The sequence below is a fragment of the Streptomyces sp. NPDC094034 genome, from assembly GCF_040303865.1.
Taxonomy (GTDB): domain Bacteria; phylum Actinomycetota; class Actinomycetes; order Streptomycetales; family Streptomycetaceae; genus Streptomyces.
In genome coordinates this window covers 167,334-224,161 of record NZ_JBEOUD010000004.1, presented here as the reverse complement: position 1 = coordinate 224,161, position 56,828 = coordinate 167,334, and the positions used below count along the sequence as shown (strand labels likewise).

The following is a 56,828-nucleotide window of genomic DNA, read 5'->3' as shown; positions in this document are numbered from 1 at the left end:
GGAGATCTCCGGGCCGCCGCACTCGTGGAGCGCGCCGATTCCGATCGACGCGGCCCGCTCCCGGGCCGCGCGCTGCGCCTCGGTGCGCTGGCGGGCGCTGACCGACCCGTGGGCGGCGGCGCGCACGGCGTGGTGGGCGGCGGCCGTCAGCGGCGAGTCCGGGTGATAGCCGGTCAGTGCGGTGACGCCGGGGACCAGATCGAGCAGGGCGGTGGTCACGACGGCCGAGTGCACATCGATCCGCGTCAGATAGAGCGGCCGGCCGCCGGCCGCGTCATCGAGCTCGGCGCGGGACGGGGGGCGCTGCTCGGGCCAGCGCGCGGAGTCCCAGCCGTGGCCGAGCAGGATCCGGTCACCGGGGTGGGCGGTGCGATGGTCCCGTACGAGGTTCAGCGCCTCCGCCAGGGTGCGGGCGCCGGACAGATCGAGACCGGTGAGGGCGAGGCCGGTGGCGGTGGCGTGCACATGGGCGTCGGTGAACGCGGGGGTGACGAGCGCGCCGTCGAGATCGATCACCTCGTCGACACCGGAGACGAAGGAGTCGGCGGCGCCTTCGGAGCCCACCCAGGCGATGTGGCCGCGTTCTACGACCATGGCGGTGGCGAAGGGGTCGGCGGGGCTGTGGACTTCGCCGCGGCGGAGGAGGGTGGTGCGGTGGTGGTGCGAGGCGGTGCGGGAGTCGGGGGCGGTGCGGTTGGTCATGCGGACAGTGTCGCGCGGGGCGGCGTGGGGCGGGGGCGCGGGGTGTGCTGCCGCGGGTGCCGGGGGGGGCGGGGTGCGCCGGGGCGCGGGTACCGGTTGTGCGGGGTCCTCCGGCGCGGGTGCCGGAGGACGCCCCTCAGAACGTCGGCGGGCGGGACTCGTAAGCGGTGGAGAGCACCACCGTCGTACGGGTGGAGACGCCGGCCAGGCTGCGGATGCGGGTGAGCAGGTGTTCCAGGGCCAGGGGGGTCGCCACCCGGACCTTGAGGATGTAGTTCTCGTCGCCCGCCACGCTGTGGCACGCCTCGATCTCCGGGATCTCGGCCAGTCGGTCCGCGATGTCGTCGGGGGCGCTGGGGTCGAACGGTTTGACCGAGATGAACGCGGTCAGCGGGAGGCCGACCTCCTCCGGGTCGACCACCGCGGCGTAACCGCGGATGACACCTCGCTGCTCCAGCCGGCGTACGCGCTGATGCACCGCCGAAGTGGACAGGCCGGTGGCCTTGCCCAGGTCGGTGTAGCTCATCCGGCCGTCCTTGACAAGCAATTCCACGATCTGACGATCCAGCTCCTCCATACGGATCAACCTATTGCCCCGGGCCGCTTCCAGCACAGTCGGGAGTGAGCCGAAGGCGCGCACGGGGGGTCGTGTGACGAAGACCACAGGCTCTTGGGCGGGTCCGTCGAGACCTTACGGTTACCTGGCTCGCGCGACGGGAATTGCTTGCTGTGGTCGAGACCACGAGAGTCTGGTCGGCCCACCCGAGGGGGAATGTCTCCATGCAGAGCCTGAAGCGCGCCGGACGCACCGAACCGGAGCCCGTTGAACTCGTCGACGCCGACGAGCTCGACTTCTACGACACCTTCGAGATGTACCGGGTCGTCTGCCCGGACTGTGCGCAGCCAATCGCGCTGCTGGCGGACGAGGATGTCCTGCCGGAGCACGCGCTGTGCCCCTCGCCGTGGAATCCGTTCGTGCTCTCGGTGTGTGCCGGTACGGGCCGTTCGGCGTCGGAGGCTCCGGCCGCTGACGCGTCGTCCGAGGCTCAGGAGCAGGACACCGCCCTGCTGCTGACGCTGCCGCAGGGGCTCGACTGGCGGACGCAGCCGTTCTCGCACGTCGGCGGTCCCGGCTCACGTCCGTTCAAGGTGCCGGCCCTCCAGCGGTACGCGGCGTAACTCCCCCTCGGCGCGCACGCCGACGGACCGTCGGTGTGCGCGCGGAGGTGTTCCGGTCAGCGGGTTTCCGGGCCCGTCAGATGACGGGCGATCACCATGCGCTGGATCTGGTTGGTGCCTTCGACGATCTGGAGCACCTTCGCCTCACGCATATAGCGCTCCACCGGGAAGTCCGCGGTGTAGCCGTAGCCGCCGAGCACCTGCACGGCGTCGATGGTCACCTGCATCGCGGCGTCGGTGCAGAACAGCTTGGCCATGGCGGCCTGTTGGGAGAACGGGCGGCCCGCGTCGCGCAGCCGGGCGGCGGCGAGGTAGAGCGAGCGGCCGGCTTCGATCCTGGTGGCCATGTCGGCGAGCAGGAAGCGCAGCCCCTGGAAGTCCGCGATGGGCCTGCCGAACTGCTGTCGTCCCGTGGCGTATCCGACGGCCTCGTCCAGGGCCGCCTGGGCGAGGCCGATGGCACAGGCGGCGATGCCGAGGCGGCCCGAATCGAGGGCGGAGAGCGCGATGGCGAAGCCCTGGCCCTCGTCGCCGAGGCGGCGGTCGTCGGCCACCCGTACGCCGTCGAAGTGGAGTTGGGCGGTGGGTGAGCCCTTCATGCCCATCTTCTTCTCGGGCAGCGCCGCGTTCAGTCCCGGGGCGTCGCCGGGGACGAGGAAGGCGGTGATACCCCGGGCGCCCTCCTGGCCGGTGCGGGCGAGCACGGTGTAGAAGTCCGCGATGCCGCCGTGGGTGATCCACGCCTTGGTGCCGGTGATGACCCAATCGTCGCCGTCCCGTACGGCCTTGGTACGGAGCGAGGCCGCGTCGGAGCCCGAGGCGGGCTCGGAGAGACAGTAGGCCCCGAGGAGACCGCCGCCGAGCATGGCGGGAAGGTGCTCCGCCTGCTGGGCCTTGGTTCCGTAGCCGGCGAGGGCGTGGCAGGCGAGCGAGTGGACGCTGACGCCGAGGCCGACGGTGAGCCGGGCGGCGGCGAGCTCTTCGAGTACCTGGAGGTAGACCTCGTACGGCTGGTCCCCGCCGCCGTGGGCGGAGTCGTAGGGGAGGCCGAGCAGTCCGGATGCCGAGAGGAGGGTGAAGAGTTCGCGCGGGAAGTGCCCGGCGTCCTCCTCCTCGGCCGCCTTGGGGGCGATCTCCCGCTGGATGATGTCGCGTACGAGGGCGACGAGGTCCTGGGACTCCTCGGTGGGCAGCTGGCGTTCCACCGGTTGCGGGGCGCGGTCGGGCATGGCGGCGCTCTCCTCCCTGTCGGGCGCTACGGCGGTCGCACGCGCAGGGTGTGGCGGCGCCGCCGGCTGGAGTCCGGGGGTGCCCCCGGACGGCAGTGGTGCCCAGCCGATGCTGCCCTTCCGGATCGCGGGAGCGGCTGACCAGCGGCTGTGGCGCGTTGAGTATGCCCGATCGGGCGCTTTTCGTCACCGGCGGGAGGGGGCAACGGGCTTGGTGGGAACTTGGTCCGCACCATTGACCTCAGTGGTCTAGTCCTTCTAACGTCCACCTCAACGCATTTCGCGTTCATGCCAAGTCAACGCCATGGCTTCGCTGTCCCCCCACTCGCTCTTCCTCCCCCACGAGGAGATCCCGTGCTCAGACTCCACCGTCCCCGCGCCCGGATCCGCGCGCTGATCGCCGCCGCGTGTACCGCCGTCCTCGGCGTGACACTGCTCTCCGGAGCGGGCAGCGCGTCCGCCGGTGAGGCCCCCACCACCGCCGCGGCAGGCAGCAAGGTGATCGGCTACTTCACCAACTGGGGCGTCTACGACCGGAATTATCACGTCAAGAACATCGAGACCTCCGGGTCAGCCGGCAAACTCACCCATATCAACTACGCCTTCGGCAATGTCACCGGCGGAAAGTGCGTGATCGGCGACTCGTACGCCGACTATGAGAAGGCGTACACCGCCGACCAGTCCGTCGACGGCGTCGCCGACACCTGGGACCAGCCGCTGCGCGGCAACTTCAATCAGCTGCGCAAGCTCAAGGCGCTGCACCCCGGCCTCAAGGTGATCTGGTCCTTCGGCGGCTGGTCCTGGTCCGGTGGCTTCACCGAGGCGGCGAAGAACCCGGCCGCGTTCGCGCAGTCCTGCCGCGCGCTGGTGGAGGACCCGCGCTGGGCCGATGTCTTCGACGGCATCGACATCGACTGGGAGTACCCCAACGCCTGCGGTCTGACCTGTGACAGCAGTGGTCGCGACGCGTTCAGGAACCTGGCGTCCGCGCTGCGTACCGAGTTCGGCTCCGACCTGGTGACGGCGGCCATCACCGCCGACGGCTCGGACGGCGGGAAGATCGACGCCGCCGACTACGCGGGCGCCGCGCAGTACCTCGACTGGTACAACCCGATGACCTACGACTTCTTCGGCGCGTTCGCGGCACAGGGCCCCACCGCCCCGCACTCGCCGCTCACGTCCTACCCGGGTATCCCGACCGAGGGCTTCAACTCCGACGCGGCCATCACCAAGCTCAAGGGGCTCGGGGTCCCGGCCGAGAAGCTGCTGCTGGGCATCGGCTTCTACGGGCGGGGCTGGACGGGCGTGACCCAGAAGGAGCCGGGCGGCAGCGCGACGGGCGCGGCACCGGGGAAGTACGAGGCGGGCATCGAGGACTACAAGATCCTGAAGACCTCCTGCCCGGCGAACGGCACGGTCGGCGGCACCGCGTACGCCTTCTGCGGTAACCAGTGGTGGAGCTACGACACCCCCGCCACCATCGCCGGGAAGATGGCGTACAAGAACCAGCAGGGGCTGGGCGGCACCTTCTTCTGGGAGCTGAGCGGGGACACCACCGACGGTGAGCTGATCAAGTCGATCACCTAAAAGCCGCGCGAGGGGATCGCGCGACCGGCCCGTCGGGGGCGGGGAGCCTCAGCGGCCCCCGCCCCCGGCGACTTTTATGTCCGCGAAGCCTCATGGCTCTCGTCCAGGCCGGTGACGGGGCGCCAGTCGGGATCCGGCGGTGGCGCGGGGCACTCCGGGGAGAATTCCTCGATCGTGTTCAGGGTGTGGCGCAGCATCCGTACCAGCAGATCGCGCGGGACCTCCCTCGGCAGGTCGCGCTGGTACTCCAGCCATTCGAGCGTGAGCCACTCGACGCTGCTGAGCCAGCCGAGCAGCGCGAGCCGGGCGATCGGCGGGATGTCGGAGCGGCCGTACGCGCCCTGGGCGACCGTGGCGACCAGCCCCGTCCGTACGGCGTCGCGGATCGCCTGGACCTGGGTGTCGAAGCCGACGCCGCCCGTGATGATGGTGCGGTACGCCGCCTCGTTGTACTGGGCGAAGCGCAGATACGCCTCGACCGTGCGCTGTACCCGCTGGGTGCGCGGGAGTTCGGCGCCGCCCGAGGCGAGCGAGACGAGTTCGGTGACCGAGTCCTCGACGATGGCGAGGTAGTAGCCGCGCTTGTTCTTGAAGTAGTAGTAGATCAGCCCCTTGGCGACCCCGGCGTGCTGGGCGATGTCGTCCATGGACAGCGCGTCGTACGAGGTGTCGGCGAACAACTTCCGGCCGGTCGCGATGAGTTCGGAGCGCCGGGCCTGGGAGCGTTCGGAAGTGCCACGCTGTTCGCTGCGATTCACATTCGCGTCCTGGATCTCCGGCTGCCACGGGGTGTCTGTCGCACGATCGCCCGCAGTATCGCAGAGCGGTCCCGGGCCGCTCCGGGCGGCCGGAGGAGATCCGTCCCTCCGGCCGCCCGCCGAAACAACGCGTCAGAGCAGGCCCACCGACCGCAGGGCGCGGCGCTGGGCCGCGTCCGGCGTGGCGGGCCAGTAGACGTAGCAGACACCGCCCGTGCCGGAGGCCACCTTGCCGGAGGCGTTGTACCGCTTGGTCCTGAGCCAGATCGTCTCCCACTCGGAGCGCCGGTAGACCCGGCGTACGGCGGGGTTGTCCGGCGAGGCGGGGTCATTGGCGATCACATCGCCCTGGGCCGTGAAGCCGATCACGGTCATCAGATGGCCGGCGGTGCCGTAACCCGCCCCCGTCAGCTCCTCCTTGAGGAAGGACTGCGAGGTGATCACGGGGATACCGGCGCGGATGAGGTTCTCCACATCGGTGAGCGAGCCCAGCCGGGTCACGGCGGCGCTCATGTCCCGGTAGGTGGTGGCGTAGGCCGCGTTGAAGGGCCAGTTGCCGCAGCCCTTGTACTGGTAGTCGTAGGTGAACCTGGCCGCGTGGCAGACCTGGGGGTCGGCGAAGTCCGGATTCACCCAGGCGAGATCATCGGCGGTGGGCCGGCGTCCCCAGTACTCGATGATCATCTGCGAGGAGGTGGGGCTGCACCAGGCCTCGCCGCCGTTGTCGTACTCGGGGTACTGCCCGGCATGGGTGTTCTGCGAGTAGCGCGGCACGATCAGCTCCCGGGCGAGCCCCGGGGCGGACTCCGGGACGGTGAAGCGGTCCGGGATGTCGGAGGCCATCGCGCCCACCCGGTGCACGAGCGGCGTGAGCCCGCTGCCCGGCCTGCGGTAGAGGGTGAGTCGCAGGCGGTACGAGGACAGCCGCAGCCCGCTCGCCGCGTCGTCCACGGCGAAGGTGTCGGTCCAGACGCTGCTGCGCCCGTCGGTCTGGCCGTCGACGGACGTGCGCCGGATGTCGCCCTCGCCGTCGCCCGCGGTCCAGCGGCCCATCACGTACCAGGGTGTCTCGGTGCCGTCCGCGTACCGGCCGCGCAGTTCGATCTGGAGCCAGGTACCGGCCGGGGTCCGCGCGTTCCAGGAGGCGATCACCTCGGTGGCGGGGACCTTCGAGCGGTGGGTGGGTGAGGTCCAGGTCCCGTACTCCCAGGTGGTGGTCGTGCCGGTGTGCGGGTCGGCGTAGTCGGTACGGCCCGCCGGGGTGCCGATCACCAGTGCGGGCCGGGCGCCGGAGACCGCGCGGGTGCCCTGCGCGGTACCGGCGCGCCAGTCGGCGTGGGAGGTCCAGAAGGCGTTGTCCACGAGAGGGTTCGCCCCGGTGGGAGCGGTTGAGGGGGGTGGGGCGGGGGCCGGCTGCCGCGTCGGGGCCGAGGCGGCGGCCGGGGCCGCGCCCGCCGCCCCGGTGCCCGCGACGGCCGCGAGCGCGGCGGCCAGCACGGTTCTGCGCGATGTGGGGCTGGTCATGGTGAACCTCCGGTCGAAGGCGGAGAGAACGGTCGGGGTACGGGAGAGCGCGATGAGATGACGGCTGCTCGACAGTCGTCCACTATCCCGGTTCGCGGTACGCCTCTGCCAGCGATTCGGACCGCGTCGCCTCACCAATATTGGTCTTCACCAGTGGCGTGACCTGCGGCGACCGGACAGGGCCTGGTCCGAACGCGTGGCGCGCGGCCTCGTAGGGTGGGACGGGTGAACGACCTGACCGAACAGGCCGCGGCGCTGCGCGCGCTGCCGCCCTCCTGCGGTCCCGTCCGGCTGATCGCGGTCGACGGGCACGCGGGCTCCGGCAAGAGCACCTTCGCGACGCGGCTGTCGGCGGAGCTGGCCGGGGCGCCCGTACTGCGGCTCGACGACGTGGCCACCCACGAGCGGTTCTTCGGGTGGTGGGAACGGCTGAGGACGCAGGTCATCGAGCCGCTCTCGGACGGGGCGAGCGCGCGGTACGCGCCGTACGACTGGACGCTGCGGCGGTTCACCGCGCCGCGTACGCTGCCGCCGGCCCCCGTGGTGATCATCGAGGGCGTGGGGGCCGGGCGGCGGGCGCTGCGACCGTATCTCGCCCGGCTGTTCTGGATGGACCGGGGCGCGGAGGAGTCCTGGGAGCGGGGACGGCGGCGCGACGGAACCGAGCTGTCCGCTTTCTGGAACGAATGGACGACGGCGGAGACACGCCATTTCGCGGCGGACCCCTCGCGGCCCTTCGCCGATGCCCTGGTAACCGAGCGACAGATGGGGTACCTGATACGCACGGGGCCGCTGACGACCGCAGGAGCGGACCAGATCATCACGCAGGGTGATCAGCTCCCCCCGCCATACTGAGCAGTCGGAAATCGCCCCCGGGAGAGTGTCCAACTCGGCTTGACCGGGGGGCCGGACAGGTCTTACGTTCTTAATGTGCGGCTTTTCGGAGCCGCCGCGGACGCGAAGCCCCCGGTTGTTCCCCCGTGATCGGGGGCTTCGTTCTGCCCTTCGGACCTGCTCGCCACCCCTTTTCCCCCGCCGTAGGCGTCCCGCGCTCACCCTGGGTCACTGCTCCGCGCACGCTGAGGTGGCCTTAGTCGCACACCCTCTGCGCAGGTACGATGCCTCTCGGTGCGGTCAATTCCCGTCCGCGACAAGGTGGTTCGGCACGCTGCCGGCGGGCGCCCGCCCGGCGGGACATTCCGGGGGCACGGTTTGTGGGGGACCTGATGGACATCGGCGCGCAGGGCACGCAGGCCCCGGCCGACCTCGCCTGGGTGCGCGGTGTGGACGCCTACACGATGGGGGCCTACCCCCAGGCCGAGGAGGAGTTCAGGGCCGCCGTGCGGCTCGATCCCGGAATGGCCGACGGCTGGCTCGGTCTGCACGCGCTGCGCGTCGACACCACCACCGCCCTGCTGCGGATGTACCGCCACCGCGACCGCTTCGGCGAGCAGCGCTCCCGCCACCGCCGCACGCTCAACTCCTGGTACTGGCTCGGCTGGTGGGTGCAGCCCGTGCTGGAGAGCGGGCGCGATCTGCTGCTCGCCCACGCCTCGCACTGGCTGGACGGCCGCCATGTGCCGGAGCTCGACCGGGCACTCGCGGGTCTGCCGCCGGTGGACGCCGATCCGCAGGTGCGCTTCCTGCACGCCTGCCGCGCCTATCTGGTCAAGGACTGGGACCAGCTGGTGCGCCACACCGAACCGCTCGTCCATGACCCGCTGCTGGGGATCGAGGCGGGCCTCTTCGGCGGGATGGCGCGGGTGCGGCTGGAGATGTACGGCCAGGCGGAGCCGCTGCTGGCCACCGCGCTGATGCGCTGCCGCAGCGAGCAGCCACAGCGCAAGGAGCTGCGGTACTGGCTGGCCCGCGCCCACGAGGGCACCGGACGCAGCGCCGCCGCGCTGCCGCTCTACCGGGCCGTGCACCGGCTCGATCCGGCGTTCATGGACACGGCGGCCCGGCTCGCCGCGATCACCGACTCCGACGGGTACGAAGGGCCGGACGATCCGGTGGGAATCGCCTCGGTCGCGCGGGCGGGTCTCGGCCAGGACACCGCGGACACGACGGGCGCGGCGGAATCCGGGGGCGAGTCGGAAGGCTCGCCCGGCGCCGACGTACGGCTCGGCAACGAGGCGGCGCCCCAGCGGGGCGGTGTCGCCCCGCCCCGGGCACCCGAAGGCGTACGGGAGAAGGTCCCGCCGCCCGCGCCACCCGCCCCGCCGCGCTTCCCGGACGGGCCGACCGATCCGGCGCTGCTCGCCGAGGCCCTGGCCGAACTGGAGCGGATGGTCGGTCTGGAGCCGGTGAAACGGCAGGTCAAGGCGGCGACGGCGCAACTGCACATGGCGCGGCTGCGGGCCGGCCAGGGGCTGCCGGTCCAGCCGCCGAAACGTCACTTTGTCTTCTCGGGCCCCTCCGGCACCGGCAAGACCACCGTCGCCCGGATTCTCGGACGGATCTTCTACGCCCTGGGGCTGCTCGGCGGGGACCATCTGGTCGAGGCCCAGCGGGCCGATCTGGTGGGCGAGTTCCTGGGCCAGACCGCCGTGAAGGCGAATGAGCTGATCGACTCGGCGATCGGCGGGGTGCTCTTCGTGGACGAGGCGTACAGCCTCTCCAACTCGGGCTACAGCAAGGGCGACGCGTACGGCGACGAGGCCCTCCAGGTGCTGCTGAAGCGCGCCGAGGACAACCGGGACCATCTCGTGGTCATCCTGGCCGGCTATCCGGAGGGCATGGACCGGCTGCTCGCCACCAACCCCGGCCTCTCCTCGCGTTTCACCAGCCGGGTCGACTTCCCGAGCTACCGGCCGCTGGAGCTGACCGCCATCGGCGGCGTACTGGCCGCGGAGAACGGCGATGTCTGGGACGAGGAGGCCGCGGACGAGCTGCGCTCGATCAGCGGGCATGTGGTCGACCAGGGATGGATCGACGAGCTGGGCAACGGCCGCTTCGTGCGGACGCTCTACGAGAAGAGCTGCGCGTACCGCGATCTGCGGCTCTCCGGCTACAGCGGCACGCCGACCCGCGACGATCTGGCCACGCTGCGGCTGCCCGATCTGATGCAGGCGTACGGCGAGGTGCTGTCGGGCCGCGGCCCGGCGAACCGCGGCCCCCGGGACATTCCCCCCGCTGTGTAGAGGCTCGGTTCGCCGGGCGCGGCCCGGACTGTCCCGTCAGCGCGCCAGGACCTGGTCCGCCTGGTCCGTGCGCTGCTCACCCACCAGGGCCGCCTTGGGCGTCGTCGCCGTCGCGCGGTGGGACGGGTCGCGCACCTCGCCGACCAGCATTTCCAGTACGTCCTCCAGAGCCACCAGACCGAGCACCCGGCCGGACGCGTCCGCGACCTGGGCCAGATGCGTGGCCGCGCGGCGCATCACGGTGAGCGCGTCGTCCAGTGGGAGTTCCGCCCGCAGCGTCGCCATCGGCCGCCAGACATGCTGCGGCACGGCGCGTTCGCCCGCTTCCAGATCGAGGACGTCCTTGACATGCAGATAGCCCATGAAGGCGCCGCCGCCCTCCGCGCAGACCGGGAAGCGGGAGTAGCCGGTGCGTACCGTCAGCTCCTCGATCTCGCGCGGGGTGACCGCGGGGGTCACCGTCACCAGGGAAGCGCGGGTCAGCAGCACATCCGTGACCGGGCGGCTGCCCAGTTCCAGGGCGTCCTCCAGCCGTTCCTGGGCCTCCGGTTCGAGCAGCCCCGCCTGGCCCGAGTCCTCGACGAGGCGGTTCAGCTGCTCGCTGGTGAAGACCGCCTCCACCTCGTCCTTGGGCTCGACGTGGAAGGCCCACAGCACCAGCCGGGCGCAGGCGCCCAGTCCCGCGGTCACCGGGCGGCACAGCCGGGCGAAGCCGACCAGGCCGGGGCTGAACCAGAGCGCGGTCTTCTCCGGGGCCGCCATCGCGAGGTTCTTCGGGACCATCTCCCCGATGACCAGATGCAGGAAGACGACCAGCGCGAGGGCTATGACATAGCCCAGAGGATGGATCAGCCCCTCGGGCATATGGGCGGCGTGGAAGACGGGCTCCAGCAGATGCGCCACCGTGGGCTCGGCGACCGCGCCGAGCGTCAGGGAGCAGATGGTGATGCCGAACTGCGCGGCGGCCATCATCTGGGGCAGATTCTCCAGACCGTGCAGCACCTGTCTGGCCCGCGCGGAGCCGCGCGCGGCGTGCGGTTCGATCTGGCTGCGGCGTACGGAGACGAGGGCGAACTCGGCACCGACGAAGAATCCGTTGGCCAGGACGAGCAGCAGGGCGAAGACGAGTTGCAGGGCGCTCATCGGGGGCCCTCCGCCATCGCCGGGACGCAGGTGCGCTGATCGGCCGGGGCTTCCGACGGAAGCACGGCCGTACGGACCAGCCGGACGCGTTCGGCACGGTAGCGGTCCACCTGGCGTACGGAGAGCCGCCAGCCCGGCAGTTCCGCCCGGTCGCCGGGGGCCGGGATCCGGCCCAGCAGATCGGCGACAAGGCCCGCGAGGGTTTCGTACGGTCCCTCGGGTACGTCGAGTCCGATGCGCCGCAGGGTGAGGACCCGGGCGCTGCCGTCGGCGTCCCAGGCCGGGCGGCCGTCCTCGGGCGGGACGGGGGCCAGTTCGGGCCGTCCGTCGCCCTCGGCGTCGTGCTCGTCGCGTACCTCGCCGACCAGCTCCTCGATGATGTCCTCCAGGGTGACGACGCCGGCCGTACCGCCGTACTCGTCGACCACGATGGCTATCGGCTGCTCGCTGCGCAGCCGCTCAAGGAGCTGCTGCACGGGCAGGGTCTCGGGGACCAGCAGGGCCGGTACGGCGATCCGTCCGACCGGGGTGCGCAGCCGTCGCTCCACCGGCACCGCGAGCGCGTCCTTGAGATGCACCACGCCCACGATCTCGTCGATGCGCTCCCGGTAGACGGGGAAGCGGGACAGACCGGTGGCGCGGGTGAGGTTGAGGACGTCCGCGGCGGTCGCGTCGGACTGGAGTGCGCTCACCTTCACCCGGGGGGTCATCACATGCTGCGCGGTGAGCCGGCCGAGCGAGAGGGTTCGTACGAACAGATCGGCGGTGTCCTGTTCGAGCGCGCCCGCGCGGGCGGAGTGGCGGGCCAGGGAGACCAGTTCGCCGGGGGTGCGGGCCGAGGCGAGTTCCTCGGTCGGTTCCACGCCGAGCAGCCGGACGAGCCGGTTGGCGACGGTGTTGAGGAGGGTGATCACCGGCCGGAGCACGGTGGCGAACAGATGCTGGGGGCCCGCCACGAACCGCGCGACCTGGAGCGGCCGGGAGACCGCCCAGTTCTTCGGCACGAGTTCGCCGATCACCATCTGCACGGCCGAGGCGAGCAGCATGCCGATCACCACCGCGATCCCGGAGACGGCCCCTTCGGGCAGTCCGGTCGCGGAGAGCGGGGCGTCCAGCAGCTGGGCCAGCGCGGGCTCGGCGAGCATGCCGACCACCAGCGAGGTGATGGTGATGCCCAGCTGGGTGCCCGAGAGCTGGAAGGACAGTTCCCGCAGGGACTTGACGACCGTACGGGCGCGGCGGTCACCCGCGGCGGCGGCGCGTTCAGCGTCGGGACGGTCCACGGTGACGAGGCCGAACTCGGCGGCCACGAAGAATCCGTTGGCGAGGATCAGAAGGAATGCCGCGGTGAGCAGCAGAAGGGGGATGGTCATGCCGCCGCCTCTTCGAAGGGGGCGGCGCAGGTACTACCGGACGATCCGTCCATTGCTGGAGGGAGTCACTCCTCGGGTCGCAGGTGCCCCGCGGGCCGGACACGGCCGTCGGATGCGGAGCGGGGCGCACTCGGCGCCTCCGGCACCAGAGTAATCAAGACAGCGGCCGGGAGGGCAGTGCCGTACGCCCATGGATGGAGCGCCGTACGGTCAGTCCTGGCCCGCCGCGGTGGAGCGGGAGTCGGCGAGCGCGCGCAGGGCGCGGGCGTCACGGATGGCGTGTGCCCTGGCGATTCCCGGCTGGATGGCCAGAACTGGCAGGCTGCTGCCGTCGCTCAGATCGAGGAAGACCCAGGGGTCGCCGGGCCGCAGATTGACACGCAGGATCTCGGCCCACTCCAGTCGGCGGCGGCGCGTGATATTGACGACAGTCACTCCTGTGTCGTCGGCCACGAGCTTGGGGCGGCTGAGCAGCGCCAGCACCCCGAGGAACAGCAGGGCCGTGAAGATGAAGCTCATCCGCTCCCCCGCGCTCAGCTGGTCGAGTGCCAGGCCGATGGCCGTGATGACGGCGAACATGGCCACGCCGACGGTCAGCAGGACGGCCCTGGTTCGGGTCGGCCGGAAGGTGACCGGCAGGACAGGCGGGCCGGGCTGGCCGGGCTGGCCGGACGGACCGGGCTGGGGCGCGGGGGCGGTCATACGTTCTCGGACTTCCGGGAGTGGGTGCGGGGGAGGCCGTACGACGGCGCGGGATCAGAGTCAGAGGCGGCAGGCGTGGATGGCCGTGGTGAGGATGGCGCGGGCGCCCAGCTCGTACAGATCGTCCATGATCCGCTGCGCCTCCCGGGACGGGACCATCGCGCGGACGGCGACCCAGCCCTCGTTGTGCAGCGGGGAGACGGTCGGCGACTCCAGACCCGGGGTGAGCGCGACGGCGCGCTCCAGGTGTTCGGCGCGGCAGTCGTAGTCCATCATCACGTAGGTACGGGCCACGAGGACGCCCTGGAGCCTGCGCAGGAACTGCTGGACCTTGGGCTCCTCGCCGTCGGCGCCGCTGCGGCGGATGACGACCGCCTCCGAGGTCATGATCGGTTCGCCGACCACCTCCAGGCCCGCGTTGCGCAGCGAGGTGCCGGTCTCCACCACATCGGCGATGACCTGGGCGACGCCCAGCTCGATGGCGGTCTCGACCGCGCCGTCCAGGTGGACGACGGAGGCGTCGACACCGCTGTCCGCGAGGTGCTTGGCGACGATGCCCTCGTACGAGGTGGCGACGGTCATGCCGCCGAAGTCCGCGACGCCGGCCGCGGTGCCGGGCTTGGTGGCGTAGCGGAAGGTGGAGCGCGCGAAGCCGAGCGGAAGGATCTCCTCCGCGTTGGCCCCGGAGTCCAGCAGCAGATCCCGGCCCGTGATGCCGATGTCGAGCCGGCCGGAGCTCACATAGATCGCGATGTCGCGCGGACGGAGGTAGAAGAACTCCACCTCGTTGTCCGGGTCGACCAGGACGAGTTCCTTGGACTCCTTGCGCTGCTGGTAGCCGGCCTCATGGAGCATCGCCGACGCAGGTCCTGAGAGTGAACCCTTGTTGGGAATGGCGATGCGCAGCATGAGGTCGGATTCCTTTGTGCGAAGGGGCGGTTGTACGGAACAAGGCGAAACAGGCTGATACAGGACGAAAACGGGATGTCCTGTATCAGCGGCGGGCGTATCAGAGATGGGCGTACACGTCGTCGAGGGAGATTCCGCGCGCGACCATCATCACCTGGACGTGGTAGAGGAGCTGGGAGATCTCCTCGGCGGCGGCTTCCTTGCCCTCGTACTCGGCGGCCATCCATACTTCGGCCGCCTCTTCGACGACCTTCTTGCCGATGGCATGGACGCCCTTGCCCACCAGCTCGGCGGTGCGGGAGGTGGCGGGGTCGCCCTCGGCGGCCTTCTGCTGGAGCTCGGTGAAAAGCTCCTCGAACGTCTTCTTGGACATGGTGAGGGTCACTTTACGCGGCCGGAGGTGACTCCCTGGCGCCAGGGTTCGGCGATCGTGCGCAGGGTGGTCGCGGTGGCGACGGCGGCGGTGACCGCCTCGTGCCCCTTGTCCTCGTGGGAGCCTTCGAGCCCGGCCCGGTCGAGCGCCTGCTCCTCGGTGTCGCAGGTGAGCACGCCGAAGCCGATCGGGACGCCCGTATCGACGGAGACCTGGGTGAGGCCCTGCGTCACACCCTGGCACACATACTCGAAGTGCGGGGTGCCGCCCCTGATGACGACGCCGAGGGCGACGACCGCGTCATAGCCGCGGCCGGCCAGCACCTTGGCGACGACCGGAAGCTCGAAGCTGCCCGGCACCCGGAGCAGGGTCGGCTCGTCGATGCCGAGGTCCCGCAGGGCCCGCAGGGCGCCGTCCACGAGGCCGTCCATGACCTGCTCGTGCCACTGCGCCGCGATCACGGCGACCCGGAGGTCCCCGCAGTTCTTCACACTCAGTTCGGGTGCGCCCTTGCCGCTCACGTCTCTCCTCGAAGTTGTTCGCCGTTGATCTTCTGGGGTGGTCTGGTCACTGGTTGTCGCACGTGGACGCGGTGGCCGCGTCCAGCCAGGGCAGGTCGTGCCCCATCCGGTCGCGCTTGGTCCGCAGATAGCGGAGGTTGTGCTCCCCCGCCTGGACGGGCATCGGCTCACGTCCGGTGACCCGCAGCCCGTACCGGACGAGCGCCGTCGTCTTGTCGGGGTTGTTGGTCATCAGCCGCAGCCCCCGGACCCCGAGGTCGTCGAGGATCCGCGCGCCCGCCGCGTAGTCGCGGGCGTCGGCGGGCAGGCCGAGTTCGAGATTGGCGTCCAGCGTGTCGTGGCCGCGTTCCTGGAGCTCGTACGCGCGCAGCTTGGACAGCAGCCCGATGCCCCGGCCCTCGTGGCCGCGCAGATAGACGACGACTCCACGGCCCTCCTCGGTGATCCGCTCCATGGACGCCTGGAGCTGGGGGCCGCAGTCGCAGCGCAGCGAGCCGAAGATGTCGCCGGTGAGGCATTCGGAGTGGACTCGGACGAGCAGGTCCTCGCCGTCACCGATGTCCCCGTGGACGAGGGCGACATGCTCGACGCCGTCGACCGTGGAGCGGTAGCCGTACGCGGTGAACTCACCGTGGGCGGTGGGGAGGCGTACTTCCGCCTCGCGGCGGACCCTGGGCTCCGAGGTGCGGCGGTAGGCGATCAGATCCTCGATGGAGATGATCGTGAGGCCGTGCTTGCGGGCGAACGGGATCAGCTCGGGCAGCCGCAGCATCACCCCGTCCTCGCCCGCGATCTCCACGATCGCGCCGGCCGGGCGCAGACCGGCGAGGCGCGCCAGATCGACGGCGGCCTCGGTGTGACCGTTGCGTACGAGCACACCGCCGGTCTTGGCGCGCAGCGGGAAGACATGGCCCGGCCTGACGAAGTCGCCGGCCTCCGCGTCACCGCCGGCGAGCAGTTGGAGGGTGGTGGCCCGGTCGGCGGCGGAGATGCCGGTGGTGACGCCATGGGCGGCCGACGCGTCGACGGAGACGGTGAAGGCCGTACGCATCGATTCGGTGTTGTGGCCGACCATCTGCGGGAGTTCAAGCCGGTCCAGCTCCGCGCCCTCCATGGGGGCGCAGATCAGTCCGCGGCACTCGCTCATCATGAAGGCGACGATCTCGGGGGTGGCCATCTCGGCCGCGATGACGAGATCGCCCTCGTTCTCGCGGTCCTCGTCGTCGACCACCACGACCGGACGGCCGGCGGCGATCTCGCGTACGGCCTGCTCCACGGGGTCGAGCGAGAGGTCCTCGACATTGTCGGTGGAGTACCAGGTGGGCTGGGCCGGCAGTGTGGTCATGCCGCTGCTCCTTCCAGAGCCGGGGTGTTCGCGCGCGAACGGAGCCACCAGTCGCGCATCCCCCAGAGGACGAGGGCGAGATAGATGACGTACACGAGGCCGGAGAAGGCGAGTCCGCTGCTGAAGGCGAGCGGTACGCCCACGATGTCCACGAGCAGCCAGGCGAACCAGAACTCGACGAGACCGCGGGCCTGGGCGACCATCGCGGCGAGCGTGCCGACGAAGATGTACGCGTCGGGCCAGGGGTTCCAGGACAGGTCGGGGACGGCGACGAAGAGACCGCCGACGGCCAGGGTGCCCAGCGCCGTACCGCCGAGCAGCACCCAGCGCTCGCGCCAGGTGGCGAACCGTATGGCGATCGAGCCGTCCTGCGCCTGCCGCCTGCCGTGCTGCCACTGGCGCCAGCCCCACAACGCCACGCCGATGACCAGCAGTTGCTTGCCGACACCGCCGCTGAGGTGGGCGGAGGCATACGCGCCGACGAGGATGACGCCGGACAGGACCTGGGCGGGCCAGGTCCAGATCGAGCGCCGCCAGCCGAGCGCGAGGGCGGCCAGTCCGATGGTGTTGCCGATCATGTCGGACCACAGGATGTGCTGATCGAAGGCCGTGAAGGCCTCGCCGTTCAGCCAGGACAGGGTGTTCACCGATCCAACTCCTCGGGCTGCTCGGTCTGCTGGGTCTGCTGGGCTCGCTCGATCCGCTCCGTCGGCTGGGCCGTGTGGGTCGGCTCGGTCGGCTGGGCCGTGTCGGTCGTCCCGCCTCCGGCGCCGAGCAGCCGCTCGACGTATTTCGCGAGGACGTCGACTTCGAGGTTGACCGGGTCGCCGGGGCCCTTGATGCCGAGCGTGGTCAGGGCGAGGGTGGTGGGGATGAGGCTGATGGTGAAGTAGTCGGGCCCCGCGTCGACGACCGTGAGGCTGACACCGTCGACCGTGATCGAACCCTTCTCGACGACATAGCGGGACAGGGCCGCGGGGAGCGAGATCCTCACCAGCTCCCAGTGCTCGGACGGGGTGCGTTCGACGACGGTGCCGGTACCGTCCACATGGCCCTGGACGATATGTCCGCCGAGCCGGCCGCCGACGGCCACCGGCCGCTCCAGATTGACCCGGGAGCCGGTCGCCAGCGCGCCGAGGCTGGAGCGCTTCAGTGTCTCGGCCATCACATCGGCGGTGAACTCGCCGTCCTCGAAGTCCACGACCGTGAGACAGACACCGTTGACGGCGATCGAGTCCCCGTGCTTGGCGTTCTCGGTGACGGCGGGTCCGCGCAGACGGAAGCGGGAGGAGTCACCGAGGTTCTCGATGGCGGTGACCTCACCCAGCTCTTCGACGATTCCGGTGAACACTCAACGCTCCTTCGTGGTGGGGACATTCATGGGGACATCCGTGGGGACGTTCATGGCGGGCGCGGACGCCTGTACGGGCGCGGGCGCCGGTCCGGGCTCGGGTGCCGGTCCTGGCTCGGGGATCGCGGTGATCCGCAGGTCGGGGCCGATCCGTACGGTCTGCGTCATCCGCAGTCGCAACGCCTCGCCGATCGTGCTGATTCCGGCGTCCCCGAGAGCCGTACGGCCGGCGCCGAGCAGGACGGGGGCGAGATAGCCGACGACCTTGTCGACGGCCCCCGCGGCGACGAAGGAACCGGCCAGGGCCGGGCCGCCTTCGAGGAGTACGGAGCGGACGCCACGCTCGTACAACGCGGTCAGCAGGGCGGGGATGTCCAGACCTCGGCCGGCCCGGGGCAGCCGTACGACCTCGGGCAGTTCCCCCGCGTCGGCGTCCTCGGCGATCGCGATCAGGGTGGGAGCCGCGCCGTCGAGCACCCTGGCGCCCGGCTTCACGGCGGTGGCCTCGGTGTCGACGACGACCCGCAGCGGCTGGACGGCGCCCTCGATGCCGCGTACGGCGAGATGGGGATCGTCGGCGCGCGCGGTGCCCGAGCCGACCACAACCGCGTCCGACTCGGCGCGCAGCCGGTGGACATCGGCGCGTGCCTCGGCGGAGGTGATCCAGCGGCTGGTGGAGTCGGCGGCCGCGATCCGGCCGTCGAGCGTGGCCGCGTACTTCCATACGACGTAGGGGCGGCCACGGCGTACGGAAGTGAGCCAGGCGGTGTTGCCCGCCTCGGCCTCCTCACCGAGGAGCCCGTGGGTGACGGTGAGCCCGGCCGCGCGCAGGGTGTCGGCGCCGCCCGCCGCCTGGGGGTTCGGGTCGGCGACGGCGTAACTGACCCGGGCGACACCGGCGTCGATCAGCGCCTGGGCGCAGGGGCCGGTACGGCCGGTGTGGGCGCAGGGTTCGAGAGTGACGAAGGCGGCGCCGCCGCGGGCCCGTTCACCGGCCGCGCGCAGGGCGTGGATCTCGGCGTGCGGGCCGCCCGCGCGCCGGTGGAAGCCCTCGCCGACAAGATGTCCCGACGCGTCGAGGATCACGCATCCGACGACCGGATTGGGGCTGGTGGAGCCGAGTCCACGAGCGGCGAGCGCGATGGCGCGGCGCATGGCGTCGGTGTCGTCGACGACGTCGCTCACACCTATGACATCGGTATCGCCCGCGACGTCGGTATCACCCACGACGTCGGATTCCGTTGCCACCGGGTCCTCCTGCCTCTTCGGGCACGGACTCCGGGGCCTGTCGATGACGACAGAGAAGCGGGAACGCACAGGGGAACGCCGAGGCCGAAGATCCGGCTCGTCCGAGGACGAACCGCCGACGGCGGCGTACCTGTGAGGGCCCGCCGCGCACTGCCTCCCATCCGGACTTTCACCGTCGGTCCAGGAATCTCACCTGGTCAACCGGCCGCTGGCTGCGGACGGGTCGCGGACTATAACCGCCGGTTCGGAATTGCACCGACCCCGGAGTGCGCTGCTTCTGGTACCCGACCAGTGTGCCACGGCCGCTCGCGGGGCAACCGGGCGAGGGTTGTGGGCTGACTCACAGGACCGGCGCCCGGGACTCGTCGTGCGGGGCGAACAGCTCGTCCTGCGCCGCTTCCCGCGCCGTCAGCAGGGCTCCGCGCAGGACGGCCGCTCCGCCGAGCGCCCCGGCCCTGACCTCCGTACGCAGCGGGGACATCGTGGCCAGCCGGTCCTCGACCCGGGCCGCCAGTACCTCGCCGCCCGCGTGGCCCGCCTCCCCGGCCAGCACGATCCGGCCGGGGTCGAGTACGGCGCTGACCGCCGCCGCGCCGAGGGCGAGCCGCTCGGCGAGCTCATCGAGAAACGCCGCCGCGGCCCCGCCCTCGTGTGCCGGGACGCCCTCGCCCGCTCCCGCCGCTCCCGCCGCACCCGCCGAGGCGCCCCCGACGGCTCTCACCGCGGCGCGCACCAGGGCGGCGGAGGGAGGTTCCTGTGGCGCGGGGACGGCCGAGATGCCGTAGCGCCCGGCGAGTTCGGCGACGCCCGCCGACCCCGCCAGGGCGTGGAAACCGCCGTCGGAGGTGACCGCCGAGGGCAGTCGCGACGTACCGGGCACGGGCAGGAAGCCGATCTCGCCCGCTCCCCCGGAAGCACCCCTGCGGAGCCTGCCGTCGAGCACGACGGCCGCGCCCACCCCGTGGCCGAGCCAGAGCAGGACGAAGGTGTCCTGGTCTCGGGCCGCGCCGAGGCGCTGTTCCGCGAGCGCGGCGAGATTCGTCTCGTTCTCGACCAGGACCCTGGCGGGCAGCCGTTCGTGGAGCACGGCGACGAGCCTGCGGTGCCAGGCGGGCAGCCCGCTGGAGTCGCGGAGTTCGCCGGTGACCGGGTCGACCAGACCCGGGGCGCCGATGCCCACGCTGTGCAGGGGTACGGTGCCCGCCTTCCCCGCCGTACGTTCCAGCAGGACCACGGCCCGTTCGACGGCGGCTTCCGTGGCGGTGTCGCTGCCGATGGGCAGGACCGCCTCGGCGAGGGTCTTGCCGAGCAGATCCGCGACCACCACAGAGACGCTGTCGGTCCGTACATCGAGGGCCGCGAGATGGGCGCGGTCCGCGACGATCCCGTACAGCCGCGCGTTCGGGCCGCGACGCCGGTCGCCCGTCTCGCCGACCACCTCGACCAGCCCGGAGTCCTGAAGCCGCTCGACCAGATCGGCGACGGTGGGCCGGGAGAGCCCGGTCAGCGTCTTCAACTGTCCCGCCGTCAACGGGCCTTCCCGCTGAAGCAGTCGCAGGGCGAGCCGGTCGTTGATGGCTCTGGCGGTGCTCGGGGACGCGGCCATGCCGGAATCCTTCCAGATCGCCGGGGCCGACCGTGCGCACCCGGCTCATGAGGGCCTATTTATCAGGCAGGGTTCCTGATAATTTACTCCGGCACCGACGAAGGTGCGTCACCGGGTGGTCGGAGTACGGGCACCTCTCAGGGGAGGAACAGGACGCCGATGTCGGCTGAAGTGGTCCACGACAGGCAGAGGTTGCGGCGGGCGAGGTTCGCCATCGCCGCTGTCTTCTGCGTACACGGAGCCGTCACCGGCAGCTTCGCCACCCGTATCCCCTGGATCCAGGATCACGCCGGGATCAGCGCGGGACAGCTCGGGCTCGCGCTCGCCTTCCCCGCGATCGGCGCGTCCGTCGCGATGCCGCTGGCGAGCGGGATCAGCCACCGCTTCGGGGCGCGCAACGCGCTGCGCGTCCTCCTCGCCCTGTGGACACTCGCGCTGATCCTGCCGTCACTGGCCCCGAATCTCGCCATCCTGTGCGCGGCCCTGTTCGCGTACGGCGCCGCCTCGGGCCTCTCCGACGTGGTGATGAACGCCCTCGGGCTGGAGGTCGAGAACCGGCTCGACAAGTCGATCATGTCGAGTCTGCACGGCATGTGGAGCACCGGTGCGCTGATCGGCTCCGCCGCCGGCACCCTCGCGGCCCATCTGGGCAGTGATGCCCGGTTGCACCATCTGCTCGCCGCCACCGTGCTCACGGTGCTCGGTCTGGTGGTCTGCCAGGGCGTACTCGATCTGCGCAGCGCACCCGAGGAGGACCCGCCGCCGCGGTTCGCGCTGCCGCCGAAGTCCGCGCTGCTGATCGGCGCGATCGGGTTCTGCGCGGTCTTCGCGGAGGGCGCGAGCCTCGACTGGTCGGCGGTCTACCTCCGGGACGTGCTGGACACCTCACCGGGTGCCGCGGCGGCGTCGACCACGGCCTTCGCGCTCACCATGGCGGTGGCGCGGCTCGCGGGCGACCGGGTGATCGACCGGTTCGGCGCGGTACGGACCGTACGGACGGGCGGCGCACTGGCCGTGGTGGGCGGCCTCCTGGTGGTCACCGCGCCGCAACCGGTGGTCGCCATGGGCGGGTTCGCGTTCCTCGGGCTCGGCGTGGCCGTGGTCGTCCCGCTCGCCTTCGCGGCGGCGGGCCGCGCGGGGCCGAATCCGAGCCAGGCCATCGCGGGTGTCGCCACCATCACGTACACCTCGGGGCTGATCGCCCCTTCGGCGATCGGCGCGGTCGCGGACGCGACATCGCTCGTGGTGTCGTTCGGGCTGGTGACGCTGCTGGCCTGCGGGCTGATGGTGGGGGCGGGGGTGCTCCGCACGGGCGACCGCCGCACCGTGGCGACCGCCGCCGAGCCCACCACCAAACCCGCGGCGGCCCCGACACCCGAGGGATGAGTCCCGGGTGACTTCCCCGCTCAGCCCGCGATCGAGTCCAGTTGTTCCGCGGCGGGCCGCAGCGCCCAGAGATCACCCCCCGGCGGCGTCTCCAGGCGCGGGAGCGCGGCGCGCGCGGCGCGGTCCCCCGCGTCGGCGGCCGCGTGGACGATGTCGCTCGCGGCGAAGCGCTTGAACTCCAGCTCGGGGTGTGGCCAGAGGGCCGCGCCGGTCGCGGCCGGCAGCAGATAGCCGACCGCCTTGAACAGGCTCTGCCCCTGCGGCCCCTCATAGGCCCAGAGGTTCACGCCGACCTGTTCACCGATCGCGGCCAGGCGCGTGTAGGCGACGAGGTCGAAGGTCGAGTAGTGCCAACTGCGGGTCCGCGTCAGCTCCTGGGGCTGGCTGCCGTCGGCCGCGATCTGGGGGTCCATTCGCTTCGAGCGGGCGTCGAGGACGATCTTCCGCGCGAGGCTCCGGTCGTCCGTGGCGAGCGCGAGTCCGGCCACCTGCATGTCCATGAACGTGCCGTGGTTGTTCTTGGCCGCCGACTCCTCCTTCCCGAAGGGCGAGTTGACCAGCCAGTCCAGGAACTCGTCGTTCCAGGCGCGCATCCCCGCGCGATCTTCGCGGGTCCAGCCCGGCGCCCCGCTGTCGAGGATCGCGAGGGCGTCGAGGACGCTGGTGTACTGCTGTGAGAAGTCGATGATGCCGATGGCGCGGCCGTCGTACTTGCAGGGGATGAACTGCCCGTGGTTGAGGTTCGGGTTCATCCGGGTGGCGGGGTCGACGAACCAGGTGCGCAGAATCCGCGCCGCGTGCTCCGCGTACCGCTTCTCGCCGGTGTAGTACCAGGCCAGGCTGAGCGTGGTGGTGGAGTTGAAGACCTTGCCGATGTCGGGGCGGTCGGTGCCCGTGTCGACCTCGGGGTTCCGTTCGCCGTCGCGCTGGACGTACGGACAGCCCCACGGGTTGGCCTCGGTCTTCGGTTGCGACGGCCACCAGTACGGGGCCTGGCTGAGGTAGTCGTGCGGGTCACCGCTGGGGGCGGGCTTCGGCTTGTCGGTGACGGTCCAGGGCCCCTTGTCGAGCCAGGAATCGGCTTGCGCGGTAAGGGACTTGACCGTCGCGCGGAGGGCGGGGTCGCCGCGGTCGAGAGCCATGCGGGCCTGGCGCATCCGGTTGCCGTCGATCACCACGGTCCGCGGAGCCACGGGACGGGTGTGGTGGTGGCCGGAGGGCCGGTCCGTGACGGAGGACGCGGCGGAGGACGCTGCCGGGACGAGTACGGCGGCGACAGTGGCCATGACGGCGATCAGAACGACCGGACGCCATCGGGTGGTTCCGCTCACTGGGCACTCCTTTCATGTACGTGAACGTTATTCATGAACGAGGCCGTGCGAGCGTAGAGGCGGCCAGGATCGCTGACAATGGCGTGCGCACGATTCACGAATGAGAACAACGGTCACCAAGAAACAAGCCGCCCCGCACCGGCGCACCGATCCGATCCGATCCGGCCAAGATGCCCCGGGGCGGTTCGCCCCCCGGGGGGCCTCCACGCGCTCACCGCGCACGATCTCCCCGGGCGCCCGGGCCATCGGCCGGATACCGTGGGCGATACGGGACATCCCGTCGCCGGGCGTCCGGCAGCGCGCCGGGCGCCGACTCGCCGGCGGCCGGATCCGTACCACGCGGAACTCCAAAGGTTGAGCGCTAAACAAAATTGTGCCTACGGTGCTTCTCCCACCGTCCGTACGAAGGAGTGCGCATATGCCGGTCGCCCTCGGTCTCGGCCTTCCGCAGATGAAGCAGTACGACATCGGCCGCGATGTGGCCACCGTGGCGCGGGCCGCGGAGGAGGCCGGATACGAGAGTCTCTGGGTCTTCGAACGCGTGCTCGTCCCCGAGCCCGCCACCCAAGGGCTCTACGGCGTACCGGGGCAGCCCTGGCCCGACTTCTACCGGGGCGTCGCCGACCCGCTGATCACCCTCGCGCTGGCCGCCGCCGCCACCGAACGGGCCCGGCTCGGCACGAGCGTCCTGGTCGCGCCCTTGCACGTACCGTTCCAGCTGGCCCGTTCGCTCGCCTCGCTCGATGTCGCGAGCGGCGGGCGGGTGATCGCCGGCCTCGGCACAGGCTGGTCGCTCGACGAGTACGCCGCCGCCTCCATCGCCCCGTTCGAGAAGCGCGGCGCGGTCCTGGACGAGGTGCTCGACGTCTGCGCGGCCGTCTGGGGCCCGGACCCGGTCTCGTACGAGGGCGAGCTGACCACCATCGCACCGTCAGTGGTCGGCCCGAAGCCGGTCCGCCCCATCCCGGTCTATCTGCCCGCGCAGAGCCCGCGCGCCACACGGCGCCTGGTGGACCGTGCGGACGGCTGGGTGCCCGTGGCCATGGGTGCGGCGCAGCTGACCGAGCAGTGGCGGCAGGTGCGGGAGCTGGCCGGCGAGCGCGGCCGCGAGCGTCCACTCGACGCCTGCGCACGGGCCAACGCGACCTACAGCCCCAAGCCGTTCGAGGGCGAGGGCCGACGGCCGTTCCAGGGCAGTGTGGCGCAGATCGTCGAGGACCTGGCGGCGCACGCCGAGTCGGGGGTACCGGCGATCATGCTGGACCTCCAGACCACGACGCGTGACGCGGCGGAGCTGGCCGACGTGGCCGCCGAGGTGTACGCGGAGGCACGTGCGGCGGGCATCTGACATAGACCGCGACGGGGCCCGTTCCCCTTCCTCCGGGAGCGGACCCTGTCCCTCCCGGAGCGGACCGGAGCGGACCGGGTCGCCCGGTCGCCAAGTCGCCGGTCGCCCGGTCGCCCCGTCGCCGTCAGTCCTCGGGCAGTTCGACCGGCGCCAGCTCGTCGTACAGATCTCCGGGCCCCGGGTTCGTCGCGTCCGTGGCACCCCCGAAGTGGGTCATCACGCCCCACACCGCGTTGAGCGCGGTCTGTACGGCACCCTCCGCCCACCCAGCGGTCCACGAGATGTCGTCGCCCGCCAGGAAGATCCCCCGCTTGTCGGCGGGCAGCCGGTCCTGCATGAAGTGCGTGAACAGCCGGCGCTGATAGCGGTAGTGCCCCGGCAGATTGGCCTTGAACGCGCCCATGAAATACGGCTCGTTCTCCCAGGAGACGGTCACGGGGCTGCCGATCAGATGCTTGCGGATGTCCACCTTGGGATAGATCTCGCGCAGCGAGTTCAGCATGACCTCCATCCGCTCCTCGGCGGAGAGCGGCAGCCACTTGAGACTGTCGTCGCACCACGTGTACGAGAGACAGATGACGGCGGGCCGGTCGGGGCCGTTGTCCAGCAGATACGTGCCCCGGGTCATCCGGTCGGTGAGCGTCATCGACATCGTGTCACGCCCGGTCGGCACGCCCCGATCGTCCACGGCCGGGTCGAGCCAGAACGGCCGGTCGACCGGCACGAACAGCTTGGACGACTCCATGTAGTGGGTGCGCTCCATCGCCGTCCAGTGGTCGATCGGGAAGAGCGAGTCGTCACAGGCGATCTTGGAGAGCAGCAGCCACGACTGCGCGGTGAAGATCGCGGCGCGGTAGGTACGGATCCGGCCGGAGGCGTCCGTGACGGTGATCCGGTTGCCCGAGGTGCGGTGCAGTCGGGTCACGGCCGGCAGGGGCGACCCGCCGTGCAGGGACGACAGCGAGGTACCGGCCGGCCAGTACGTGATCTTCCGGGGCTCGTCCTCCCACAGCCGCAGCGGGAGCTGCTGACTGCCGCCGACAATGGAACGGTGGTGGTCGTCGGCCTCGGTGTAGACGACCCGCAGGATCTCCAGGATGGAGTTGGGGAAGTCGGTGTCCCAGCCGCCGGTGCCGAAGCCGACCTGGCCGAAGATCTCCCGGTGCCGGAAGGACTTGAAGGCCGGGGAGTCGCAGAGGAACCCGTAGAAGGTCTGGTTGTCGAGCTTCTCGACCAGCCGCGCCCAGATCTCCCGGATCCGCGGCACATCGCGCTCGCGCAGGGCGCGGTTCATGTCGGAGAAGTCCGCGCCCTCCTCCAGACAGGTGGTCCAGGCGTCCATCACCTCGCGGTAGACCGGTGGCAGATCGTCCACCGTCTTCGCGTAGTGGGACTCGCCCTTGAGATCGACGACTGTCGACGGGGTGCCGGGGGCCAGCGGGTTGGGGAACGCCCGGGTCTCCAGACCCACCAGATCGATGTAGTGCCGCAGCGCGGTGGAGGAGGGAGGGAAGCGCATCGCGCCCATCTCGGCGGTCAGTTCCGGCTCACAGCCCTCGAAGCCGACCGTACGCAGCCGCCCACCAATCTGGTCGGCCTCGTACACGACGGGCTTCAGGCCCATCTTCATCAGCTCGTACGCGGCGACGACGCCGGAGAGCCCGCCACCGATGACGGCGACCTCGGCGCCGTGCTCGGTCGCGGGTATCTGGCCGAGCCCGGCGGGGTGCGCGAGATAGTCGTCGTACGCGTAGGGGAAGTCCGGTCCGAACATGGTGATCGGCGGCTGGGCACCGACGGGCTGCGCGTCGGCGTGCTGGACGGCGGTGGGCACCATGGACGTCATGGGGTACGGACTCCTTGCGGGTACGGCGTAGGGCGGGTACGGCGCTTGCGGCGGGTAGGGGTACGGGCGCGATCGGCTCGGCGCGGGCCGACTCAGGCGTGCTCGGCTCCGTGCGGGTCGGCTCCGTGCGGGTCGGCTCCGTGCGGGTCGGCTCCGTGCGGGTCGGCTCCGTGCGGGTCGGCTCGCACGAGTGCGGTGTAGAGCCCGGGTGCGCGGTCCCTCAGATACGGATTGGCCGCGCGGGAGGCGCGCAGCAGCTCGCCGTCGACCTCTCCGAACACCAGCTCCTCGCCCCGCCCCGCGCGCGCCCTGGCAGCCCCCTCGGGGCCCGCGAGACAGCTCAGCCCGACAAACTCGAACTCGCCCTCATGGCCGGTCCTGTTCACATACGCCACATACATCTGGTTCTCGAAGGCCCGGACCGGCACGACGGACTCGGCGACGAAGTGGAACGGGTGCATCTGAGCGGTGGGCACCAGCAGCAGATCGGTACCGGCCAGGGCGTGCGACCGCACGTTCTCGGGGAACTCGACGTCGTAACAGATCATGATCCCGATCCGCAGCCCGGCCAGCTCGGCCTGGACCACGGGCAGCTCCCCCGGGGTGAACCACTCACGCTCGAAGCCGCCGAAGAGATGCGTCTTGCGGTAGTTGGCGAGCCGTGTGCCGTCGGGCCCGATGAGCTGCGCGGTGTTGAAGATCCGCTCGCCGTCGCGCTCGGGGTAGCCGTACAGCACCGCGAGTCCATGGCGTACGGCGATCCCGGCCACGGCCGCGGCCCCAGGACCGTCCACGGGCTCGGCCAGTTGGGGCACCCGGTCGCCGATGGCGTAGCCGGTCAGGAACATCTCGGGACAGACCAGCAGCCCGGCGCCCGCGTCGGCGGCACGGGCGGCGGCCTCGTCGAGCGCCAGCAGATTCCCGGCCACCGAACCGGGTCGGCCGGAGCTCTGGAGCAGGGCGGTACGCAGCGGCGGCATGGCTGACCTCGGGCGGTGCGAAAGGGGGCGTGGGCGACGGCACCGACGCTACGGTCCGGCCACCGCGGCCGACAAGACGCGACCGTTGCGCGCCGACCACCGATCCATTGCGTGCTCGGCGGCTCCCTCGGCGATTCGTTGCGTGGAGACGTTTTCGCTGGTCAGAAGGGGGGAGCGGAGCCGGTCGGGCTGTTCGTGGACGGCATCGCCGCGCGGTGGGCGGCGCCGTCGCCGGTCCCCTCCAGACCCGAGTAGCGCCGCAGCAGCGGGGACAGTACGAGCACGGACTTCGTACGCTCCACATATGGCTCGCCCGCGATGCGTTCCAGTACCTGCTCGAAGTGGCGCATATCGGCGGCGAAGACCTGGACGATCGCGTCAGCCTCTCCGGTGACGGTGGAGGCGGACACCACCTCGGGCAGCCGTTCCAGGCCCCGTTGGATGGCTTCCGGCGAGGTCTTGCGCCGGCAGTAGATCTCGATGAACCCCTCGGTCTCCCAGCCGAGCGCCGCCGGGTCGACCCGTACGGTGAAGCCGGTGATCGCGCCCTCGGCGCGCAGCCGGTCGACGCGCCGCTTCACCGCGGGCGCGGACAGACCGACGAGTGAGCCGATATCGGCGTAGGAGCGGCGGGCGTCCGCGGCGAGGGCGTGGACGATGCGTTCGTCGAGATCGTTGAGTCGCACGGCTGGTGGTTCACTTCTCTGCGGTGGCCGGAGGTGCGGCGGGGGCCGGAGTGCGGCGGGCCCGTCACCGAAGTAGAACACGGGAGCGCGGGCCCCGGTGACGTGTGTCCCTCGGGCCGGGCTCACAATGAGGCCGATGCCGGTGAAAGACCGACAACGGGGTAGATGAGGCCTGTGATGAGCAACGAGCCGCATGTGGTGGTCGTGGACTCGCCGTACCGGGACAGCGCGGCGGCCCGCGGCGCCGCCGCCGAGTTCCTTCAGCAGCACTGTCCGTGGGCCGATCTGGACGCGGTGCTGCTGGTCGTCTCGGAGCTCGTCTCGAACGCCGTCCGGCACACCCCGGGGTGGTGGCGGCTCCATCTCACCGCGGAGGACGAGACGTTGACGGTGGAGATGGACGACTCCAGCCCGGAGCCACCGGTCGCGCGCACGCCCGACTTCTCCGGGGGCGGCGGGTTCGGCTGGCACATGGTGCTGAGACTGGCGGGCCATGTCGAGGTCCGACCGCTGCCGGACGGCAAGCGTGTCCAGGCGGTCTGGCAGCGGCCGGCGGTCACCGCCCCCGCCTGACCGGGCACGACGGCCGACAGCAGCCCGCTCACGGCCGGCCCGGCCGACGGCATGGGCGAGGGGGCGCTCCGCGGCCGCGGAGCGCCCCCTCGCCCATGCGTGTGTCACTCGTGTGTCACCCGCACGCGGCTCACTCCACCGCCAGCAGACCCGCCCGCAGCCGCCCGGTGATCCGCGACAGCAGCCGGGACACATGCATCTGGGAGACGCCCAGTTCGGCCCCGATCTCCGACTGGGTCATCTCGTCGCCGAAGCGCATGCGCAGGATGCGCCGCTCCCGCTCGTCCAGATCCTCGATGAGCGGCTTGAGCGCCTGGACGTTCTCCGCCGTCTCCATCCCCGCGTCGGGTGCGCCGATCCGGTCCGAGAGCGGGCCCGGGGAACCCGACGCGTCATCCGTCGGCATGTCGATCGAGCCGGCCGTATAGCCATTGCTCGCGACGACGCCCTCGATGACCTCGTCCTCGTCCAGCCCCAGATGCTCGGCCAGTTCGGGCGTGGTGGGCGCGCGGTCGAGCCGCTGGGAGAGCTCGTCGGTCGCCTTGGCCAGATCGATCCGCAGCTCCTGGAGCCGGCGCGGCACGTGTACGGCCCAGCTGGTGTCCCGGAAGAACCGCTTGATCTCACCGACGATGTAGGGCACGGCGAAGGTCGCGAACTCCACCTCACGGCTGAGCTCGAAGCGATCGATCGCCTTGATCAGGCCGATGGTGCCGACCTGGACGATGTCCTCCATCTGGTCCGCGCGATTACGGAACCGAGTGGCCGCGTAGCGGACCAGCGCCAGATTCAGCTCGATCAGGGTGTTGCGTACGTACTGGAACTCGTGTGTGCCTTCCTCCAGTTCCGCCAGCCGGGCGAAGAAGAGTTTCGAGATTTCCCGCGCGTCCTTGGGTGCCACTTCCGACGGGCACTCCACGTAGGGAAGTTCCAGCTCCGCCGCCTCCGCGCGCTGCTGGGATCCGTACTGCGTGCTTTCGGTCGGGACCGTGCTCGCCGTGGACACTTTGTCCTCCCCTGCTCCGTGGTCAGTGCACAGCGCGTGTACCCGCTCTCCTCGCACTCATGCCTGCCCCGGTCGCCCGGACAGTGACCGCTCCGAGCGACGGGGGGACGGAACCGGCCCGATCCCGACGACACGGCCTGATCCTGACGAAAGGCCCTAACTCCAACTGGCGTGCAGTGGCTTGCCTTCGGCGTATCCGGCAGCGCTCTGGACGCCGACGATCGCCTTGCGCGCGAACTCCTCCAGCGAGTCGGCGCCGGCGTAGGTGCACGAGGAGCGGACGCCCGCGATGATCGAGTCGATCAGGTCCTCCACGCCGGGGCGGGACGGGTCGAGGAACATCCGCGAGGTGGAGATGCCTTCCTCGAACAGCGCCTTGCGCGCCCGGTCGTACGCCGACTCCTCGCTCGTACGGTTGCGTACGGCGCGGGCGGAGGCCATGCCGAAGGACTCCTTGTAGAGCCGTCCGTCGGCGGCCTGCTGAAGGTCGCCAGGGGACTCGTACGTACCGGCGAACCAGGAACCGATCATGACGTTCGAGGCACCGGCGGCGAGCGCCATGGCGACATCGCGCGGGTGCCTGACCCCGCCGTCGGCCCAGACGTGCTTGCCGAACTTCTTCGCCTCCGCCGCGCACTCCATGACGGCGGAGAACTGGGGCCGGCCCACCCCGGTCATCATGCGGGTGGTGCACATGGCGCCGGGCCCGACTCCGACCTTGATGATGTCCGCGCCCGCGTCGATCAGATCCCGTACGCCCTCGGCGGCGACGATATTGCCCGCGACGACCGGCACCTTCGGGTCGAGCGCGCGCACGGCCCTGATCGCGGCGAGCATCGACTCCTGGTGGCCGTGTGCCGTATCGACGACAAGCGTGTCGACGCCCGCGTCGAGCAGCTGCGCGGCCTTGCCCGCGACATCGCCGTTGACCCCGACGGCGGCGGCGATCCGCAGCTTGCCCTCGGCGTCCGTCGCGGGCGTGTAGAGGGTCGCGCGCAGGGCGCCCTTGCGGGTGAGGACACCCGCCAGCCTGCCGTCGGCGTCAATGGCGGGCGCGATCTTGCGGTTGGCGTTGTCGAGGGTGTTGAACGCCTCGCGGGGGTCCATGTCCGCGGAGATCAGCAGCAGGTCCTTCGACATCACCTCGGACAGCTGGGCGAAGCGGTCGACACCGGTCAGGTCGTGCTCGGTGACGACCCCGACGGGCCGCCCCTCGCCGTCGACGACGACGCCCGCGCCGTGCGCCCGCTTGGGCAGCAGGGACAGGGCGTCGCCCACGGTCTGGAGGGGGGCGAGCACGATCGCGGTGTCGAGTACGAGATGGCGCGTCTTGACCCATGAGATGACATCGGTGACGACCTCGATGGGGATGTCCTGCGGGATGACGACGAGACCCCCACGCCGGGCGACTGTCTCGGCCATCCGGCGGCCCGCGATCGCGGTCATGTTCGCCACGACGAGGGGGATGGTGGTGCCGGTGCCGTCGGGGGCGGAGAGATCCACCGCCTGGCGGGAACCCACGGCCGAACGGCTCGGCACCATGAACACGTCGTCGTATGTCAGGTCGTACGGCGGCGTCAGGTCATTGAGGAAACGCACGTGCAGAACATCCCAGTCGTTCGGAGTTGGCCCCCGGTCGGTGGAGCCGGGGAAATCGCACGTACTTGATTGTCCCATGCCGGACCGGATACCCGGCCGGGGAGGAACGTCCAGCTCAGAAGGGGTGTGCTCATACGTTGGTCCACATACCCCGGCACCGGGCGACGTCCCGGCCGACGGCCACCGCCCCGATCAACGCCACCGGCGACCGCCACCGGCCGCCGATCGCCGTCCCCGCGACCGGGAGCGCAAGGCCGGGACCGGAAGACCGGGAGACGCGTCAGGTCTCGTCCGGGTCGACCCGCTCCAGCGCGGGCCGCGGCCCCGGGGTGAACTCCGTCAGTAGGAAGTCCGCCGCCGCGGTGTCGGTGACCAGGCTGGTGACCAGCCCGGAACGGAGTACGGCACCGATGGCCTCCGCCTTGCGCAGCCCGCCCGCGATCGCCACGACCTCCGGAATCCGGCGCAGCCGGTCGGCCTCGACCGTGATGCAACGCTCGCCCAGATCGCGGCCGACCCGTCGGCCCTCCGCGTCGAAGAGATGCGCGGACATCTCCGCGGCCACACCGAGTGAGGCGTAGTGGTTGCGTTCCTTCTCGGTGATCATGTCGTGCACCGTCGAGATGCCCGGCTCCCAGGAGCCGATGGAGACGGCGGCGACGGTCACCTTGTCGAAGTACTCAAAGGCGCGCGCGATCCCCGTCTGACTGCGCAGCGCGGCGGCGGTCGCCGGATCGGGAAGCAGCATCGGCGCGTAGATGGGGTGCGCCTCTCCCCCGGACACCTGGGCGGCCCGCCGTACGGCCTCGACGGAGCCGCGCTCGGCGGTGCCCGCGTCGTACACACCCGTGAGCTGGACCACCGTGCAGGGCGGCAGCCGGTCGAGCGCGGCGGCCATGTGGATGGTGGACCGGCCCCAGGCCAGCCCCAGCACATCGCCTTCGACGACCAGCTCACCGAGCAGATCGGCGGCGACCTCGCCGAGGTTCTCCGGGTCGGGCGACTCGTCCTCGGCCTCCGTGGGCGACTCGACCACCACCGCGTGCCGCAGTCCGTAGCGGGCGCGCAGCGCGTCGGAGCGCTCGGCGTCCAGCTCCGACGGGACGCGGATCTCGATCCTCACGAGGTCGCGCTCCAGCGCGGTCTCCAGGACCCGGGCCACCTTGAAGCGGCTGACGCCGAACTCCTCGGCGATCTGGATCTTGGACTTGCCCTCCAGATAGAAGCGGCGGGCCATGGCCGCCGCCTGCACCAGTTCCGCGGGTCCCATCCGCAGGGCTGGCCGACCCGCCGACATACCAGACACCGCGATCTCCTCACTGCTGTTCACACTCTGGACTCGCTGTTCATCCTGTCAGATCCAGCGATCCTTGATCAGCCCCGAAGGGCGTCGTTCATGTTCCCGTGGCGCACTGGTCCACCGGAGTCCCGCGCACGCGCACGGGTCAGTGGCCGCATGCCCAGGATGCCGCGGCGGTGGCCTCGGACGCCTGGTCGCGGAGCATCCGTACCGCCGCGGCCGGATCGTCCGTGCCGTACACCGCGGAGCCCGCGACGAAGACATCGGCGCCCGCCTCGGCGCAGCGTTCGATGGTGGTGGCCGAGACCCCGCCGTCCACCTGGAGCCACAGCTCAAGACCGTGCTTGGAGATCAGCTCCCGGGTACGGCGGATCTTGGGCAGCATGATGTCCAGGAACGCCTGGCCGCCGAAGCCCGGTTCCACCGTCATGATCAGCAGCATGTCGAGCTCGGGGAACAGGTCCTCGTACGGCTCGATGGCCGTCGCGGGCTTGAGCGCCATGGACGCCCTCGCGCCCTTGGCACGGATCTCGCGCGCCAGCCGTACGGGTGCGGCGGCGGCCTCCACATGGAAGGTCACCGAACCGGCGCCGGCCTCGACATATTGCGGGGCCCAGCGATCGGGCTCCTCGATCATCAGATGACAGTCCAGCGGGATGTCCGTCGCCCGTCCGAGCGCTTCGACCACCGGCACGCCCAGGGTCAGATTGGGCACGAAGTGGTTGTCCATGACATCGACATGAAGCCAGTCGGCACCTTCAACCGCCTTCGCCTCGTCGGCGAGTCGGGAGAAGTCGGCGGACAGGATGCTGGGGTTGATCTGGGCCATGTGCCAAGCCTGCCATGTTCCGGACCACTTCCGGACCGCACGGCGGCCCTCGGTACGGACCAATGCCTCGCGACGCGGTGCGAGAACCGCACACTCCGCGCAATCCGTACGTCCCGCCCCACCGACGGCGGCGCGGCCCGGGGGGACATGGCGGCTCCAGCACGGCGATCACGCTCTCGGGTACGGGTCGCGTCCCACGATGCGGACGGCCGTCAGGCGGTACGCCGCAGCAGCGCCAGGTACATCGCGTCCGTCCCGTGCAGATGCGGCCACAGCTGGACGTCGGGGCCGTCCCCCAGCGCCGGTACGTCCGGCATGAGCGGCCTGGCGTCGACCCACTCGGCCTCGATCGCCGCGCCGCCGCGCCCCCGCAGGACGTCCTCGACGACCGCCCTGGTCTCGGCGGGGTGCGGGGAGCATGTCGCGTATCCGACGACGCCGCCGACCCGTACCGCGTGGAACGCCTCGCGCAGCAGCCCGCGCTGGAGCGGCGCGAAGCCCTCCAGATCCTCCGGGCGGCGCCGCCAGCGCGCCTCCGGCCTGCGCCGCAGGGCGCCGAGCCCCGTGCATGGCACATCGACCAGGACCCGGTCGAAGGAACCGGGGACCCAGGGCGGCCGGGTGCCGTCGGCGGCGATCACCTGATACGGGCCGGGGTTCCCGGCGAGCGCGCGGGCGACCAGCCTGGCCCGGTGCGGCTGCTTCTCGGCGGCCAGCAGGGAGGCGCCGCGCCCGGCGGCCAGCGCGGCCAGCAGCGCCGCCTTCCCGCCGGGCCCGGCACACCCGTCGAGCCAGCGCGCGTCGGTCCCCTCCAGCGGCGCGTTGGCCAGGGCGATCGCGACCAGTTGGCTGCCCTCGTCCTGGACGCCGGCCCGCCCCTCCCGTACCGCGTCGAGCGTGCCCGGCTCACCGCCCTCGGTGAGCCGTACGGCATACGGCGACCAGCGGCCGGGCAGCCCGGAGTCCTCGCCGAGCGCATCGAGCAGTTCACCGGTGGTCGAGCGGCCGGGCCTGGCCACCAGCGTCACCTCGGGCCGTTCGTTGTCGGCCTCCAGCAGATCCTCGATACCCGCGCGGCCACCGCCCAGCGCGTCCCAGAGCGCGGAGACCACCCAGCGGGGATGCGAGTGGACGACCGCGAGATGGTCCTCGGCGTCCTCGTCGTACGGCGGAGCGACCCGTCGCAGCCAGGTGTCCAGGTCGTCGCGCGAGATCTTGCGCAGTACGGCGTTGACGAACTTGGCGCGGCCGTCGCCGAGCACCACGCGGGCCAGCTCCACGCTCGCGGAGACGGCGGCATGCGTCGGGATCCGTGTCCCGAGCAGCTGGTGCGCCCCCAGGGCGAGCACATCGAGCACCGGCGGATCGACCTCGCGCAGCGGCCGGTCGACGCACGCCGAGATGATCGCGTCGTACGTGCCCTGGCGCCGGAGTGTCCCGTACACCAGCTCGGTGGCCAGCGCCGCGTCCCGCGCCTCGAAGCCGCTGTTCTCACGCGCCTTCTTGAGCAGCGGCGGCAGCACGAGATTCGCGTACGCCGCCCGCTCGTCGACGGCCCTGAGCGCCTCGAACGCGAGGAGCCGCACGGGGTCCTTCTTGGGACGGCGGTACGGCTTGGAGGGGCGGCGAGGGGCCTGCTCGTTCAAAGGTGCTCCGCGGTGAGGAGAATTGATCCCTGCCAGCCTAATGCTCCGGCCGGCCGCCCGAGCCGCCTACCCGAGGCTCTCGCCCGGTGCGATCCGCACCCCGCGCGCCCAGTCGGCGGCGCGCATGGGCTTCTTCCCCTGCGGCTGGACCCAGAGCAGCTCGACCGCGTGCGAACCGGTGCCCACGTACACGTTGTTCTTGCCGACGGCGACCGCCCCGGGGGCCAGCTCCGTACGCTCGGGCAGCAGCCCCAGGTGAACCAGCTTGAGCCGCTCCCCGCGGAAGACCGTCCACGCACCGGGCGCCGGGGTACAGGCACGGACCACCCGGTCCACCCGCAGCGCGGGCGCGGACCACTCCACTCGCGCGTCCTCGACCGTGATCTTGGGCGCGAGCGTGATGCCCTCGGCGGGCTGCGGTACGGGCTTGAGCGAACCGTCCTCGATCCCGTCCATGGTCGCGGCCAGCAGCCCGGAGCCCGCGAAGGCCAGCCGGGTCAGCAGATCACCGCTGGTGTCGGTGGGCCGTACATGTTCCGTGATCACGCCGTACACCGGCCCGGAATCCAGCCCCCGCTCGATCTGGAAGGTGGACGCGCCGGTCATCTCGTCGCCCGCCATCACGGCGTGCTGCACGGGCGCGGCACCGCGCCAGGCGGGCAACAGCGAGAAGTGCAGATTCACCCACCCGTGGACCGGCACATCGAGGGCGGACTTCGGCAGCAGCGCACCGTACGCGACGACCGGGCAGCAGTCAGGCCCGATCTCGCGCAGCCGCGCCAGGAAGTCCTCGTCGCGTGGCCTCGCCGGCTTGAGCACCTCGATGTCGGCCTCCTCGGCGCGCTGGGCGACAGGACTGGCGACAAGCCTGCGCCCGCGCCCGGCCGGCGCGTCGGGCCGGGTCACGACGGCGACGACGTCATGCCGTTCGGAGGCGATGAGTGCGTCCAGGGCGGGTACGGCGACCTCGGGGGTGCCGGCGAAGACGAGCTTCATCGGTGGCTGACTGCCTCTCGGACTGAAAGTGCGGTGATCGAGCGGCGCACCAGTCTATGGGCCTGGACATCAGGGGGCGTACGACGGCCCACGCGCCCCGCGCATATGCGCATACGCCCCCGCAGCGTGACCACAACGCCAGGTGGCGCGTTGTCAAGAGAGATTGACCACACGGGCCGCACCGGTGCGGCCCGGATCCTTTTCAACGCCGGTTCGAGAGGCTTGTTCATGGCCGACCACGCAACCCACGACGCTCAAGCCCGGGCAAGTCTGCACCTGTTGGTGCGGGACATCGAGCGGGTCCGGCGGCAGGTGGACGCATTGCGCACCCTCACCGCCCAGTTGGGCAATGTCTACCGCCCGCGACGATCGGGTCCTTCCACGGGCTTCGTCGTGTACGGCAGGGCGCCCGCGCCGACCGTACGGCTCGCGCAGGAGCTGAGGGACAGCGTAGAGACCCTGGTGACCGCCGCGGTGGACTTCGACCGCTCGCTGGGCTTCTCCTGGGACGCGGTGGGTTCGGCGCTCGGCGTCACCAAGCAGGCGGTGCACCGCCGTTACGGCACGCGCCGGGCCACCCAGCAGGCGAGCGCGCCCGAGGCGGACCGCCCCCAGGACACCACGGCGCAGCGCCCGCCGGTGCCGACCGTCGTCCCCGCGGCCCGCTCGATGCCGCCACAGCCGACGGCGAGCACCCAGTCCCTTCGGGAGGAACCCCGCCCGAACGTCTTCCCGGGCCCAAGGGGCGGCTGACCGTTCCCCAGGGCCCCGGGGCGGGTGCGACCACGGGCGGGAGGGGTCGGGGTCGGAGGAGGTGCGTGTCCTGACGTAAGGCGTCGCGGCTCGTGCGAAGCGCGGTGACCACGCGACAGTCGCCTGTCACACGCGGCGCAGCCCGGACACGCACCTCCTCCGCATTCCGCACCCGCACCCCGCCGGAGGCGCGGCGCAGTGCCGAAACCTCACCCGATGTCCGGCGGATCGATCCGCACCCGTACCGCGTCCCCCCCGCCCCGGGCCAACCGCGCCGCCTGCGCCCTCTTCAGCGCACCGGCGAGCGCCGCCCCACTCCCCGGCGGCACCCGCACCAACGCCCGCTCCCACCGCTCCCCCGCCGGCGGATCGCCCGCCCGACGCGCCCTGCCCGGCTCCGTGACCGGCATCGGCACAGGTCCCAGCACCTCCGCGGCATCGGGCAGCTCCGCGGCCGCCAGAAACGCGGCCACCGTCTCCCCCCGCCCCAGCACCGCCGCCATCCGCGACACCGGCGGAAACCCCAGCTCGGCCCGCTCCGCCAGCTCGCGCTGGGCGTGCCCCACCGGATCCCAGCGCACCAGCGCCTGCACCGGCCGCAGCGTCGGCTCGGCGACCACGACCACCGTGCCGCCCTCGCTCTGTCCGCGTACCAGCGAACCCGCGTGTATCCAGCGGCGCAGGGCCTCCTCGCCCGCACGCAGGTCCGGGCGCCCGAGCATCGCCCAGCCGTCGAGGAGCAGCGCCGCCGCGTAACCGCCCTCCGCCACCGGCTCGGCACCGGGGGTGCTGACCACGAGGGCGGGGCGGCCGGGGACGGAATCGAGTACGTGGTCGCGTCCCGACGTTCGGACGGGGACGGCCGGGAACGCCCGTCCCAGCTCCTCCGCCGTCCGCCGCGCTCCCACGATCCGCGCGCGCAGCCGGGTGTTCCCGCACTCCGCGCAGTGCCAGGCCGGTTCGTCCCGGCCGCACCAGGCGCAGTGCAACTCCCCTTCCCTCGGCGCCTCCAGCGGCCCCGCGCAGTGCCGGCAGCGCGCGGGCGCCCGGCACCGTTCACAGGCGAGCCTGGGCACATAGCCGCGCCGGGGCACCTGCACCAGCACCGGCCCCGTCCTGAGTCCTTCCCTGACGGCCTGCCAGGCGAGGCTGGGCAGCCGTGCGGCCCGCGCCGCCTCGTCCCGCGCCAGCTCGCCGTCACCGATGGTGCGTACGAGCGGCGCGGCCGTACGCACCTGCTCGCGACCGGCCACGAGGGGCAGCGCCCAGCCGGTGCCGACCAGTTGGGCCGCCTCGACGGTGCAGGACGTACCCCCGAGCAGGAAGCCGCACTTGTCGTGCGCGGCCCGCAGCAGCAGTACCTCGCGGGCGTGCGGCTGGGGTGCGTGCTGCTCGCTGTGGCTGCCGTCGCCGTCGTCCCAGATGACGACCAGCCCCAGGTCCCGTACCGGCGCGAACATGGCGGCACGGGTCCCGACGACCGCCCGTACCGCTCCGCGCCGTACGGCCAGCCACTCGCGGTAGCGCTTCTCGGGCCCCGCCTCGGCCGTGAGCAGCGCATGCCGCCCTTCGCCCAGCAGCGCCGTCAGCGCCGAGTCGACCCGCCCGGCGGCCCGCCCGTCCGGTACGACGACGAGCGCGCCCCGCCCCGAGGCCAGCGTCGCCGCCACGGCGCGGGCCAGTTCGTCGGCCCAGTGCGGACCGGGCAGGGCGGTCCATACGGCCCGGGGCGCTGCCCCGCCGGCGAGCGCGGTGAGGAACGCGGGCCCGTTGACATACCGCTCCCAGGTACCCGCCTCCGGCGCGGCGGGCGGGGGCGACGGCTCCGGAGAGGGCTTCGACTCGGCCCGCGCGTTCCGCGGCGGGACCGCGAGTTGCAGCACATCCGCGAGGCTTCCCGCGTACCGGTCGGCGACGGCACGCGCCAGCCCCAGCAGCTCCGCACTGAGCACGGGCTCGGGCGACACCACATCGGCGAGCGCGGCGAGCGGCCCGGAGTAGTCCGACTCTGCCCGCCGCTCGACGACGAACCCGTCGATCAGCCGTCCGCCCTCACGCCGGCCGCCCCGAACCTGATGCGTCCCGGCCCCGAACCGCACCCGCACCCGCACCCCCGGCTGCGCCGCCTCGTCCAGTTCCTCCGGCACGGCGTAGTCGAAGAACTGATCAAGATGCAGCACGCCCTTGTTGACCACCACCCGCGCGACGGGCAGCTCCCCGGCCAGCGCGGCCCCCCGCCACGTCCGCGGCTTCGCCCGCGGCACCTTGGCCTTCCGCACACTCTCCCGAATCAGCGCAAGCTGCTCGGGCCCACCGTCGGTGGGATCCTCGGCCCGCTTGTCGTCGCTGCTCACAGCTTCATACCTACCAGACACCACCGACATCCCCCGGCCCACCGGGGGCAGCCCGCGGCAGGGCCCGGACAGCGGCCGGGGACACGTATCGCCTGTCGGTCGGTTGTTCCGACAGCCCCCTCGAACGGCGACCGCTCTCGGCATCGGCCGCCGTGGCGCCCATGCCCGAGGCCCCGGACACCAGCAGCAGGTGTCCGGGGCCTCGGCGAGAAACCCGAAGGAGAAACCCGAAGGGTCAGATCCCCGCGGCCTCGCGCAGGGCTTCCACGCGGTCCGTGCGCTCCCAGGTGAACTCGGGCAGCTCGCGGCCGAAGTGGCCGTACGCCGCCGTCTGGGCGTAGATCGGGCGGAGCAGGTCGAGGTCGCGGATGATCGCCGCCGGGCGGAGGTCGAAGACCTGCGCGATGGCCTGCTCGATCTTGTCCGTGTCGACCGTGGCCGTGCCGAAGGTCTCGACGAAGAGGCCGACCGGCTCGGCCTTGCCGATCGCGTAGGCGACCTGGACCTCGCAGCGCGAGGCCAGGCCCGCCGCGACGACGTTCTTCGCGACCCAGCGCATCGCGTAGGCCGCCGAGCGGTCGACCTTGGACGGGTCCTTGCCGGAGAAGGCGCCGCCGCCGTGGCGGGCCATGCCGCCGTACGTGTCAATGATGATCTTGCGGCCGGTCAGGCCCGCGTCACCCATCGGGCCACCGATCTCGAACCGGCCCGTCGGGTTGACCAGCAGACGGTAGCCCTCGGTGTCCAGCTTGATGCCGTCGTCCACGAGCTCCTTGAGGACGTGCTCGACGACGAACTCGCGTACGTCGGGGGCGAGCAGCGAGTCCAGGTCGATGTCCGAGGCGTGCTGCGAGGAGACGACGACCGTGTCGAGACGGACGGCCTTGTCGCCGTCGTACTCGATGGTGACCTGCGTCTTGCCGTCAGGGCGCAGGTACGGGATGGTCCCGTTCTTGCGGACCTCGGAGAGCCGGCGCGAGAGCCGGTGCGCGAGGTGGATCGGGAGCGGCATCAGCTCGGGCGTCTCGTCGCAGGCGTAGCCGAACATCAGGCCCTGGTCGCCGGCGCCCTGCTTGTCCAGCTCGTCGCCTTCTTCGCCTGTGGCGGCACCCTCGACGCGCTTCTCGTACGCCGTGTCGACGCCCTGCGCGATGTCGGGCGACTGCGCGCCGATGGAAACCGAGACGCCACAGGAGGCGCCGTCGAAGCCCTTCTTCGAGGAGTCGTAACCGATCTCCAGGATCTTGTTCCGCACCAGCTGGGCAATCGGCGCGTAGGCCTTGGTGGTCACCTCTCCGGCCACGTGCACCAGGCCGGTGGTGATCAAGGTCTCCACGGCGACCCGGGAGGACGGGTCCTCCTCCAGGAGCGCGTCAAGAATGGTGTCGCTGATCTGGTCAGCGATCTTGTCGGGGTGACCTTCGGTCACAGACTCCGAGGTGAACAGACGGCGGGACACATCGCTCCCTGTGGTTGCAGCGGCTGCTGGCTGATCATTGGCGGACCGGCGGAGGGCCCCAGCCCCGCGACGGTCCACGACCACTTTATCGGTCGAATCGGGTCACGGGGGCAAGTGTCTCGATCTGTGGGAGTCCCGCCGCCCGCGGCTCTGCATTATGCGATACGCCGATCGATCCTGGCCAGGGGGCGCTACACCGGGATTCTCCGGTTCCGGGGCCCTTCGCCGTGGCGATCGCCGGGAAACGGGACGGCGGTGGCGCAACAAAGAATTCACACGCGCCACGGTTTCCGTTCAGCCGCGGGGCTCAGGGCCGCGGCCGCCCGCGCGCCCCGCCACGGGCCGCCGCTCCTGATCCCCGCCCTCAGGTCCCCAGCCTCGGCGCCACCAGGTCCCAGACGACATCCGCCAGCGCCTCCTTCGGCCCGTACGGCACCGCCGTCTCGCCACCGTCCGCCGCGAGCACGACCGCCTCGTTCTCCTCGGCGCCGAAGGTCTTGCGCTCCCCGACCTCATTGACCACCAGCAGATCGCATCCCTTGCGCCGCAGCTTCTTCCTGCCGTTGGCCAGGACATCGTCCGTCTCCGCCGCGAAGCCCACGATCACCTGTCCTGGGCGGGCCCGCTCGGCGGAGATCTCGGCGAGGATGTCCGGGTTACGGACGAGGGCCACCGGTGCGGGCTCCTCACCGTCCTTCTTCTTGATCTTGCCCTCGGCGTAGACCGCGGGCCGGAAGTCGGCGACGGCCGCCGCCATGACCACGGCGTCGGCCTCCGCGGCGGCCTTCAGTACGGCCTCACGCAGTTGTACGGCGGTCCCGACATGGACCACATCCACGCCCGCGGGGTCCGTGAACCCGGTATTGGCCTCGATCAGGGTGACCCGCGCTCCCCGCGCCGCCGCCGTACGGGCCAGCGCGTACCCCTGCTTCCCGGAGGAGCGGTTGCCCAGATAGCGCACCGGGTCCAGCGGCTCGCGCGTACCGCCCGCGCTGACCACGACATGGTGTCCCGCCAGGTCGGTCACGGAGTCGGGTACGGACACACCGCGCGCCAGTACGCGCCGGCAGACCTCGAAGATCTCTCCCGGGTCCGGCAGCCGGCCCTTGCCCGTGTCGACGCCGGTGAGGCGGCCGACGGCGGGCTCGATGACCATGGCGCCGCGGCGGCGGAGCGTCGCGACATTCTCCTGGGTGGCGGGGTGCTCCCACATCTCCGTGTGCATGGCCGGCGCGAAGACGACCGGGCAGCGGGCGGTCAGGAGCGTATTGGTCAGCAGATCGTCGGCGAGTCCGTGCGCCGCCTTGGCCAGCAGATCGGCGGTGGCCGGGGCGACGACGACCAGATCGGCGGACTGCCCGATCCGCACATGCGGCACCTCGTGGACATCGGCCCAGACCTCGGTGGAGACCGGGTGGCCGGAGAGGGCCGACCAGGTGGCCGCGCCGACGAAGTGGAGCGCCGACGCGGTCGGTACGACCCGTACGTCATGGCCCGATTCGGTCAGCCGTCGCAGCAGCTCACACGCCTTGTACGCGGCGATCCCGCCCGCGACCCCCAGAACGACCTTCGGCTTGTCCACCGTGTCTCCCCTCTCTCGTCCGTCTCGCGTCCGTCTCGCGTCCGTCCTCGGCCCTACGGACATGACACACCACAGGCCCGGCGGTCGTACCGCCGGGCCTGTTGGTGAAGAGCCTGTGCTGACTGTGCTGAAGAGCCTGTACCTGTGCTGAGGAGCGCGTACGCCTACTGGGCCGGGCCGTCGATGGCCTCGGAGGTCAGCAGACCCGCGTTGATCTCGCGCAGGGCGATCGAGAGCGGCTTCTCGTGGACGTGGGTGTCCACCAGCGGACCGACGTACTCAAGCAGGCCCTCACCGAGCTGCGAGTAGTACGCGTTGATCTGACGGGCCCGCTTGGCCGCGTAGATCACGAGGCTGTACTTCGAGTCCGTGGCCTCAAGCAGCTCATCGATCGGCGGGTTGATGATGCCCTCGGGCGTGGTGATGGAAGAGGACACTCTCTAGCCTTCCGAAGAAAATTCAGGGAGAAACCGGTAATTGCGGGATTCACGAGGAAAGGAAAGCCCACAAAAGATCATGCAACTGCCATCAAGGCTAGCAGCTCGCGCGCGACGTCCTCGACCGAGGTGTTGACCAGCGTCGTATCGAACTCCGACTCGGCCGCCAGCTCCACCGTCGCGGCCTCAAGACGGCGCTCGATCACCTCGGGCGACTCCGTGCCCCGACCGGTGAGCCGGCGTACCAGCTCGTCCCAGCTCGGCGGCGCCAGGAAAACCAGCCGGGAGTCCGGCATCGACTGCTTGACCTGCCGCGCGCCCTGGAGATCGATCTCCAGGAGCACGGGGTCGCCCGCTCCGAGCCGGTCCAGGACCGCCTGGCGCGGCGTGCCGTAACGGTTGCCCGCGAACTCCGCCCATTCCAGCAACTCACCATTGGCGACCAGCTTGTCGAATTCATCGTCGGCGACGAAGAAATACTGGACGCCATGGCGTTCGCCGGGGCGCGGTTTTCTGGTGGTGGCCGACACCGAGAGCCATACCTCGGGGTGGACCTTGCGCATATGCGCGACGACCGTGCTCTTGCCGACCCCGGAGGGGCCGGAGAGCACGGTCAGCCGCGGTCGTACCTCTGCTGCCATGCGGCGATTATCCAGGTTCCCGGGGATGCCCGAGAACGTCAGGCGGCCTTGCCGCCGAACTCGCGCTCCAGGGAGGCGATCTGGTTGGAGCCAAGACCACGCACTCGGCGGCTCTCGGAGATGCCGAGCCGCTCCATGATCTGCTTGGCGCGGACCTTGCCCACGCCGGGCAGGGACTCAAGCAGCGCGGAGACCTTCATCTTCCCGATGACGTCGTTCTCCTGGCCCTGCTTGATGACGTCATGGAGGGAGGCGCCGGAGTGCTTGAGTCGATTCTTGACCTCGGCCCGCTCCCGGCGAGCCGCGGCGGCCTTTTCGAGCGCGGCTGCGCGCTGTTCAGGGGTAAGGGGCGGAAGAGCCACGCCTACGTCACCTCGGATGTCGAACTGTCGGATACGGACCGGTGAGGAACCTAGTCGCCCCACACCAGGCGAGCAACGGGCAACGCACTGCACGTTGGCTCTCGACGGAGACTAGCGGCCATGGCCGCCGGAGTCAGCGAGAACAGACGAAAAGTCCTGGTCAACGTCGATCGGGCCGGACATTTCAGGCATATTGCCCAGCTTTTCCGCCAAGAATCTCTTCATCGGCGTCTCAGCGGTGTTCCCCTGGTGTTCAGCGTCGCCTCTCAAAGCGTCCCGGCACACCGCGGAAATCCGCGCGCCGCGCCACCGAAACCCTTCCGACACGCCCCCGGCGCACGCCCGGAGCGCGTCCGCCGGCCCGCCCGAGGGGCGTCCGCCGGACAGGACCTAAGCGCCCCCGAGGGCCACCCTCACCTCATCGGCGAAACGCTCCGCCGCCGCCCTCAGCGCGCCGAGATCCGGACCGTGCCGCAGTACGCCCCGGCTGACGCTCGGGACCACATTGCCGACCGCCGTGCCGAACACGCCGGGCAGATCGGCCGGGGTCGCGCCCTGCGCGCCGATGCCGGGCGCGAGCAGCGGTCCGTTGATCGCGAGATCGACCCCCGGGTCGCCCAGGGTCGCGCCGACGACCGCGCCGACCGAGCCGAGCGGGGTCGCGCCCGCGTTCTCCGCCGCCATGTGGTCCAGCATCAGCCCCGCGACCGGCCGGCCGTCCGCGGCGGTGGCGCGCTGCACCTCCGCGCCCTCGGGGTTGGACGTCAGGGCGAGTACGAAGACGCCCGAGCCGGAGCGCGCGGCCGCGTCCAGCGCCGGCCGCAGCGAGCCGAAGCCGAGGTACGGGGAGAGCGTGACGGCGTCGGAGAAGAGCGGCGAGTCCTGGTCCAGATAGGTCGCCGCGTACGCGCCCATGGTCGAGCCGATGTCCCCGCGCTTGGCGTCCATCAGGACCAGCGCCCCGGCCGCCCGCGCTTCCGCGACGGTCTTCTCCAGGACCGCGGTCCCGCGCGATCCGAAGCGCTCGAAGAACGCCGACTGCGGTTTGAGCACGGCCACCCGGTCCGCCAGCGCCTCCACCGTCGTACGGGCGAAGCGCTCCAGGCCCGCGAGATCGTCGCCCAGACCCCAGTCCGTGAGCAGCGAGCCGTGCGGGTCGATGCCGACGCAGAGCGGTCCGCGGGTGTCCATGGCGCGCCGCAGCCGGGCCCCGAAGGGCTCCCGCGGGTTCGCAGCGGAAGCGGCGGGGGTCATGCGGTCACCTTCCGGGTGTCGGCGCCGACGGCCTCGGCGAGCGTGGCGTACGGACTGACCGCCAGCCGCGCGGCGAGCCCCTTGTGGATCGCGCGGCTCCAGAACGGGCCCTGGTAGATGAAGGCGCTGTAGCCCTGGACGAGCGTGGCGCCGGCGAGGACGCGCTGCCAGGCGTCCTCGGCGGTCTCGATGCCGCCGACCCCGACGAGCGTGATCCGGTCGCCCACCCGCGCGTACAGCCGGCGCAGCACCTCCAGTGAGCGCGCCTTCAGCGGCGCGCCGGACAGTCCGCCCGTCTCCGCGATCAGGGCCGGGTCGGAGACCAGGCCGAGCCCGTCGCGCGCGATGGTGGTGTTGGTGGCGATGATGCCGTCCAGACCCAGTTCCACGGCCAGGTCGGCGACGGCGTCGATGTCCTCGTCGGCGAGATCGGGCGCGATCTTGACCAGGAGCGGCACCCGGCGGTGGGTGACGGTGCGGTCGGCCGCCTCGCGCACGGCGGTGAGCAGCGGCCTCAGCTGGTCGACGGCCTGGAGGCTCCGCAGCCCGGGGGTGTTGGGTGAGCTGACGTTGACCACGAGATAGTCGGCGTGTCCGGCAAGCCGCTCCGTCGAGAGCACGTAGTCACCGATCGCCTCACTCTCGGGGACGACCTTGGTCTTACCGATGTTGACGCCGACGGTGGTCCTGAAGACCGGCCTGCGCGCCGCCAGCCGGGCCGCGACGGCGGCCGAGCCCTCGTTGTTGAAGCCCATCCGGTTGATCAGCGCGCGGTCGGCCATGAGCCGGAAGAGCCGTGTCTTCGGGTTCCCGGGCTGCGGCTCGCCGGTGACCGTGCCGATCTCGATGTGGTCGAAGCCGAGCATCGTCATGCCGTCGATGGCCACCGCGTTCTTGTCGAAGCCCGCGGCGAGCCCGAAGGGGCCGTGCATCCGCAGTCCGAACGCCTCCGTGCGCAGTTCGCGGTACCGCGGCGCCAGGGCGGCGGCGACGAACGTACGCAGGACGGGGATGCGCGCGGCGAGCCGGATCCAGCGGAACGCCAGGTGGTGGGCGCGCTCCGGGTCCATCCGGCGGAAGACCAGCCTGAAGAAGATCTTGTACATGGAGTGGTGTGTCCTCGAAGAGACCTCATGAAGCGGGGGACACCGGCTTCGGTGTCCCCCGTCCTCGGGCCGGCTAGTTGTCGCGTGCCGCGGTCAGGTGTTCGGCGTGTTCCTGGAGGGAACGGACGCCGACCTCGCCGTGTTTGAGGGCGTCGATGCCCTGGACGGCGGCGGCCAGCGCCTGGACCGTCGTCAGACAGGGGACGCCGCGTGCGACGGCCGCCGTGCGGATGTCATAGCCGTCGAGCCGGCCGCCGGTGCCGTACGGGGTGTTGACGATCAGGTCGACACCTCCGTCGTGGATCAGCTGGACGATGGTCTTCTCGCCGTCCGGGCCCTCGCCCTCGCTCTGCTTGCGTACGACGGTGGCGTTGATGCCGTTGCGCTTGAGCACCTCCGCGGTGCCCGAGGTGGCGAGCAGTTCGAAGCCGTGGGCGACCAGCTCACGCGCCGGGAAGATCATCGAGCGCTTGTCGCGGTTGGCGACGGAGATGAAGGCGCGGCCCTTGGTGGGCAGCGGGCCGTACGCGCCTGCCTGCGACTTGGCGTACGCCGTGCCGAAGGCGGAGTCGATGCCCATCACCTCACCGGTGGAACGCATCTCCGGGCCGAGGATGGTGTCCACCCCGCGGCCGTGGATGTCGCGGAAACGCGACCACGGCATCACGGCTTCCTTGACGGAGATCGGCGCGTCGAGCGGCAGCGTTCCGCCGTCGCCCTGGGACGGCAGCAGTCCCTCTTCGCGCAGTTCGGCGATGGTGGCGCCGAGCGAGATACGGGCCGCCGCCTTGGCGAGCGGTACCGCCGTCGCCTTGGAGGTGAAGGGGACCGTACGGGAGGCGCGCGGGTTGGCCTCCAGGACGTAGAGGATGTCGCCGGCCATCGCGAACTGGATATTGATCAGCCCGCGGACCCCGACCCCCTTGGCGATGGCCTCGGTCGAGGCGCGCAGCCGCTTGATGTCGAAGCCGCCCAGCGTGATGGGGGGCAGGGCGCACGCCGAGTCGCCGGAGTGGATCCCGGCCTCCTCGATGTGCTCCATGACTCCGCCGAGGTACAGCTCCGTACCGTCGTAGAGGGCGTCCACATCGATCTCGATGGCGTCGTCGAGGAACCGGTCCACCAGGACCGGCCTGGTGGGACTGATCTCGGTGGACTCGGCGATGTACGAGGAGAGCCTGACCTCGTCGTACACGATCTCCATGCCGCGCCCGCCGAGGACGTACGAGGGCCGGACCAGTACGGGGTAGCCGATCTCGTCGGCGATGGCCTTGGCCTCGGCGAAGGTGGTGGCCGTGCCGTGCTTGGGCGCGGGCAGCCCGGCCTCGGCGAGGACCCGGCCGAAGGCGCCGCGGTCCTCGGCGGCGTGGATCGCCTCGGGGGGCGTGCCGACGATCGGTACGCCGTTGTCCTTGAGCGCCTGGGCCAGGCCCAGCGGGGTCTGGCCGCCGAGTTGGACGATGACGCCCGCGATGGGTCCGGCCAGCGTCTCGGCGTGCACGATCTCCAGGACGTCCTCCAGCGTGAGCGGCTCGAAGTAGAGCCGGTCGGAGGTGTCGTAGTCGGTGGAGACGGTCTCCGGGTTGCAGTTGACCATCACGGTCTCGTAGCCCCCCGCCGGAGTCGGCGCCGCGCTGAGCGCGAAGGAGGCGTGGACACAGGAGTAGTCGAACTCGATGCCCTGGCCGATCCGGTTGGGGCCGGAGCCGAGGATGATCACGGCGGGCCTCTCGCGTGGCGCGACCTCGCTCTCCTCGTCGTACGAGGAGTAGAAGTACGGGGTCTTCGCGGCGAACTCGGCGGCGCAGGTGTCGACCGTCTTGTAGACGGGGCGGATGCCGAGCGCGTGCCTGACCTCGCGGACCACGTCCTCGCGCAGCCCGCGGACACCGGCGATCTGGGCGTCGGAGAAGCCGTGCCGCTTCGCCTCGGCGAGCAGTCCGGGGTCCAGCTCGGGCGCCGCGGCCAGCTCGTCCGCGTACTCCTTGATCAGGAACAGCTGGTCGACGAACCACGGGTCGATCTTCGTCGCGTCGAAGACCTCCTCGGGGGTGGCACCGGCCCGGATGGCGCGCATGACCGTGTTGATCCGGCCGTCGGTGGGGACCTTCGCGGTCTCCAGCAGCGCGTCCTTCTCGGCGGGACCGCCGGCCTCGCCGGTGAAGTCGAACTGGCTGCCCGCCTTCTCCAGCGAGCGCAGCGCCTTCTGTAGCGCCTCGGTGAAGTTTCGGCCGATGGCCATGGCCTCGCCGACCGACTTCATGGTGGTGGTCAGGCTGGCGTCGGCCGCCGGGAACTTCTCGAAGGCGAAGCGCGGCACCTTCACGACGACATAGTCGAGCGTGGGTTCGAAGGACGCCGGGGTCTTCTCGGTGATGTCGTTGGGGATCTCGTCCAGTGTGTAGCCCACGGCGAGCCGGGCGGCGATCTTCGCGATCGGGAATCCGGTGGCCTTGGAGGCGAGCGCGGAGGAGCGGGAGACGCGCGGGTTCATCTCGATGACGATGACCCGGCCGTCGTCGGGGTTGATCGCGAACTGGATGTTGCAGCCGCCGGTGTCCACGCCGACCTCGCGGATCACGGCGATGCCGATGTCCCGCAGGATCTGGTACTCGCGGTCGGTGAGCGTCATCGCGGGCGCGACGGTGATCGAGTCACCGGTGTGCACACCCATCGGGTCGAAGTTCTCGATGGAGCAGACGACCACGACGTTGTCGTGCTTGTCGCGCATCAGCTCCAGCTCGTACTCCTTCCAGCCGAGGATGGACTCCTCAAGCAGGACCTCGGTGGTCGGGGAGAGCATCAGGCCCTGTCCGGCGATCCGGCGCAGATCCTCCTCGTTGTGCGCGAAGCCGGAGCCGGCGCCGCCCATGGTGAAGGAGGGACGTACGACGACGGGGTAACCGCCGAGCTCGTCCACGCCCTTGAGCACGTCGTCCATGGAGTGGCAGATGACCGAACGCGCGGACTCGCCATGGCCGATCTTGGCTTTGACGGCGTGGACGACGTCCTTGAACAGGTCGCGGTCCTCGCCCTTGTTGATCGCCTCGACGTTGGCGCCGATCAGCTCGACGCCGTACTTGTCGAGCGTGCCCGCGTCATGGAGGGAGATCGCGGTGTTGAGCGCGGTCTGCCCGCCGAGGGTGGGCAGCAGCGCGTCGGGGCGCTCCTTGGCGATGATCTTCTCGACGAAGTCGGGGGTGATCGGCTCGACATAGGTGGCGTCGGCGATCTCCGGGTCCGTCATGATCGTGGCGGGGTTGGAATTGACGAGGATGACCCGCAGACCCTCGGACTTGAGGACGCGGCACGCCTGGGTACCGGAGTAGTCGAACTCAGCGGCCTGGCCGATGACGATCGGTCCTGAACCGATGACCAGGACGGACTGGATATCGGTGCGCTTAGGCACGCTGGCCCTCCATGAGCTCTGTGAAGCGGTCGAACAGATAGGCGGCGTCGTGCGGGCCCGCGGCCGCCTCGGGGTGGTACTGGACGCTGAAGACCGGCCGGTCGAGCAGCCTGAGCCCCTCGACCACGTTGTCGTTGAGACAGACGTGGGAGACCTCGGCGCGGCCGTAGGGGGTGTCGGAGACCCGGTCGAGCGGCGCGTCGACGGCGAATCCGTGGTTGTGGGCGGTGACCTCGACCTTTCCCCAGGTGCCGGCGGCGTCACGCTCCTGCACCGGCTGGTTGATGCCGCGGTGGCCGTACTTCAGCTTGTACGTGCCGAACCCGAGCGCGCGGCCGAGCAGCTGGTTGCCGAAGCAGATGCCGAAGAGCGGGGTGCCGCGCTCCAGCACGCCCTTGACGACGGTGAGGTCGGCGGTGGCCGGGTCGCCCGGCCCGTTGGAGAGGAAGACTCCGTCGGGTCGGGTCGCGTACACCTCGTCGAGCGTGGCGTTGGCGGGCAGGACATGCACCTCTATGCCGCGCTCGGCCATCCGGTGCGGGGTCATGCCCTTGATGCCCAGGTCGAGCGCGGCGACGGTGAAGCGTGCCGAGCCCAGCGGGAGGGCCGCGCCGTCGGGGCCGATCGCGGGGACGACATACGTCCGCTCGGTGGCGACCTCGGCGGACAGATCGGCGCCGGTCATCTCGGGGGCCCGCCGGACACGGGCGAGCAGCGTCGCCTCGTCCGCCAGCCCGTCGCCGGAGAAGATACCGACGCGCATCGCGCCGCGCTCGCGCAGATGGCGGGTGAGCGCGCGGGTGTCGATCCCGCTGATGCCGACGACGCCCTGGGCGACCAGTTCGTCGTCGAGGGAGCGCCGGGAGCGCCAGTTGGAGGGGGTGCGCGCGGGGTCGCGTACGACATAGCCGGAGACCCAGATCCGCCGCGATTCGGCGTCCTCGTCATTGACGCCGGTGTTGCCGATGTGCGGAGCGGTCATCACGACGACCTGACGGTGGTACGACGGGTCGGTCAGGGTCTCCTGGTAGCCGGTCATACCGGTGGAGAACACCGCCTCGCCGAAGGTCTCCCCCACGGCCCCGTAGGCGCGGCCGCGGAAGCTGCGGCCGTCCTCCAGGACGAGTACGGCGGGAGTCGCCGTGCCGCGGGCGGTTCCCGGGGTGGAGGTGGTCATCGTGCGGGGCCTTCCGTCGTCGTGAACTGGTTGGTGAGGTTGATGGCCTCGACCCATGCGGTGTGCTCGGCGGAGTGGTCGGAGCGGAAACCGGAGTCGATCAGTCCGTCGCCGTGCTGCCAGGTGACGATCAGCAGCCCGCCCTCGGCCAGGACCTTGCCCGCGATGCCCTTGTCGAGCCGGGCCTCGCGCAGCCGGTCGGCCGGGATGAAGAAGTCGTTCGCCCCGGGGCGTACGACCTCCAGCCCCGCGTCCGTGAGTGTCAGCTCGACCCGGCTGCGGGCGCCCAGGCCATGGGCCACGATCCGGTCGAGCCACTGCCCGGCGGTCGTGGAGCCGTGGTACCGGCCGCTCATGCTCAGCTTGGCCACACCGGGCGTCTCGGGCACACCGGGCAGTTCCGGCAGATCGGACTGGAGGCTGCCGCGCCACTTCCAGCCCTGGCGCATCAGCCAGTACACGAAGGCGATGAAGAGCAGCAGACCGACGACCCAGCCGATACGGGCGGCCCAGTCGGTCACCTCCGCCGATTTCTGTTCGGCGGCCAGAGGAAGCAGAAGATTCGCAGTACTCACGCCAGATTCCCGTCGACGACCGTGGCACGGCCCCGCAGGAAGGTGTGGGTCACCCGCCCCGGCAGCTCACGCCCCTCGTAGGGGGTGTTACGGCTGCGGGAGGCGAACCCCGCGGGGTCCACGGCACCACGGTATGCCGGATCCACCAGAGTCAGGTTGGCGGGCTCACCCGGCGAGACGGGACGGCCGTGACCGTCGAGCCTGCCGATGCGGGCCGGCCGGAACGACATCCGGTCGGCGACCCCGGCCCAGTCGAGCAGCCCGGTCTCGACCATCGTCTCCTGGACCACCGACAGCGCCGTCTCCAGCCCCACCATGCCCATGGCCGCGGCGGCCCACTCGCAGTCCTTGTCCTCATGGGGATGCGGCGCGTGGTCGGTGGCGACACAGTCGATCGTGCCGTCCGCGAGGGCCTCGCGCAGGGCCGTCACATCGGCCTCGGTACGCAGCGGCGGGTTCACCTTGTAGACCGGGTTGTAGGACCGTACGAGTTCGTCGGTGAGCAGCAGATGGTGCGGGGTGACCTCGGCGGTGACGTGCCAGCCCTTGGACTTCGCCCAGCGCACCAGCTCCACCGAGCCGGCGGTGGAGAGATGGCAGATGTGTACGCGGGAGCCGACATGGGCGGCGAGGAGGACATCACGGGCGATGATCGACTCCTCGGCCACGGCGGGCCAGCCGCCCAGTCCCAGCTCGGCCGAGACGATGCCCTCGTTCATCTGGGCGCCCTCGGTCAGCCGCGGTTCCTGGGCGTGCTGGGCGATCACGCCGTCGAAGGCCTTCACGTACTCCAGCGCGCGACGCATGATCACCGCGTCGTCCACGCACTTGCCGTCGTCCGAGAAGACCCGGACGCCCGCGGCCGAGTCGTGCATCGCGCCCAGTTCGGCCAGGTGCTTGCCCTCCAGGCCGACGGTGACGGCGCCGACGGGCTGGACGTCGCAGTAGCCCGACTCCCGGCCGAGCCGCCACACCTGCTCCACCACACCGGCGGTGTCGGCCACCGGGAAGGTGTTCGCCATGGCGTGGACGGCGGTGAAACCGCCCACGGCCGCGGCCTTCGTACCGGTCAGCACGGTCTCGGAGTCCTCACGTCCGGGCTCGCGCAGATGGGTGTGCAGATCGACCAGACCGGGCAGCAGGACCCGGCCCTCGGCCTCGATGACGGTCGTCGTACCGTCCGCGGGCAGGCCGGTGCCGACCTGGGCGATGGTCTCGCCGTCGATCAGTACGTCCTGTGCCTCGCCGCCCAATACCCGCGCGCCCCGGATCAGAATCTTGCTCATGGTTACTTGTTCTCCTCGGCGTTCAGGCGGGAATGGGTGACGGCGGGCTCGTTGCCGCCCAGCAGCAGATAGAGCACGGCCATCCGGATCGAGACACCGTTGGCGACCTGCTCGACGGCCGTGCAGCGGTCGGAATCGGCGACCTCGGCGGTGATCTCCATGCCGCGGTTCATCGGCCCCGGGTGCATCACGATCGACTTCTCGGGCATGCGGCCCATGCGCTCGCCGTCCAGCCCGTAGCGGCGGGAGTACTCGCGCTCGGTCGGGAAGAAGGCGGCGTTCATCCGCTCGCGCTGGACCCGCAGCATCATCACGGCGTCGGATTGCGGCAGCACCCGGTCAAGGTCGTAGGAGACCTCGCACGGCCACCGTTCGACACCGATCGGTACGAGCGTGGGCGGGGCGACCACGGTGACCTGGGCGCCGAGTGTGTGCAGCAGCAGCACATTGGAGCGGGCGACCCTGCTGTGCAGCACATCGCCGACGATGGTGACGCGCCGCCCGTCGAGATCGCGCCCGATGCCCGCGTCGGCGCCGACCAGCCGGCGGCGCAGGGTGAAGGCGTCGAGCAGCGCCTGTGTGGGGTGCTCGTGCGTACCGTCGCCCGCGTTGACGACCGCGCCGTCGATCCACCCGGAGGTGGCGAGACGGTACGGGGCGCCGGAGGCGCCGTGCCGGATGACGACGGCGTCGGCGCCCATCGCCTCCAGGGTCAGCGCGGTGTCCTTGAGCGACTCGCCCTTGGAGACGGACGAGCCTTTGGCGGAGAAGTTGATGACATCGGCCGACAGACGCTTCGCGGCGGCCTCGAAGGAGATCCGGGTGCGGGTCGAGTCCTCGAAGAAGAGATTCACCACGGTACGGCCGCGCAGAGTCGGCAGTTTCTTGATGGGCCGGTCGGCGACCCGTGCCATCTCCTCGGCGGTGTCGAGGATCAGTACGGCCTCGTCGCGGCTGAGGTCAGCGGCGGAGATGAGATGGCCGGGTGTGCGGGGGCCGGCCCCCGGGAGGCGCAGCATCGAGAGTGCTCCGTTGTGTGGGTATGCGGGCGTGCGGGCGCGCCGGGGCGTCCGTACGGGATGGGCGGCGTACGGAGGCGCTAGCGCTCGCCGGACGCGGCGGGCCGCTTGAGGCCGAGCAGGACGGTGTCCCGGCCGTCTTCCTCGGCGAGCTGGACCTTGACGGTCTCGCGCAGCGAGGTGGGCAGGTTCTTGCCCACGTAGTCGGCGCGGATCGGCAGCTCGCGATGGCCCCGGTCGACGAGTACGGCGAGCTGGACGGCGCGCGGGCGCCCTATGTCGCCGAGCGCGTCGAGGGCGGCCCGGATCGTACGGCCGGAGAAGAGCACGTCGTCGACGAGGACGACCAGCCGTCCGTCGACGCCGTCGCCGGGGATGTCGGTACGGGCCAGCGCGCGGGCGGGCCGCAGGCGCAGGTCGTCGCGGTACATCGTGATGTCGAGGGAGCCGACGGGGATCGAGCGGCCGGTGATCTCCACGAGCTTTCCGGCCAGTCGGCGGGCCAGGAAGACTCCGCGGGTCGGAATGCCGAGCAGCACCACGTCGTCGGCGCCCTTGGCGCGTTCGACGATCTCGTGGGCGATACGGGTCAGGGCCCGTGCGATGTCGGGGGCCTCCAGGACGGGGCGTGCCGCCTCGCCCGCGCCTTCCGTTCGGCCGGTCCCGCCGATATGACCGGTCTCGCTGGTGTCGCTGGTGTCCATATGAAACGGACCTCCTTCTCCGCCTCACGGGACGGATCTTAAAGGACGTCGAAATTACGCCACCCAGGCTAGCAGGAGGCCGGCGGCGTACTTTGGCCGCACCCCTGTCCTGGCACGGCGGAAAGCCCGCTGATGAGCTCGGTGCGACTCCTTCGGCTTGACGCATCCAAGTAACGCTGCGTAACCTCACAGTGAGTTACCAGACTTCGTCCGGGGAGCTATATGTCCAGCGAATACGCAAAGCAGCTCGGGGCCAAACTCCGCGCCATCCGCACCCAGCAGGGCCTCTCGCTCCATGGCGTGGAGGAGAAGTCCCAGGGGCGCTGGAAGGCAGTGGTGGTCGGTTCGTACGAGCGTGGCGACCGTGCCGTTACGGTGCAGCGCCTCGCCGAGCTGGCGGATTTCTACGGGGTCCCCGTGCAGGAACTTCTTCCCGGCACGACCCCCGGTGGAGCCGCCGAGCCGCCGCCGAAGCTCGTCCTCGACCTGGAGCGGCTGGCCCATGTGCCGCAGGAGAAGGCGGGCCCCCTCCAGCGTTACGCGGCGACGATCCAGAGCCAGCGCGGCGACTACAACGGCAAGGTGCTGTCGATCCGACAGGACGACCTGCGCACGCTTGCCGTGATCTACGACCAGTCGCCCTCGGTCCTGACCGAGCAGTTGATCAGCTGGGGCGTTCTGGACGCCGACGCGCGCCGTGCGGTCGCCCACGAGGAGGGCTGACCCAACCCGCCACAGACCAGCAGAAACGTCACCTCCGGAGGGGCGGTCCCGTATGCGTACGGGGCCGCCCTCCGGTGCGTTGAGGCCACCCTCGCGCGGGCGCGCGACGCGGGCCCCGAGACGCGCTCGCCGTACGCCCCGGGGAGCGCCTGGAAGCGGCAAAGCGCCGGACAGGGCTGAGGCAGCCCGTCCGGCGCTTTCGCGGTACCGCCCCGGGCCTCTTCCGTGGTCCGGAGGCCGCTCAGACGCGGCGGAGGCTGGGCTTGAGGTCCTTGAAGCGGCCCAGCAGACCGTTCACGAAAGACGGGGAATCATCGGTGGAGAACTCCTTGGCGAGCTGAACCGCCTCGTCGATCACCACCGCGTCCGGGGTCTCGTCCACCCACACCAGCTCGTACGCGCCGAGCCGCACGATGTTCCGGTCGACGACCGGCATCCGGTCGAGCGTCCAGCCCACCGAGTAGGTGGAGATCAGCTCGTCGATGCGGTCCGCGTGCTCCGCGTACCCCTCGACCAGCTCCATCGTGTACTCACCCACCGGCGGCTGACGGTCGTCGGTCCGGGCATGCCGTATCCAGTCCGCGAGGACCGTCCGCACGGACGCCCCGCGCTGGTCGGCCTCGAAGAGAATCTGGAAGGCGCGCTTACGGGCCTTGTTCCGGGCAGCCACGGTTAGCTGTTCACCCGGCCGAGGTACTCACCGGAGCGCGTGTCGACCTTGATCTTCTCACCGGTGGTGATGAAGAGCGGGACACCGATCTCGTAGCCGGTCTCCAGCGTGGCGGGCTTGGTGCCACCGGTGGAGCGGTCGCCCTGGACGCCGGGGTCGGTGTGCTGGATCGTCAGCTCGACGGCGGCGGGCAGCTCGACATAGAGCACCTCGCCCTCGTGGGTGGCGACGCTGGCCGTGAAGCCCTCGATCAGATAGTTGGCGGCGTCACCGACGGCCTTGCGGTCGACCATCAGCTGATCGTAGGTCTCCATGTCCATGAAGACGAAGTACTCGCCGTCCATGTACGAGAACTGCATGTCGCGGCGGTCAACGGTGGCCGTGTCGACCTTCACGCCGGCGTTGAAGGTCTTGTCGACGACCTTGCCGGAGAGCACGTTCTTCAGCTTGGTGCGCACGAAGGCCGGGCCCTTGCCGGGCTTGACGTGCTGGAACTCGACGACGGACCAGAGCTGGCCTCCGTCGAGCTTGAGCACCAGGCCGTTCTTGAGGTCGTTCGTGGAAGCCACGGTTGCGGAATCTCCTGGACTGAAGCTGGTGGACGACCCAGGGTGCGCGCTAGAGCGCGAGCAGTTCCTTGGTCGTGATGGTGAGTAGCTCGGGTCCGCCGTCCGCCTCGTGGCGGACGACGAGCGTGTCATCGATCCGGACACCGCCCCGGCCCGGGAGGTGGACCCCCGGTCCGACGGTGACCGGCACACAAGCGTCCAGTTTACCCATGGCCGTGGGGGCGAGCTGCGGGTCCTCGTCGATTTCCAGTCCGACCCCATGTCCCGTACGGGGTGCGAGCCCCTCGCCGTGCCCCGCGGCCTCCAGCGGGTACCGGGTGGCATGGTCCACCTCGCGGTAACCAGCGCTTGGCACAAGGGCCTCCCGACCTGCCCGTTGTGCCGCGAAGACCAGCTCGTACAGCTCGATCTGCCAGTCGGCGGGCGAGGTCCCGATGACAAACGTGCGGCCGATCAGACAGCGGTAGCCGCGGTAGTCGGCACCGAGGCCGACGGAGAGGAAATCACCCTCCTCGACCCGGCGGTCGGA

Annotated in this window: 52 protein-coding genes and 1 riboswitch (2 of these 53 cut by a window edge); of the genes, 9 read left to right on the top strand and 43 right to left on the bottom strand. The window is 71.0% G+C overall.

The genetic code is table 11. The features are described 5' to 3' along the window. On the bottom strand, positions 1–702 hold the beginning of the coding sequence (locus ABTZ59_RS06510) for an amidohydrolase (protein WP_351391603.1). It extends 954 nt beyond the left edge of the window; 702 of the gene's 1,656 nt are visible here — the first part of the coding sequence; the start codon lies at positions 700–702; its stop codon lies off the left edge, out of view. A gap of 136 nt (positions 703–838) precedes the next feature. Then, positions 839–1,279, bottom strand: a complete 441-nt coding sequence (locus ABTZ59_RS06505) for an Lrp/AsnC family transcriptional regulator (RefSeq protein ID WP_351391600.1) — start codon at positions 1,277–1,279, stop codon at positions 839–841. A 203-nt stretch (positions 1,280–1,482) separates the two neighbouring features. Here ABTZ59_RS06505 and ABTZ59_RS06500 point away from each other — a divergent pair, with 203 nt between their 5' ends. Beyond that, positions 1,483–1,881 carry a hypothetical protein gene (locus ABTZ59_RS06500; RefSeq protein WP_351391598.1) on the top strand — a complete coding sequence of 133 codons (399 nt, stop codon included), beginning with the start codon at positions 1,483–1,485 and terminating at the stop codon, positions 1,879–1,881. 56 nt (positions 1,882–1,937) lie between these two features. Here ABTZ59_RS06500 and ABTZ59_RS06495 read toward each other — a convergent pair whose 3' ends face one another. Beyond that, positions 1,938–3,110: an acyl-CoA dehydrogenase family protein gene (locus ABTZ59_RS06495; protein WP_351391595.1), complete on the bottom strand. Its 1,173-nt coding sequence runs from the start codon at positions 3,108–3,110 to the stop codon at positions 1,938–1,940. 354 nt (positions 3,111–3,464) lie between these two features. Here ABTZ59_RS06495 and ABTZ59_RS06490 point away from each other — a divergent pair, with 354 nt between their 5' ends. Further along, the gene (locus tag ABTZ59_RS06490; protein WP_351391592.1) at positions 3,465–4,697 is read left to right on the top strand and encodes a glycoside hydrolase family 18 protein; all 1,233 of its coding nucleotides are present in this window, start codon (positions 3,465–3,467) and stop codon (positions 4,695–4,697) included. A gap of 74 nt (positions 4,698–4,771) precedes the next feature. Here ABTZ59_RS06490 and ABTZ59_RS06485 read toward each other — a convergent pair whose 3' ends face one another. Continuing rightward, the gene (locus ABTZ59_RS06485) at positions 4,772–5,455 is read right to left on the bottom strand and encodes a TetR/AcrR family transcriptional regulator (protein ID WP_351391589.1); all 684 of its coding nucleotides are present in this window, start codon (positions 5,453–5,455) and stop codon (positions 4,772–4,774) included. Positions 5,456–5,587: 132 nt separating this feature from the next. Beyond that, positions 5,588–6,979 carry a C39 family peptidase gene (locus ABTZ59_RS06480; protein ID WP_351391587.1) on the bottom strand — a complete coding sequence of 464 codons (1,392 nt, stop codon included), beginning with the start codon at positions 6,977–6,979 and terminating at the stop codon, positions 5,588–5,590. 225 nt (positions 6,980–7,204) lie between these two features. Between ABTZ59_RS06480 and ABTZ59_RS06475 the strand changes: the two genes are divergently transcribed. Beyond that, positions 7,205–7,834 carry a uridine kinase family protein gene (locus tag ABTZ59_RS06475; RefSeq protein ID WP_351391584.1) on the top strand — a complete coding sequence of 210 codons (630 nt, stop codon included), beginning with the start codon at positions 7,205–7,207 and terminating at the stop codon, positions 7,832–7,834. Positions 7,835–8,205: 371 nt separating this feature from the next. Then, positions 8,206–10,122 carry an AAA family ATPase gene (locus ABTZ59_RS06470; RefSeq protein WP_351391581.1) on the top strand — a complete coding sequence of 639 codons (1,917 nt, stop codon included), beginning with the start codon at positions 8,206–8,208 and terminating at the stop codon, positions 10,120–10,122. A 36-nt stretch (positions 10,123–10,158) separates the two neighbouring features. On the opposite strand, the gene ABTZ59_RS06465 is transcribed toward ABTZ59_RS06470, so the two are convergent. From ABTZ59_RS06465 to ABTZ59_RS06415, 11 genes are all read right to left on the bottom strand, one after another. Next, positions 10,159–11,265: a hemolysin family protein gene (locus ABTZ59_RS06465; protein ID WP_351391578.1), complete on the bottom strand. Its 1,107-nt coding sequence runs from the start codon at positions 11,263–11,265 to the stop codon at positions 10,159–10,161. Then, complete coding sequence (locus ABTZ59_RS06460) at positions 11,262–12,638, bottom strand: hemolysin family protein (protein WP_351391575.1); 1,377 nt, start codon at positions 12,636–12,638, stop codon at positions 11,262–11,264. Before ABTZ59_RS06460 ends, ABTZ59_RS06465 begins: the two co-directional genes overlap by 4 nt. A gap of 210 nt (positions 12,639–12,848) precedes the next feature. Next, entirely contained in the window at positions 12,849–13,340 is a 492-nt protein-coding gene (locus ABTZ59_RS06455; RefSeq protein WP_351391573.1) for a PH domain-containing protein, read from the bottom strand. A gap of 60 nt (positions 13,341–13,400) precedes the next feature. Next, complete coding sequence (gene hisG, locus ABTZ59_RS06450) at positions 13,401–14,249, bottom strand: ATP phosphoribosyltransferase (protein ID WP_351391570.1); 849 nt, start codon at positions 14,247–14,249, stop codon at positions 13,401–13,403. Positions 14,250–14,349: 100 nt separating this feature from the next. Then, complete coding sequence (locus ABTZ59_RS06445; protein WP_030355539.1) at positions 14,350–14,622, bottom strand: phosphoribosyl-ATP diphosphatase; 273 nt, start codon at positions 14,620–14,622, stop codon at positions 14,350–14,352. 8 nt (positions 14,623–14,630) lie between these two features. Beyond that, entirely contained in the window at positions 14,631–15,143 is a 513-nt protein-coding gene (gene ribH, locus ABTZ59_RS06440; RefSeq protein ID WP_249950992.1) for a 6,7-dimethyl-8-ribityllumazine synthase, read from the bottom strand. Between the two features lie 46 nt (positions 15,144–15,189). Continuing rightward, positions 15,190–16,479 carry a bifunctional 3,4-dihydroxy-2-butanone-4-phosphate synthase/GTP cyclohydrolase II gene (locus tag ABTZ59_RS06435; protein WP_503002225.1) on the bottom strand — a complete coding sequence of 430 codons (1,290 nt, stop codon included), beginning with the start codon at positions 16,477–16,479 and terminating at the stop codon, positions 15,190–15,192. A 5-nt stretch (positions 16,480–16,484) separates the two neighbouring features. Then, positions 16,485–17,066 (bottom strand): nicotinamide mononucleotide transporter family protein, encoded by a 582-nt coding sequence (locus ABTZ59_RS06430; protein WP_382822079.1) that lies wholly within the window; start codon positions 17,064–17,066, stop codon positions 16,485–16,487. A 65-nt stretch (positions 17,067–17,131) separates the two neighbouring features. Next, complete coding sequence (locus tag ABTZ59_RS06425) at positions 17,132–17,839, bottom strand: riboflavin synthase (protein WP_351391560.1); 708 nt, start codon at positions 17,837–17,839, stop codon at positions 17,132–17,134. Continuing rightward, the gene (gene ribD, locus ABTZ59_RS06420; RefSeq protein WP_351391736.1) at positions 17,840–18,994 is read right to left on the bottom strand and encodes a bifunctional diaminohydroxyphosphoribosylaminopyrimidine deaminase/5-amino-6-(5-phosphoribosylamino)uracil reductase RibD; all 1,155 of its coding nucleotides are present in this window, start codon (positions 18,992–18,994) and stop codon (positions 17,840–17,842) included. Positions 18,995–19,230: 236 nt separating this feature from the next. Beyond that, a riboswitch (FMN riboswitch) is annotated at positions 19,231–19,361 on the bottom strand. Positions 19,362–19,427: 66 nt separating this feature from the next. Then, complete coding sequence (locus tag ABTZ59_RS06415) at positions 19,428–20,693, bottom strand: ROK family transcriptional regulator (RefSeq protein ID WP_351391557.1); 1,266 nt, start codon at positions 20,691–20,693, stop codon at positions 19,428–19,430. 159 nt (positions 20,694–20,852) lie between these two features. Between ABTZ59_RS06415 and ABTZ59_RS06410 the strand changes: the two genes are divergently transcribed. After that, positions 20,853–22,079, top strand: a complete 1,227-nt coding sequence (locus ABTZ59_RS06410) for an MFS transporter (protein ID WP_351391554.1) — start codon at positions 20,853–20,855, stop codon at positions 22,077–22,079. Positions 22,080–22,099: 20 nt separating this feature from the next. On the opposite strand, the gene ABTZ59_RS06405 is transcribed toward ABTZ59_RS06410, so the two are convergent. After that, a complete protein-coding gene (locus tag ABTZ59_RS06405; protein ID WP_351391733.1) occupies positions 22,100–23,365 on the bottom strand; it encodes an alginate lyase family protein in 1,266 nt (421 codons plus the stop codon). 463 nt (positions 23,366–23,828) lie between these two features. On the opposite strand from ABTZ59_RS06405, the gene ABTZ59_RS06400 reads away from it, so the two are divergent. Further along, a complete protein-coding gene (locus tag ABTZ59_RS06400) occupies positions 23,829–24,758 on the top strand; it encodes a TIGR03619 family F420-dependent LLM class oxidoreductase (protein WP_351391551.1) in 930 nt (309 codons plus the stop codon). 124 nt (positions 24,759–24,882) lie between these two features. Here ABTZ59_RS06400 and ABTZ59_RS06395 read toward each other — a convergent pair whose 3' ends face one another. The 3 genes from ABTZ59_RS06395 to ABTZ59_RS06385 all read right to left on the bottom strand — a co-directional run bounded on the left by ABTZ59_RS06395 (position 24,883) and on the right by ABTZ59_RS06385 (position 28,270). Then, positions 24,883–26,604 (bottom strand): flavin monoamine oxidase family protein, encoded by a 1,722-nt coding sequence (locus ABTZ59_RS06395; RefSeq protein ID WP_351391549.1) that lies wholly within the window; start codon positions 26,602–26,604, stop codon positions 24,883–24,885. A 92-nt stretch (positions 26,605–26,696) separates the two neighbouring features. Further along, the gene (locus tag ABTZ59_RS06390; RefSeq protein ID WP_351391546.1) at positions 26,697–27,584 is read right to left on the bottom strand and encodes a carbon-nitrogen hydrolase family protein; all 888 of its coding nucleotides are present in this window, start codon (positions 27,582–27,584) and stop codon (positions 26,697–26,699) included. 161 nt (positions 27,585–27,745) lie between these two features. After that, positions 27,746–28,270 carry an Lrp/AsnC family transcriptional regulator gene (locus ABTZ59_RS06385; RefSeq protein ID WP_503002192.1) on the bottom strand — a complete coding sequence of 175 codons (525 nt, stop codon included), beginning with the start codon at positions 28,268–28,270 and terminating at the stop codon, positions 27,746–27,748. 177 nt (positions 28,271–28,447) lie between these two features. On the opposite strand from ABTZ59_RS06385, the gene ABTZ59_RS06380 reads away from it, so the two are divergent. Continuing rightward, the gene (locus tag ABTZ59_RS06380) at positions 28,448–28,843 is read left to right on the top strand and encodes an ATP-binding protein (protein ID WP_351391544.1); all 396 of its coding nucleotides are present in this window, start codon (positions 28,448–28,450) and stop codon (positions 28,841–28,843) included. 130 nt (positions 28,844–28,973) lie between these two features. Here the strand turns inward: ABTZ59_RS06380 and ABTZ59_RS06375 are convergent, their stop codons facing one another. From ABTZ59_RS06375 to fmt, 6 genes are all read right to left on the bottom strand, one after another. Beyond that, complete coding sequence (locus ABTZ59_RS06375; RefSeq protein ID WP_374403408.1) at positions 28,974–29,849, bottom strand: RNA polymerase sigma factor SigF; 876 nt, start codon at positions 29,847–29,849, stop codon at positions 28,974–28,976. A 156-nt stretch (positions 29,850–30,005) separates the two neighbouring features. Continuing rightward, positions 30,006–31,454, bottom strand: coding sequence for a GuaB1 family IMP dehydrogenase-related protein (locus ABTZ59_RS06370; RefSeq protein ID WP_503002222.1), 1,449 nt, complete (start codon positions 31,452–31,454; stop codon positions 30,006–30,008). Positions 31,455–31,728: 274 nt separating this feature from the next. After that, positions 31,729–32,778 (bottom strand): sugar-binding transcriptional regulator, encoded by a 1,050-nt coding sequence (locus ABTZ59_RS06365; protein ID WP_249951002.1) that lies wholly within the window; start codon positions 32,776–32,778, stop codon positions 31,729–31,731. 115 nt (positions 32,779–32,893) lie between these two features. After that, positions 32,894–33,577, bottom strand: a complete 684-nt coding sequence (gene rpe / locus ABTZ59_RS06360) for a ribulose-phosphate 3-epimerase (protein ID WP_351391539.1) — start codon at positions 33,575–33,577, stop codon at positions 32,894–32,896. 212 nt (positions 33,578–33,789) lie between these two features. Further along, positions 33,790–35,223, bottom strand: coding sequence for an RsmB/NOP family class I SAM-dependent RNA methyltransferase (locus ABTZ59_RS06355; RefSeq protein WP_351391536.1), 1,434 nt, complete (start codon positions 35,221–35,223; stop codon positions 33,790–33,792). A 66-nt stretch (positions 35,224–35,289) separates the two neighbouring features. After that, positions 35,290–36,219 carry a methionyl-tRNA formyltransferase gene (gene fmt, locus ABTZ59_RS06350; protein ID WP_351391533.1) on the bottom strand — a complete coding sequence of 310 codons (930 nt, stop codon included), beginning with the start codon at positions 36,217–36,219 and terminating at the stop codon, positions 35,290–35,292. Between the two features lie 228 nt (positions 36,220–36,447). Between fmt and ABTZ59_RS06345 the strand changes: the two genes are divergently transcribed. Beyond that, entirely contained in the window at positions 36,448–36,972 is a 525-nt protein-coding gene (locus ABTZ59_RS06345) for a hypothetical protein (RefSeq protein ID WP_351391530.1), read from the top strand. A 209-nt stretch (positions 36,973–37,181) separates the two neighbouring features. On the opposite strand, the gene ABTZ59_RS06340 is transcribed toward ABTZ59_RS06345, so the two are convergent. The 14 genes from ABTZ59_RS06340 to pyrR form a co-directional block, all read right to left on the bottom strand. Further along, positions 37,182–39,326: a primosomal protein N' gene (locus ABTZ59_RS06340; protein ID WP_351391527.1), complete on the bottom strand. Its 2,145-nt coding sequence runs from the start codon at positions 39,324–39,326 to the stop codon at positions 37,182–37,184. A gap of 235 nt (positions 39,327–39,561) precedes the next feature. Next, entirely contained in the window at positions 39,562–40,785 is a 1,224-nt protein-coding gene (gene metK / locus ABTZ59_RS06335) for a methionine adenosyltransferase (protein ID WP_351391524.1), read from the bottom strand. 364 nt (positions 40,786–41,149) lie between these two features. Next, complete coding sequence (gene coaBC, locus ABTZ59_RS06330; protein WP_351391521.1) at positions 41,150–42,367, bottom strand: bifunctional phosphopantothenoylcysteine decarboxylase/phosphopantothenate--cysteine ligase CoaBC; 1,218 nt, start codon at positions 42,365–42,367, stop codon at positions 41,150–41,152. Between the two features lie 164 nt (positions 42,368–42,531). Beyond that, the gene (gene rpoZ / locus ABTZ59_RS06325; protein WP_030355514.1) at positions 42,532–42,804 is read right to left on the bottom strand and encodes a DNA-directed RNA polymerase subunit omega; all 273 of its coding nucleotides are present in this window, start codon (positions 42,802–42,804) and stop codon (positions 42,532–42,534) included. A gap of 77 nt (positions 42,805–42,881) precedes the next feature. Next, positions 42,882–43,445 carry a guanylate kinase gene (gmk, locus tag ABTZ59_RS06320; protein WP_351391516.1) on the bottom strand — a complete coding sequence of 188 codons (564 nt, stop codon included), beginning with the start codon at positions 43,443–43,445 and terminating at the stop codon, positions 42,882–42,884. 38 nt (positions 43,446–43,483) lie between these two features. Further along, entirely contained in the window at positions 43,484–43,807 is a 324-nt protein-coding gene (locus tag ABTZ59_RS06315) for an integration host factor (protein ID WP_030355512.1), read from the bottom strand. 390 nt (positions 43,808–44,197) lie between these two features. Beyond that, positions 44,198–45,061 (bottom strand): orotidine-5'-phosphate decarboxylase, encoded by an 864-nt coding sequence (pyrF, locus tag ABTZ59_RS06310; RefSeq protein WP_351391513.1) that lies wholly within the window; start codon positions 45,059–45,061, stop codon positions 44,198–44,200. Continuing rightward, positions 45,058–46,167, bottom strand: coding sequence for a quinone-dependent dihydroorotate dehydrogenase (locus ABTZ59_RS06305; protein ID WP_351391510.1), 1,110 nt, complete (start codon positions 46,165–46,167; stop codon positions 45,058–45,060). Before ABTZ59_RS06305 ends, pyrF begins: the two co-directional genes overlap by 4 nt. A 73-nt stretch (positions 46,168–46,240) precedes the next feature. Then, entirely contained in the window at positions 46,241–49,576 is a 3,336-nt protein-coding gene (carB, locus tag ABTZ59_RS06300; protein ID WP_351391508.1) for a carbamoyl-phosphate synthase large subunit, read from the bottom strand. Then, positions 49,569–50,753, bottom strand: coding sequence for a glutamine-hydrolyzing carbamoyl-phosphate synthase small subunit (carA, locus tag ABTZ59_RS06295; RefSeq protein WP_351391504.1), 1,185 nt, complete (start codon positions 50,751–50,753; stop codon positions 49,569–49,571). The genes carB and carA overlap by 8 nt, the downstream gene beginning before the upstream one ends. Next, positions 50,750–51,328, bottom strand: coding sequence for a PH-like domain-containing protein (locus ABTZ59_RS06290; RefSeq protein ID WP_351391502.1), 579 nt, complete (start codon positions 51,326–51,328; stop codon positions 50,750–50,752). Before ABTZ59_RS06290 ends, carA begins: the two co-directional genes overlap by 4 nt. Continuing rightward, positions 51,325–52,614 carry a dihydroorotase gene (locus ABTZ59_RS06285; protein WP_351391499.1) on the bottom strand — a complete coding sequence of 430 codons (1,290 nt, stop codon included), beginning with the start codon at positions 52,612–52,614 and terminating at the stop codon, positions 51,325–51,327. The genes ABTZ59_RS06290 and ABTZ59_RS06285 overlap by 4 nt, the downstream gene beginning before the upstream one ends. A gap of 2 nt (positions 52,615–52,616) precedes the next feature. Beyond that, a complete protein-coding gene (locus tag ABTZ59_RS06280) occupies positions 52,617–53,633 on the bottom strand; it encodes an aspartate carbamoyltransferase catalytic subunit (RefSeq protein WP_351391495.1) in 1,017 nt (338 codons plus the stop codon). Positions 53,634–53,713: 80 nt separating this feature from the next. Further along, positions 53,714–54,337 (bottom strand): bifunctional pyr operon transcriptional regulator/uracil phosphoribosyltransferase PyrR, encoded by a 624-nt coding sequence (gene pyrR, locus ABTZ59_RS06275; protein ID WP_351391493.1) that lies wholly within the window; start codon positions 54,335–54,337, stop codon positions 53,714–53,716. A gap of 222 nt (positions 54,338–54,559) precedes the next feature. On the opposite strand from pyrR, the gene bldD reads away from it, so the two are divergent. Next, positions 54,560–55,060 carry a transcriptional regulator BldD gene (gene bldD / locus ABTZ59_RS06270; RefSeq protein WP_030355502.1) on the top strand — a complete coding sequence of 167 codons (501 nt, stop codon included), beginning with the start codon at positions 54,560–54,562 and terminating at the stop codon, positions 55,058–55,060. 241 nt (positions 55,061–55,301) lie between these two features. Here bldD and nusB read toward each other — a convergent pair whose 3' ends face one another. The 3 genes in view from nusB to ABTZ59_RS06255 are tightly spaced (at most 49 nt apart) and all read right to left on the bottom strand, a layout consistent with a single transcriptional unit that may run on beyond the window. Then, positions 55,302–55,730 carry a transcription antitermination factor NusB gene (gene nusB, locus ABTZ59_RS06265; RefSeq protein WP_351391488.1) on the bottom strand — a complete coding sequence of 143 codons (429 nt, stop codon included), beginning with the start codon at positions 55,728–55,730 and terminating at the stop codon, positions 55,302–55,304. A 2-nt stretch (positions 55,731–55,732) separates the two neighbouring features. Continuing rightward, entirely contained in the window at positions 55,733–56,299 is a 567-nt protein-coding gene (gene efp / locus ABTZ59_RS06260; RefSeq protein ID WP_351391485.1) for an elongation factor P, read from the bottom strand. Between the two features lie 49 nt (positions 56,300–56,348). Next, positions 56,349–56,828, bottom strand: the final stretch of a protein-coding gene (locus ABTZ59_RS06255; RefSeq protein ID WP_351391482.1) for an aminopeptidase P family protein. The gene runs 636 nt beyond the window's last position; the window shows 480 of its 1,116 coding nt (coding positions 637–1,116); its start codon lies off the right edge, out of view; the stop codon is at positions 56,349–56,351.

What these genes read in the sequence shown, in the direction of transcription:
- ABTZ59_RS06390 (WP_351391546.1), bottom strand. Translation starts at nt 27,584, where the DNA reads ATGCCGCCGCTGCGTACCGCCCTGCTCCAGAGCTCCGGCCGACCCGGT.
- ABTZ59_RS06280 (WP_351391495.1), bottom strand. Translation starts at nt 53,633, where the DNA reads ATGCTGCGCCTCCCGGGGGCCGGCCCCCGCACACCCGGCCATCTCATC.
- hisG (WP_351391570.1), bottom strand. Translation starts at nt 14,249, where the DNA reads ATGCTGCGCATCGCCATTCCCAACAAGGGTTCACTCTCAGGACCTGCG.
- ABTZ59_RS06305 (WP_351391510.1), bottom strand. Translation starts at nt 46,167, where the DNA reads ATGTACAAGATCTTCTTCAGGCTGGTCTTCCGCCGGATGGACCCGGAG.
- ABTZ59_RS06495 (WP_351391595.1), bottom strand. Translation starts at nt 3,110, where the DNA reads ATGCCCGACCGCGCCCCGCAACCGGTGGAACGCCAGCTGCCCACCGAG.
- pyrF (WP_351391513.1), bottom strand. Translation starts at nt 45,061, where the DNA reads ATGACCCCCGCCGCTTCCGCTGCGAACCCGCGGGAGCCCTTCGGGGCC.
- ABTZ59_RS06395 (WP_351391549.1), bottom strand. Translation starts at nt 26,604, where the DNA reads ATGACGTCCATGGTGCCCACCGCCGTCCAGCACGCCGACGCGCAGCCC.
- ribD (WP_351391736.1), bottom strand. Translation starts at nt 18,994, where the DNA reads ATGCGCCGCGCCATCGCGCTCGCCGCTCGTGGACTCGGCTCCACCAGC.
- ABTZ59_RS06470 (WP_351391581.1), top strand. Translation starts at nt 8,206, where the DNA reads ATGGACATCGGCGCGCAGGGCACGCAGGCCCCGGCCGACCTCGCCTGG.
- bldD (WP_030355502.1), top strand. Translation starts at nt 54,560, where the DNA reads ATGTCCAGCGAATACGCAAAGCAGCTCGGGGCCAAACTCCGCGCCATC.
- ABTZ59_RS06400 (WP_351391551.1), top strand. Translation starts at nt 23,829, where the DNA reads ATGCCGGTCGCCCTCGGTCTCGGCCTTCCGCAGATGAAGCAGTACGAC.
- ABTZ59_RS06500 (WP_351391598.1), top strand. Translation starts at nt 1,483, where the DNA reads ATGCAGAGCCTGAAGCGCGCCGGACGCACCGAACCGGAGCCCGTTGAA.
- ABTZ59_RS06445 (WP_030355539.1), bottom strand. Translation starts at nt 14,622, where the DNA reads ATGTCCAAGAAGACGTTCGAGGAGCTTTTCACCGAGCTCCAGCAGAAG.
- ABTZ59_RS06405 (WP_351391733.1), bottom strand. Translation starts at nt 23,365, where the DNA reads ATGGCCACTGTCGCCGCCGTACTCGTCCCGGCAGCGTCCTCCGCCGCG.
- pyrR (WP_351391493.1), bottom strand. Translation starts at nt 54,337, where the DNA reads ATGGACACCAGCGACACCAGCGAGACCGGTCATATCGGCGGGACCGGC.
- ABTZ59_RS06505 (WP_351391600.1), bottom strand. Translation starts at nt 1,279, where the DNA reads ATGGAGGAGCTGGATCGTCAGATCGTGGAATTGCTTGTCAAGGACGGC.
- fmt (WP_351391533.1), bottom strand. Translation starts at nt 36,219, where the DNA reads ATGAAGCTCGTCTTCGCCGGCACCCCCGAGGTCGCCGTACCCGCCCTG.
- ABTZ59_RS06455 (WP_351391573.1), bottom strand. Translation starts at nt 13,340, where the DNA reads ATGACCGCCCCCGCGCCCCAGCCCGGTCCGTCCGGCCAGCCCGGCCAG.
- carA (WP_351391504.1), bottom strand. Translation starts at nt 50,753, where the DNA reads ATGACCACCTCCACCCCGGGAACCGCCCGCGGCACGGCGACTCCCGCC.
- gmk (WP_351391516.1), bottom strand. Translation starts at nt 43,445, where the DNA reads ATGGCAGCAGAGGTACGACCGCGGCTGACCGTGCTCTCCGGCCCCTCC.
- ABTZ59_RS06345 (WP_351391530.1), top strand. Translation starts at nt 36,448, where the DNA reads ATGGCCGACCACGCAACCCACGACGCTCAAGCCCGGGCAAGTCTGCAC.
- ABTZ59_RS06480 (WP_351391587.1), bottom strand. Translation starts at nt 6,979, where the DNA reads ATGACCAGCCCCACATCGCGCAGAACCGTGCTGGCCGCCGCGCTCGCG.
- ABTZ59_RS06465 (WP_351391578.1), bottom strand. Translation starts at nt 11,265, where the DNA reads ATGAGCGCCCTGCAACTCGTCTTCGCCCTGCTGCTCGTCCTGGCCAAC.
- ABTZ59_RS06460 (WP_351391575.1), bottom strand. Translation starts at nt 12,638, where the DNA reads ATGACCATCCCCCTTCTGCTGCTCACCGCGGCATTCCTTCTGATCCTC.
- ABTZ59_RS06285 (WP_351391499.1), bottom strand. Translation starts at nt 52,614, where the DNA reads ATGAGCAAGATTCTGATCCGGGGCGCGCGGGTATTGGGCGGCGAGGCA.
- rpe (WP_351391539.1), bottom strand. Translation starts at nt 33,577, where the DNA reads ATGGCCCAGATCAACCCCAGCATCCTGTCCGCCGACTTCTCCCGACTC.
- ABTZ59_RS06430 (WP_382822079.1), bottom strand. Translation starts at nt 17,066, where the DNA reads ATGATCGGCAACACCATCGGACTGGCCGCCCTCGCGCTCGGCTGGCGG.
- ABTZ59_RS06415 (WP_351391557.1), bottom strand. Translation starts at nt 20,693, where the DNA reads ATGGCCGCGTCCCCGAGCACCGCCAGAGCCATCAACGACCGGCTCGCC.
- ABTZ59_RS06380 (WP_351391544.1), top strand. Translation starts at nt 28,448, where the DNA reads ATGAGCAACGAGCCGCATGTGGTGGTCGTGGACTCGCCGTACCGGGAC.
- ABTZ59_RS06410 (WP_351391554.1), top strand. Translation starts at nt 20,853, where the DNA reads ATGTCGGCTGAAGTGGTCCACGACAGGCAGAGGTTGCGGCGGGCGAGG.